Below are 56,665 nucleotides of genomic sequence, written 5' to 3'. Positions count from 1 at the left end.
GATCTTTCCCGACCGCCGTCGCAATTTCCGCTTGGGACATCCCGTACTGATCGCCCAACGCGACATACGCCTCTGCCTCCTCCATGGGGTTCAGAGCGGAACGTTGGAGATTCTCCACCAAGGCCAAAACAAGCAAAGTGTCGTCGGAGGCGTCGCGGACGACGACTGGAACTTTTTCCCACCCTAGGCCGGTGACCGCACGAAGACGTCGTTCTCCAGCAATAAGTTCAAAGCGATCCGATGACCCTGGGGCCGGACGCACCACTAGGGGCTGCAAGAGTCCGTTTTCACGAATAGAGCCCGCGAGATCTGAGAGCTCTTCCTCCGTAAACACACGCCTTGGCTGCACGGGGTTCGGGACAATCATCTTCACGGGCAGCTTGCTGATTTCGCTGGCCTCGACCTCGGGATCCATGTATTCACCAAGGAGGGCACCAAGTCCTTTTCCGAGCCGGTCGCGTCGCGTCATGATACAGCTCCCACACCTTCGTGTTTTTCAATCAGCTCTTGTGCCAACGCGAGATATGACTGCGCGCCAGTTGAGAGGACGTCGTAGAGAACGATCGGCTTCCCAAAACTCGGAGCTTCAGCCAGGCTGACGTTTCGTGGAATCGCCGTACGGTAGACCTTAGCCCCAAAATATTCTCGAGCCTCTGCCGCCACCTGTGTCGACAGGTTCAGGCGACGGTCATACATCGTGAGCAAGACTCCCTCAATATCCAGGTCCGGGTTGAGGCCTTTTTGGACCACTCGAACCGTGCCCAACAGCTGGCTCAATCCCTCAAGGGCGTAAAATTCGCACTGGATTGGAATCAACACCGAGTCCGCGGCGGTCAGCGTGTTCAACGTGAGGAGCCCAAGAGACGGAGGACAATCGACAAGTATGTACTCGTATTGGTCCCGCACGGTGTTAATAGCCTTGCGCAGGATCTTCTCTCGCTCAATCGCATGAACAAGTTCGATTTCCGCCCCGACGAGGTCCCGAGACGAAGTCACGATATCCAGGCAGGAAAAGTGCACATTCCGAACAATGCACTCTTCGATCGGTTTGTCCCCGATCAAGACATCATAAACGGTGTGAAGACTCTTTCGGTCCTCTACACCGAGGCCGCTCGTGGCATTTCCCTGTGGATCGATGTCCACCACCAGGGTCCTCTTCTCAGCAACAGCCAACGAGGCACCAAGGTTTATGGCAGTCGTGGTCTTCCCCACACCACCCTTTTGATTCGCAATCGCGATTACGTGCGACATTCGGTCCTTATTTAAGAGCTTAGAGATCCGGCTCATCCGAGTTCGGGCGAGCAATATACTCCCTCCGGCCCGCGCACGGAAAGCCGCGCACGGTTGACCAGAACACTGAGGTCCCTGAACCTTGGACGACGAGTGAAGACACCTAAGCATGAATCGGGCTCATTCGGCCCGAAACATGTAGGCCCGGGCTCTTCCGGGAGGAGAAAACATGGGGCTGCGGCGTACGGGATTAGTGGTAACGGCCCTCCTTCTGTTGACGGCATGCGGCGGCAGTGACTCATTCGGTCCCAACACTTCGCTGAGCGAATTCATCGGGGATTGGGAAGCAACGGCCCTGGTCCTCACCAGCCCGGTCACGGCAAGCGCCTCGGTCGACCTCATCGCCTTAGGCTCCACATTCAACCTCAACGTCCAACCCAGCGGCGCCTACACCGCCGTGCTCGTCGTTCAAGGCTTAGCCTCAACGGAGATCGGCACACTGAGTCGTTCAGGTGGAAACACAGTCGTGCTCGAGCGGACCTTCCCCACGGCATCGAAAGACATTTGTACGTACAGCTTCGAAGGGAATGATCGATTGATCCTCGGCGGGGACACGGAGTTCGACTTCAACCTCGACGGGACCCCGGACGAAGCATTATCTCACTTGGAGTTAGTACGCCGCCAGGACTGACCCCGCAGTCTTGTTTCACGTGAAACAAACAACACAAAACAACGTTCATGTTTCACGTGAAACAACCCGCGGCGACACCCATGGACTAGTCGGGCCGTGAGTCGCTCCTGGTAGCCCCAGCTTTTCGGGCTTCGAGCAGGAGGTTCTGCAGATCAGCCGGAGAAACACCGGAGATCCGCGCTGCCTGAGCGAGCGTCTCTGGACGCACCCGCGCCAACTTCTCGCGCGCCTCAAAAGACAATGTCTCCATTTCTAGATAGGGCAACTCATTGTCCAGCAACACGTTAGCTTGCTTTCTCAGTTTCTCGGCCCGCTGTCGTTCGCGAGCCACATAACCCTGGTATTTCAGCTCCACCTGTACCGCAGCCAAGGCGGCGCCCGAAGCTTTCGGCCTCTCCAGGTCCTCCGACGCATCCAACAGCAGGCTTGCCTCCACGCGGGGGCGTTTCAATAACTCGACCGCTCGAGTCGGTTCGTCGATCGGGGCTGAACCCGCGGCCTGCAGGACGTTGTTCACTCGGTCCGGCTTCAGTGTGGTCTTTTGAAACCAACTGAGCATGACCCGCTCCTCTTCTAGGCGTTCCTGCAGCGAAGCCTCCTGTGCGCTCGTCAGAAGACCGCGTTCGCGAGCCAATGGCCCGAGCCTTCCTGGGGCGTTGTCCTGGCGCAGGAGGAGACGAAATTCTGCACGTGACGTGAAGAGCCGATACGGCTCGTCCACCCCGCGTGTCACGAGGTCGTCGATCAGCACTCCGATGTATGCCTGATCTCTTTCGAGAACGAATGACCCCTCGCCGCGCACCTTAAGCGCAGCGTTTGCGCCGGCGATGACGCCCTGCCCCGCCGCCTCCTCATATCCGGTCGTGCCGTTAATCTGGCCTGCGAAGAACAGACCCGGCACATCCTTCAGCTCCAGCGTGTGGCGCAGCTGGTGAGGAGGGAAGTAGTCGTACTCAATCGCATATCCGGCCTTCGTCATCCGGACCTCCTCGAGACCCTGGATCGTGCGTAGAAATTCCAACTGAATTTCCGCTGGAAGCGAAGTCGATAGCCCATTCACGTAGAGCTCAGTCGTATAAAGGCCCTCTGGTTCCAAGAAGACTTGATGCCGCGGAGCGTTCGGGAATCGCACAACTTTATCTTCAATCGAGGGACAATACCTGGGTCCCCTTCCAGCAATTTCGCCACCATACAGCGCGGAGCTCTGTAGGTTATCCGCGACGACTTTTTTCAGACCGTCTTCAGCCCACGCGATCCAACACGGCAACTGTCGAGGAATGTCTTCGTTGGCATACGTCGAAAAACGGTAGTCCACATCATCACCGTCCTGACGTTCGAGCTTCGCGTAGTCCACACTTCGCCCGTCAATGCGTGGGGGCGTTCCGGTCTTGAATCGCGCGACCTCAAGGCCGATGCCCTCGAGCGACTCCGCCAGTTCCACAGAGGGAGCCTCGCCCGCGCGTCCCGCTCCGACACCCGCCTCACCCCCGACGTGAATCTTGCCTCGCAGGAACGTCCCAGTGGTGACAACAACCGCCCGCGCCTCAAACGATAATCCGCCACGTGTTCGGATCCCGCGGGCCCGGCCGTCCTCCATCAGCAGGTCGGCAACCAACGCCTGGAAGAGATCCAAATCCGGAAGTCCGTCCAACACACCTCGGACAGCTAATGGGTACAGAGCCCGATCACACTGTGCCCGCGGCCCCCACACCGCTGCGCCTTTGGACCTGTTCAGCATCCGGAATTGAATCCGAGACGCGTCGGTGGCCTGACCCATCACGCCCCCAAGGGCATCTACCTCACGAGCCACAACACCCTTGGCAACACCACCAATCGCAGGGTTACAACTCATTTGTCCGATTCGCGACAGATCGGGAGTCACAAGCAGTGTGGCGGCGCCCGCCCGCGCCGAAGCGGCAGCGGCTTCCGTACCTGCGTGACCGCCCCCAACGACGATTACGTCGTAGGAGGACCTCACTTCTTCTCGATGAGGAAGCGGTCCCATGAAATCGATTCGTCCGGCTGGACTACCTCCACTTTGCTCACCTGCGCCATCGGAGGCCCCGCCGCAAGAGCAAACTCAAACTGCTTCAGGTCAGCGGGCGCACCACCCGCATGCACCTCTACTACCCCGGACGGGAGATTTCTCACAAGACCACACAGTCCCAGGCGAAGGGCCACACGGCGAGTCCACCAGCGGAACCCCACGCCTTGAACCTTACCGTGAACGTGGAACCCGTGCATCTCAAAACTCTCTTCGATGACTTCAGTCATTTTCCGATACAGAACTCTCTAAAGACGACGTCGAGTATGTCCTCGACAGAAATGACCCCGAGGATTTCCTCGAGAGCGGTCTCCGCTGGTCGGAGATGTGTCGCAGCCACTTCCGGCGGCAAACCATCCCGGAGCGCGACCCCGAAACTAACGACCTCGTCCCTCGCTAGTTCCATGGCCCGCGCATGCCGCCTACGCGTCAGGACCGGAGCTTCCGGTTCCGCTTTCACGAGACCGCCGTACACAAGCGACGGCAGCACCTTCTTTACCGTGTCCAGTCCCGCGCCAGTGAGTGCCGATACGGAGACCTCGTGGACAACACCATCGACGTCCGGGCTCTCGGGAAGGACTCCCTCGCGCCGATCACTCTTCGTGCGCATCAAGACCACTGGCGCAGTAACACCATTGATGAAGGCTCGATCCTCATCAAGGAGCGGCTCGTCCGCCGGGACACAGAACAGCACGATATCCGCATCTCCTATATAGCGGTGAGCAACCTCGATGCCCAACTGCTCTACCTGCCCCTCGGATTCCCGGAGCCCAGCCGTGTCCACCAACCGAAACGGAAAGCTGCCGATCTGCACCACCGACTCGATGGCATCGCGGGTCGTGCCCGCCTCTTCCGTGACAATAGCTCGTTCGTGTCCGAGGAGTGCGTTATAGAGCGACGACTTCCCTGCGTTCGGCCGACCAGCCAGGACCGTCAGAGCCCCCTCTCGGAGGAGTTCACCTTCCGGGGCGGTCGCAAGAAGGTGCGACATACGATCGGTGAGATCGTCCGCGACCCGTGCGATATCGTGCACCGGCACAGGCGCATCATCTTCTTCGGGGAAATCGATATGGTGGACCAGCAGTGCTTCGAGCCGCACGATCTCCTCCCGCAACCGAGAGACCTGTTCTGACAGCCCACGGTCCAGTTGTCCCAATGCCGCACGGTGAAGTGCTCGGCTCTGCGCTTCGATCAGGTCCGCCACAGCCTCGGCCTGCACCAAATCCAGCTTACCGCGCAAGTAAGCGCGGCGGGTGAACTCCCCGGGCTCCGCACGTCTCGCGCCGGCCGCGAGGCACGCATCCAACACCATCTGCGGGATCAGGCGGCCGCCATGACACGACAGCTCGATAACATCCTCACCCGTGTAGCTTGCGGGCGCCGCGAACAAGGTCCCGACGGCCCGATCCAGTAGGGCCTCACTTTCCGGATCCCGAAGCTCCACCATTGTCGCATACCGCGGGACAAGATCCGGTTGGGACTCCGGCACGATCCGGCGAAAAACATCAACCGCGTCCGGCCCTGAGATGCGAATCACTGCCATCGCACCCATACCTGATGGGGTCGAAATCGCGGCAATCGTATCTACGTCGTGAGTCATCACGGGACGCCCACGCCGGGCAGCCTCCCCGGCGCGTGCGTCAGTCCTTCTTGGCCTTCGGAATGGGTTGACCCTTCATCTTTTTGCGCTCATTCGCAATCCATATCTGCTGCGGGAGCGTCGCGATATTAGCCGTCGCGTAATAGAGGTTCAATCCGCTCGCCAAGTTGAAGAAGATGAAGACCATCATTCCAGGCATGAGCCACATCATCATCTTCATCTGCGGATTCGGAGCATCGAGTGACTTGTAGCTCACGTACTGCATCAAGAACATCGACAGTCCCAAGAACACCGGAAGCAGGTAGAGCGGGTCCGGAGCCGACAGATCTGGCATCCAAAGGAATGGCACACCGCGCAGCTCAATCGTGTTCTGGAACACGAAGAAGAGCGCGATCAGCACCGGCCACGGAATGAGCATCGGGAGACAACCCGCCAACGGATTGAATCCATGCTCCTTATACAGCTTCATCATTTCCTTCTGAAGCTTCTCCGGCTGGTCCTTGTACTTCGTTTGGATCTCTTTCAGGAGCGGCTGGACGGCCATGTTCCGTAGCTGCGCCTTCATGGCTTTGTGGTTCAACGGGAACAACACGACCCGCATCATCACCCCGAAGATGATGAGGACCCATCCATACCCTAGCGACAAAGTGCCGTGCAGGTATGTGAGGATCTTCATGATCACGGACACGAATGGACGTACGATCGGTCGGAAGAACTTCCAGCCGTACGGGTTCACTTCCTCCATGCCCTGCCCAAGCGAGTTTAGGAGCGCATAATCTTGGGGACCCATGAACAGCCTATACCCGAACTCGCCATCGGCAGTCAGCGACTGCGCGGTTGCAAGCCGCACACGGCCATCGAATTGGCTCTCCTGGATCAACATCCCACCCAGGTAGCTCGCTTCACTTTCGACGACCTCCGTCTCCCCGGCCAGTAGAGCAAATACGAAGAACTTGCTCCGAAAAGCAGCCCATACGAGCGGCCCTTCCACGAGCATCGTCTCGGCCTTCTCATGAATGGTCGACTGAATGCCTTCCTGTAGATGGTTGTGCACGTGAGCCATCGAACGGGCTTCCGTCGCCGAGTCAGCCTCGGCGAACGCGATACCATCTCCGAGGTCCGTTACAAGCAAAGGACGCTCTAATCCTGCCGAAGATCCGCGGACCACAACCTGATAAGACTCAGGAAGGAACTCGTACTCGATCTGGAACGTGAAAGGGCTCGTCGGGTGCTGATACGAGAATCGCAGTGTCCGCGCCGAGTCACCTTCCGCCAACGTGAAGCCGGCAGCCGGCTCTACATCGAACACCACCCGGCTCAGATCTACGGTGTCGCTGCCTACGACAAGCTTCTGCCCCAGATACCCGTCCGCCCCATCCGGCATCAGGTCGACCAACCCTTCTCGGTTCAACGCGTCGAACTGGGTCAGCACCGCCGAATGTAGTCGCGCGCCATGGTTGGAGAATTCAAAATGGAACAACGGAGTCGCAACAATCGGTCTCTGTTCCGGCACGACGCTGCTGCCAGTTGCTTGCCCGTCGACTGCCTGCTCGACAGGGGCCTGTCCAGCAACCGTGAGCGGGTCCTGCTGAGTCGGTATCGACGGAATCGCAGAAGATGCTTCGGCCCCGCTGGGTACCGCCCCTCCAGAAACACCGCTCGCCGACTCAAGCGGCGGAGCCCCGCTATCGGCCGCCAATCCCTCCTCCGGTATGACAGGGGGGAACATCAGATTTGTGCCGACGAGGACCGCGAGCATGAGCCCGATGGCCAATAAGAACCTTACTTCGGTGTTCATGGCGTTTGTCTATCGATGCGAACCAACGGCCGACTTCGTCGCTGGTTCGAGCGTTTCAGAGGAATGATCGATCGGTACTGGGTCGTATCCGTGCCCACCCCACGGGTGGCACCGCGTAATGCGTCGAATCGCCATCCAGCCGCCTCCGACAGAGCCGTGCGACTGGACCGCTTCAATTGCGTATGTCGAACACGTTGGAGTAAAGCGGCACGTAGCCGGAGTCCACGACGAGACCGCCGCCTGATACAAGCGGATCACCCCAATCAGGATTCGTTCGACCAAAACCCCTCCATCGCCTTGTGTACCTCATTACGCAGGTCGTCGAACCCTGCTCCATAAGCTTCCCGGCGTGCCCGAATCAATACGTCGCCCGGCTTTCCACCTTCATCCAACCGCGTCAAGACATCCCTACGGCAGATTTCTCTAAGACGCCGCTTGAGGCGGTTTCGGTCCACGATGTTCCGCCCGTGCTTCGGGACGATAACTCCCATCCGGGAACGCGAAGCGGGGGAAGACGTGAAGAAGACATCGATCAGCCGAGTCCTCTTTCGCTTCCCCCGCTCCAACAACCCCCGGATTTCATTGCTGTGCCGTATGCGCGCGCCCTGGGGCAGGCCCTCTCCGCGCTCCGGCGACCGACCGTCTACTTGCGGCCGATCGTCACCACGAGACGCGAGCGTCCCCTGTTGCGACGGCGGTTGAGTGCCTTGCGGCCGCCTGTCGTCTTCATTCGCGCACGAAATCCGTGCTTGTTGATCCGTTTGCGGTTCCGCGGCCTGTATGTTGGCATCATGGCGAGTAGCCCAATCCATCGGTGTTCTTACGTCTATAAACGAGCTTGAAAAGATAGTCTAGGGTGTCAGAACACGTCAACGCCCAATATGCCTGGTGTGCAAAACCATCGAAAGGCCGCACTATCACTGACATAGTTTGACTTTTCCACACACCCTGAATAGGTTCGGCGCGCCCTAATCTCGGGACCCATGAGAACCAGTCACAATTCACTGCGAGCCCGCCGCTCATCGTCCTTTCGCCATTCATGATCACGACGCTTCCCGCCGGAATGCTCTGCGGGGCGCCGATTTCGGGGGCGCGATGGAGCTGACAGCGGCCGAGCTTTGGGCCCGGATTCAAGAAAACGCTCGGGCATCCATTCCGGAACACAGCTACCTCACCTGGGTTGCCCCTGCTTCTGCGATCGCGCTCACCGACGACGAACTGCACGTCGAGGTACCGTCCCGATTCCACGTAGAATGGCTGGAAGACAAGTTCGCTCCACTTCTCGCCGGCGCGGCGGAACGGCTCTTGGGCCGCCCAATCACGATCACGGTGTCCTGTTCGGACAGCCCTACGCCCATGCCGGTCCCTTCGATCGAGTTCTCGGACCAGCCGGCCTACTCGCTGTCCAATTCGCCGAGGCCCGAGCCGCTACCACCAAAGCCGTCGCTGAACGGGCGCTACACCTTCGACCGCTTCGTCGTGGGCTCGGACAACCAACTCGCTGCGGCAGCGGCCCGAGCTGTCACGGACAAGCCCGCCAAGATGTACAACCCCCTCTTCTTCTATGGAGGAGTCGGGCTCGGAAAAACACACCTGATGCACGCGATCGGTCACCAGATCGTCGAGACCAACCCGCACACCCGAGTCGCCTACGTTTCGTCCGAGCAATTCACCAACGAGTTGATTTCGTCGATTCGAAAGGGTGAGATGGCTGAATTTCGCCAGCGATATCGCCGAATGGACCTTCTCCTGGTGGACGACATTCACTTCCTGCGGAGCAAAGAACGCACGCAGGAAGAGTTCTTCCACACATTCAACGCCCTCTACGACGCCCAAAAGCAGATCATCCTCACGAGTGATCGACCTCCAAAAGAGATCGATGGTCTTGAGGATCGCCTCGTGTCCCGATTCGAGTGGGGGTTGGTGGTTGACGTAAAACCGCCGGACTTCGAGACCCGTATGGCCATTCTTCGGAAAAAGGCGGCCGACGACGGGCTCTCGATGGACGACGAGGTGATTGAATACATCGCCCACTCATGCACGGCCTCGGTCCGTGAACTCGAAGGGGCGTTAATCAAGCTTTTGGCTTACTCGTCCCTGACGCACCAGGAGATCACCCCGCAGCTCGCTAGGACAGCCCTGAAAGGTGTGCTCGGCAGAGACAGAGACGAGGGCCCGATTCTCTCGCCGGAGCGCATCAGAGAAACGGTAGCCCGGCGCTGGCGCGTGAGGCCCGAAGCCTTGGCGTCCAAACGGCGGACTAAAGACCTCACAGTTCCACGTCAGGTCGCCATGTACCTCATCAAGGAAGCCCTCGGCACTTCGTTGGTTCGAATCGGCGAGTTGTTCGGAGGGCGAGATCACTCGACCGTGATTCATTCGATTCGGAAGGTCGAGAACGAAATGGAGAAGGATCCGTCCTTCAGAAAACAGGTCGACGAGGCCCGTGAGGAGATGCGTGAGGCTTTCCACGACTGATGTTGGAAACGTGGGAAAACCGTACTTTTCCCACAGTCACCCTGCGTCAGAGCTTGGCTGTAGTGGGAACCCGCGAGGTTATCTACCAAGACTCCACGGCGTTACAACTCGGCATAAGACGCTGCAACCACAGTACGAGCGGGTAGTCCGCCACCGTACAATCCACACATCCACATGCCCTACTACTACTATGTTTTTTAAATAAGAAGAGACATAGTATCTAGTTGCGTTGAAAACGAACGGACTCGCGCCGTCGAAGGCAGTGAGTCCGCGGTCTCAGGAGCTACAGCTCAATGAATTTTACGATCACGCGTCAGAACCTTCATACCGGACTCGCTGCAGTGTCTGCGAGCATCCCTTCGAAGACGACCTTGCCAGTCCTTTCGAACATCCTCTTTGAAGCGAAGGAGGACGGTGTATGGATGAGCGGCACCGACTTGGATGTTGCTGTTCGGATCAAGGTCCCCGCAGATGTGACCGAAGCAGGAAGGCTCACCGCTCCCGGTAAGAAGCTTTCCGAAATCACGAAAGAGCTTCCTGATCAACCCGTTGAGGTTGCTACGCGTGGAGAGCAGATCGAGCTCAAATGTGGGCGTAGTCATTTCAAGCTCAATGGCCTTCCGGCGGATGAGTTTCCGACGTTGGCCGAGGTAGACTTCACTGAAGGTTGGACGGTCACTGGGAAAGACGTGAATGGACTGATCCATCACACATCATTCGCTGTGTCGACGGAAGAGAGTCGGCCGATCTTGAATGGTGTGCTTTGGGAGTTGCGTGACGGCTCCATGCGGATGGTCGCCACCAATGGACACCGTCTCGCACGAATGGGAGTTCCGGCAGAATCGAGTGGGGCACCATCTGCTGATTTCATCGTACCACCGGGTGCGCTTCAGCAGGTGCAGCGCTTGTTCAAAAACGACGACAAGCTTCAAGTCGCGCGCAGTGGAAATCACCTCGGGTTCCGGGCAGGTGACAGGGAGGTTTACACGCGCCTGATTGAGGGTACCTACCCCAACTACGACCAAGTCATCCCGCGTGACAACGACAAAGTAGCGACGGTGGACAAGAAGGCTCTCGAGTCAGCTGTGCGCCGGATGGCGGTTGTCGCGTCCGATCAGACGCACCGTATTCGCCTGAAATTTGAACCGGGCCGGGTTCACCTGAATGTGCTCACCCCCGATCTGGGTGAGGGACACGACGAGCTGGAAGTGGGCTACGACGGTGAGGAACTCGAGATCGGGTTCAACGCGAATTACCTACTTGAAGTACTTCGGTATATGCCGACAGACGAGGTCAACGTCATGTTCAAGGCGCCCGAGCGTGCTGCTACGATCGAGCCTGTAGGCGATGATCACGATTATCTGAGCCTGGTGATGCCGCTGCGGCTTCTGGACTAGCCCTGGTCCTCGGGGCTTGCTGATTGAGCAGCCTCGAGGATTTCGTTTCCGGTGAAGATCGACAGAAGCGGAAGTCCTTCCGATTCGAAGAGGGCAGTCGCATTTTCTGATCTGTCGACCACTGTTAGTACGCCGAGGACGGACGCGCCCACATCGAGGACCGCTTGTACAGCTGCGAGCGTGCTTTTCCCTGTGCTCATCGAGTCTTCGACCATGACGCACCGTGATTCGGGCGTTACGCCTCCTTCTACGCGCTGGCCCGTACCGTGCTCCTTCGCTTTCTTACGGACGGAGAAGCCGTCAATCGGGTGCCCATCCAAGTAGCTTCGGTGGGCGATGGCGTACGCGATCGGGTCTGCACCCATGGTCAGACCTCCCACGTGCGTCGGCTCTAGACCGCTCTCTTTGAGTAGTGCGAGAGCAATGTGGCCAACGAGCATCTGACCCTCTGCGCTCATGGTCGTGGGACGAGCGTCGATGTAGTAGTTCGAACATGCTCCGCTCGCGAGTGTAAAATCGCCAAGCCTTAAAGACCGTTCGACGAGAAGCCGTTTCAACTGATCACGATGATTCATCGCCAAGACACTGCCCAACTGCCTGACTCGAGGCAAGCCCCTGCGTCGCGATTCCGCAGGGGGTGGGCTGTAGTGGTCTGTGCACTGGTCCTGGCGGGTGTCGGCACAGCGTGCGACAACGAGGGTGCGGTCGGGCCTGGAACGCTTCGAGTTGGACAGCTGGGTCAGATCACGGTCAGCTTGGAGACCCCCCGCCGCCTCGGTTTTGGAACGCTGATCCCCGCCGGAACCCTGAGCCAAACCCTCCAGTGGGAGTCGTCTGGTGCCTGGACCCTCCATGAAGGGATTTCCTATCGCGGTTTGGTAGGCGATGAGACCGTCTCCCGAAGCCTTGGCGATCCAGGGGCCTTCGCCTCCGAGTATGCATCGTTGATCGTGCGTATCAACCAAGTCACAGGGCTCAAGCTCTTTACCGACACCACAACGTTGAAGCAGGGAACGTCCGCTGATTGCGGGCCCGTTCTTTCCAAGATCCGCTTCACGATCGAGGACACCCACCGAGGGGAGACGTTTTATTGGACCCAATGTGTGGATGGGTCGCTGACGGACCTCACCACCGTGGGCGCGGGCCCCAAGGTAGGCGCTTCCCGTCTGGTGGTGGCCACACAGCAGGCGAGGGATGCTACTGTCGGACCCGGTTTCGTTTCGGCATACCACGGTAGCGTACCGTTCGGCTCTCTGGATCGAGGCGAGGACACGAGGGCGAGACCCACGTCCTCCTTCGTGGTGACAGACGATGTCGCTTGGTCGGCCTTCTGGTCAGAGCATTCGGGCCGCACCCCTCCTCCAGAAGTCGATTTCGAAACCGAGATCGTGATTGTAGGAGCGGTCGGGGAGCGCGGAGAAGCAGGAGACAGTGTGGAAGTACGACGAATCTTGGAGGTCGCCGATGGGACATTGACCCACCTCTTTGAACGCGTACCAGGGGATTTCTGCTCGCCGATAGCGAAAACCCATTACCCCTTCCACATCGTGGTCTCCCCCCGAACCCCTGCACCGATTCGGTTTGCGGACATTCTGGTCGAATACGTCTCTTGCGGCGTGTGATCTGAATGTCCCTCCGCCGCCGATTCGTTCTCACCTTCGTCGCGTTCGTGGTGTTGCTGATTACGGCCGGGTCCTATATGGCCTGGCGAGAGGCGACCCGGGCGCTCGAGGCTGAATTGGATGAGAAGGCCGCTTGGGTGGCTCGGGCGGCTGTGGCCACAGGGCTCCAGGCTTCGGCCGTCGTCGGGCTACGGCCGGGGTTCGAGGACACGTCTCAGTGGACGAGTTATCACGCCCGCTTAAAGGAGTTACAGTTTGTTGTCCGTGAAGCGTATATCCTACGCAACGACAACACCGCTGTTGTGACGAGCTTCCCAGCGGACTCGATCCCGATTGGGATGCCCCTGCCTGATTTCGACTTATTCGAGGCACTGCTCGACGAAGCACGCGTCGTTGGCTATTCCGCGAGCGAATCCTTCACGGGCCTGGACGAAAGATTCTATAAGTGGGGGTTTGCTTCGCTAGAGGACAACCAGACCGTTTTGGCGGTACTCATGCCTGCCGACTACGAGGTTCCCCTCGAGAGGCTCGGTCGCAATCTCATATTTGGCGCCTTGGCTGCGACGCTGCTGGCGGCTCTTCTCGCTGGCGTCCTAGCCACGAGCGTTGTGCGCCCCCTCGAACGCCTTAGCCGAGTGGCCATCCGCATCCAGCGAGGTCGGATGGTCGAGCCCGTTGCCGACGAAGGCGGACACGAGGTAGGACGCCTGTCGCGAGCCATGGAGCGTATGCGCCTCGCGATTCTCGAACGAGACGAGCAGCTTCGTCTTATGCTGGCTCAAGTCGCGCACGAGATCCGAAACCCGCTCGGTGGCCTGGAGTTGTTCGCCTCCGCAGCGGCGGAGACGGAGGACGCGGAGGAGAGGGGTCGGTTACTTTCGCGGGTCCGCCAAGAGGTCTCTGCGTTGAACGGGATCATCTCGGACTTCTTGGCGTTCGCTCGTCCGCTCGCGCCTTCCCGTGAGGCCACCGATGTCCGACTTCCCATACTCGGAGCGATCGAACTCGTAGAGGCGGAGCTCCTTGAGCGAGGAGGCACCTTGGACGTTCACATGTCGGATACCGCGCTCATGGCTAGGGTCTCCGGCGACCACGTGAAGCGAGCAGCACTCAATCTGCTTCGAAACGCGAGCCAGGCCGGTGATCACGTTGTGCTCGAGGCCGGGGTTACCAATGGTGAGTTCGTGCTCAGTGTGTCCGATGACGGCCCTGGCGTGGCCCAGGAGCTTCGTGGCCGAGTCTTCGACCCCTTTGTGACGGACAAGGAGCAGGGAGCCGGCCTGGGCCTCGCAATCGTCAAAAAGATCGCGGAGGCACACGGGGGGCGGGCCGAGCTGGTCGATAACCGGGAACCCAATGGTGGGAAGGGTGCCGAATTCCGCGTATATTTCGGCAGCCTGGAAGACCCCCCGACGCCGTAACTCCAACTAGCTAAAGCATTTCCAATGGCTGAGATCCTCATCATCGACGACCACGACTCCATCCGGGAGGGGCTTGAGCTCCTTCTGCGGCGCCGTGGCCATCGGACGAGGTCTGCGGAAAGCGGGGCCCGTGGCTTGGAGCTGCTGGAGGAAGAGCCCGCGGATCTGGTCATCACGGACCTCAAGATGGCCCGCATGAACGGGATCGAGGTTCTGGAGCACGTGAAGAGTGTCACTCCAGACACCGACGTCATGGTCATTTCTGCCCACGGCACAATCGAGCGGGTGGTCGAGGCGATGAAGCTCGGGGCGGCCGACTTCATCACGAAACCGTTCTCATCCGAAGAATTCGCGGTCAAAGTGGACCGGTTGGTGGACGAGCGGACGCGGCGGGTCAAGCTGAAGCGAGAGAACGTCGCATTGCGTGTGGAGAACGCCTCATTGCGCGAGGAAACGACGGCTCGTTACGGGGAGATGGTTGGCGAGTCGGGCCCCATGCAGGACGTCTTTAAGTGGATCGATCGCGTAGCTCCAAGCGAATCGACAGCGATGATCTACGGGGAGTCGGGCACGGGGAAGGAACTCGTCGCCCGGGCGGTCCACGCCGGGTCCAAACGGAAGGACGGCCCTTTTGTCCGCGTAAACTGCGGGGCGCTCTCCGAGAGTCTTCTCGATTCCGAGCTGTTTGGTCACGAGAAAGGCGCGTTCACGGGTGCGGCAAAGAAGCGGAGAGGGCGGTTCGAACTCGCCGATGGCGGTACGCTCTTCCTGGATGAAATCGCGACCGTTCCGCATACCACACAGGTCCGCCTGTTACGTGTGCTTCAGGAACGCGAGCTCGAACGTGTGGGTGGCGAGGAGACCCTTCCCGTCGACGTGCGCATCATTGCCGCGACGAATGTGCCGCCGGAAAAGCTCCTCGAAGACGGAGCGTTCCGAGAGGACTTGTTTTATCGATTGCACGTAGTGCCGATGCTCCTCCCGCCGCTCCGTGAGCGGACTTCGGACATTCCGATTCTCGTGAACCACTTCATCGACAAGCTGCAGGAACGCACTGCGTCTCCGGTTCAAACTGTGAGTGCCGAGGCACTGAAACGTTTGGCCGCGTATAGGTGGCCGGGGAACGTGCGTGAACTCGAAAACGTCATCGAACGTTCGTTGGTTCTTGCAGACGCGACAGAACTCAGCATCGAAGATTTGCCTCCTCTTGGCACCGATGGGGTTGCGGGTGGTCTCGCGGGCTTTGAGACGGGGGCGGAGACGGAGTTGCCGATCGGTGGCCTCGACCTGACCCGTGCGGTCGAGGGCATCGAGGAACGTTTGCTCCGCCAAGCCCTCGATCAGGCCGCTGGTGTCAAAGCGGAAGCTGCGCGCCTTCTCGGGCTCAAGCCCAGCGCCCTCTACTACAAGCTCGAGAAGTACGGGATCGAGGCGTGATCGACGTGCGTCGACCACTGGGGTTCGTCCTGGTGGTGGCCGCGGCGGCGGCTGTCTTCCTGAGCGATGCCACGGCGCTTTCGGGTCAGTCAACCGAGTCTGTTGTGGCCCAAAGAAGGCTCGAGTACACGTCTGCCTCTGACACTCACCAAGCGGCACTTAGTGCTTTTCGCGTGGTCGAGCAGAGGTTTTCCGCGGCGCTGACCGAAGTCGAGCGGGCCCGTCGAGAGGGGGATGACGTAGCGTTATCTGTTGCCCTTCCGCGGGCTCAAAACATGAGCGTGCCGAAGGCGGACCGGGCCCGCCGTGTGAGTGAGGCGGCCGAAGACTTGGCTGAGAAGCGGCAGGCTCTGATCGATGTACTTGTCGTCCGTCAGGCCGAGTTGGTAGGGCGACTCGACGCCGCGGCGTCGGCGGTGGCTCGGCAGCAGCAGAACGATCTGCTGGACGACACCTCCAACGAATTATCTGAGCTTGAGGACGAGGCAGAGGACCCAACGGGTCTTCTCCCTGTTGTGATGCCGAACATCGAGATCAGCCCAAGAGACCTACCGGCAGAGATCGAATCCAAGGCACAAATCTTCGAGCGCACAGCAGCCGTTGTCGACACGGTGCTCCTAGAGAACGCCGAACAGATCGCCGATCTGGAAGATCGGCTCCGCATTGAACGGCAGCGTCAGGACTTCCTGGTCAACGCCGATCGCTTCGGTGATCGTCAGGTCCCGACGGGGCCACCGAGGGTGGATCCCACCGTGGAGGTCTCGGACAGCACGGACGCGGAGGGTAGGCCGATCACGCTCGAGGAGCGACTCGCCGAAGCTCAGGCCTATCGAGAGGAATTGACCGAATACCGAGATCAACTCCTGATTCGGGCCCGAGTTTTTCGACAAGCAATCCGGGTGCGCTCATGATGCGTCTCGGTGTGATGAGGCTTCTGACGGTCGCCTTCCTGATGGGGCTCATGCTGCCTTCCGCGGCGTCGAGCCAGGTTCGTTGGCGGGACCTCGTGCTCACTCTTGGCGGGTCAGCGGAGCGTTATTCTGGGAATTTTTCATCGGTCAACGACCCGGTCGTCGACAGCACCAACCACGCTGCTGCTGCGGTAGGTGAATTGGGCCTACGCGGAACGCTTGCGCTGTTGGAACGCGAGACACACGACATCGTGCTCTCGGTCGATGGGGGCGTCCGTCAAGCCGCGGCGACGGGCTTCAAGGTCCGTGACTATGCGCCTCGTGAGTGGGTTGGGACGGCGACGCTGCAGCTCACCCGCTTGGTCGGGACGTTCGGGCGCTTGTATGCCCGCACCGGAATGAGCAATCGGTCGGTGCAAGATCGTCCACCGATGCCGCTCTTTCTGCAACCTGGATACGCGACCGGCACGGCTGCGCTAGGCTTCGTTACGCGATCCCTGGACGGCGTCCAACTGGACCTTGAGTTCGGGGGTGAATCCGCAGACTACCGAGCGCTCGAGTTCGTCCCCCAATTGGATCTACTCGATCGGCGCGGAGTGGGCGTGGAAGCTGGGGCGCGCTGGGGCGCCGACCCTTCATCGATTCGTTTCTTCGCCGGACTCCGTTGGAATGAGTATCAACACCAGGGGAGCTTCGATGCGGCAGATCCCTTCCGCCGAGACAGGAGTGTCCGGACGGGACTGAATTGGACGCACATAGGGTCGACCTTCGTCCAGGTAGGGCTTGAAGGCACGGTGAATCGATCGAACTCGAATCGATCTGAATACGATGCACTCAGTGCCTCGGTGTTGGTCAGCACACCACTTCCTGCCCGTGCGACCCTGAACGTCTACGCTCTGCTTACCGGCAAGACTTATGTGCACGAGACCGCTTTTGCGCGCCTGGTCCCAGGTGAAGAAGCCGACAATGCATCGATTGCCTATGTGCAGGTGGGGCGACCGATGGCTGTGAACCTGGATGGAGCCATCCGCGTGGGCTGGACGCGGGCAGAAACCGACATCGGGAATGCGTACTATCAACGCTTCGGACTGTCGGTCCGGATGAACTACAGGCCGAACAGTAAGTAGCGCGAGGCGTTAGCCCTGGCGGGAGGTTCTACTCACCTGTTCGGGCCCACAGCGCCCAAGCGATCCAAGACCCGTCGTGGGTCAGCGACACGTCCGCACCAGCGGGCTTCCCGTTCAAGAACACGAAGGGAGGCCTTCGGCCGATCGCACCCGGAGCGCACACGATCTCGATATCGTTTTCGTCCACTGTCAACACATCCGCCAACATGGACTTGGCTCCCACGCGAACCGCTGCCGATGCACGCGAGTGGACCGAGGTTAACTCGCGGTCAGTCAGCCTGCGCTCAAGCTCTGCGGTGTCTGCACCCCAAGGCATCCCCCGGTCGTCGACAGACCCCACATGCGTGAACAACTTCGGCCGGCCGCCCTCGTCATGCGTGCTCCAGGCGATGGAGTGCACGAGGGAGCCGGGCCGAGCTTCCAACTGAATTGAAATGAGCCGGTCTCCATAGGAGACGACACCAGTGTGCTCGGCCGATTCTGACTCACTGACCCACTCCGTTTCAAACAAAGTGTGCGCGAATGTGGGCGGCGAGCCGAGCAGCTTTGAGACCACCTTGAACGCCGCTTCTTTGGCGGCCCATCGGCACCAGACGTCGAGATCCGGGTCCGGAGCCCGTCCGATGCCCGCCCGTTCGGAGTCCGTGAAGACCCGTGCAAGGAATCGCTCGTCGGAGCTCTTATCGCGAGTTCGAACGTGCGTGAGGTCGACGACGTCGTTTCCGACCCTCAGGAGGTTAGCGCTCGGCATGGGTGTCCCGCCTTGTCAGCTCTCTGCGCCGGTCAGCCCAACACGGACCTCACTGGGGACTCGCATCGGCTTTCGGTCGGGACCCACCCAGACAGCGGTCACACGTGCTCGGGTGGTAACCACGGAAGGGTCGTCTCCGTGCACAATCTCCTGCTCGAGAATCATACTGGTGCGGCGGAAGGAGTCAGCCCAAGTCCTCACGATGAGTGCGTCTCCGCGCTTGGCTTCTGCGACATAGTCGACCTCGATACGTACCACGAAGATCCCCCAATTGCGGTCGTTGAGTACGGACCAAGGGAACCCGGCCTGCTCAAGAGCTTCGAAGCGGCCATGCTCCAGATAGTTCAAGAAGACGGCATGATTCACATGACCGAAGGCGTCCAGCTCCGAGCTACGCACGTCGATCATCGTTTCGGCGCAGGGGACGCCTGGGGGTTGAGGACTCATGGGGGAAAGGAAGGACGGAGCGGAGATCGGAGCAAGGTCCGCCGTTGACCTGAGGTAGGCCGAATCGGTACCGTGGCGGCCCCGTGCACACCAACGACCCAACATCCCGCTCGCGGCCCCCACGCCGCCTTCTGACCACCTTTGGTGTTGGTTGGGTGCTGGCGTTCGCCCTAGCCGTCCCTGTGCGTGCCACCCCCACTGCAGAAGCGCAGGATTCTGCCCTTCTTGTGCTTGCGGCAGCGAGTTTGGCCGACGTCCTTCCTCAGGTGGCACTCGCGTGGGAACGAACAGGTGGAGCGCCCGTCGCCTTCTCATTCAGCGCCACCTCCCGGGCGGCTACGCAGGCCGTACGGGACCCCACCGCTGACGTGATCGTCTCCGCAGATCTCCAGTGGGTAGAATGGCTGCGCGAGCGCGGTGCCGTGCTCGCGGGCACGGCGCTTGAGATCGCATCGAACGACTTGGTAGCGATTGTCCCTGCTGGGGCGAGCGGTATCACGTCGGCGGAACAGCTGGGGGGCGTTACACGCATCGCTCTGGCTGGGGAGAATGTCCCCGCGGGCCGGTATGCCAGGTCCGCGTTGGAGGCGCATGGGGTCTGGGCGGAGGTGGAACCCAAGGTTGTACGGAGTGGCTCCGTGAGGGGGACGCTTGAGTGGGTGGCACGCGGTGAGGTCTCGGCCGGGGTCGTATATCGCACGGATGCCCTCCAAGACTCGGATGTAGCGCTGGCGTTCGTTTTCGACTCGGACGATCACCCCCACATCGGCTACTGGGCGGCGCCCCTGGTAGGCAGCGATGTCCCGGATGTCGCGCGCGCCTTTGTTGCCTTTCTAGCCTCCACTGAGGCTGCGGATGTCTTCGGGGCGGAGGGCTTCCGATTGCCCAGTGAGTCTTTTGACGCTGAGCAAGCGCGCTCCGGTTCGTCACTCGGGGTGCCCGGGGTAGCATCCGCCATTCGTCTGTCGGTGATCGTGGCGTTGTTGGCCACGTTGGTCGGGCTCGTGCCGGCGATAGGGCTCGGATGGGTGTTGGCCCGGTGGGACTTCCGCGGAAAGTCGATCGTCTCGGCGCTCGTCCTTGCTCCGCTCGTTCTGCCGCCTGTGGTAACTGGCTTCTTGTTGCTGAGCGTGCTGGGAACGAACACCCCGTTCGGTGGTGCGTTGGCCAGCCTGGGCCTGCCGGTCCCATTCACCCTGCTCGGGGCTGCTTTAGCCGCGTTCGTCGTAGGGATGCCACTGTACGTGATCTCGATCCGCGGGGCGTTCGAGGCAATCGATTCGAAGTACGAAGAATTGTCTTCCACACTCGGCGTGACGCCTCGCCGCACCTTCCTCAGGATCTCTCTTCCGCTTGCTCTCCCAGGCATCGCAGCTGGTGCCGTGCTCGCTTTCGCTCGGGCCCTCGGAGAGTTTGGGGCGACTGTGGTCTTGGCAGGAAATGTCGAGGGGTCGACCCGCACCATCGCGCTAGCAGTATACACGCTATTGGAGTCCCCGCAGGGACAGGAACAAGTGTGGCTTCTCGTGGGTGCGAGCGTCGCCGTTTCGCTGCTGGCGCTCTTTGGCTTCGAGGTCTTGTCTCGTCGGCAGAAGCAGCGACTGGAGGACCGTCATGGTCGCTGACGCCTTCAGATTGAAGCTGGAGCTCGAGCTCCAGCTCCCGGGCACCGACCTCTGCGTCTCACTGGATACGAGAACGAAGGCCGTCGCGATCGTCGGGCCGTCAGGCGCTGGAAAGAGCACCCTTCTCAGGATTCTGGCGGGCGTCGAACGCAGAGCCCGCGGGCGCGTGACCTTCAGATCGGAGGTATGGCAAGACTCCTCGTCGGGTGCCTGGGTATCCCCATGGGAGCGAAGCGTGGGATGGGTTCCGCAAGACGTTCTTCTCTTCCCGCATCTCTCCGTACGAGAGAATCTGACCTACGGGGCGGAACCGGAGGCGTCCGTAACGGAGATCGCAGATCTTCTCCAAATCACGCCGCTCTTGGACAGGAGACCAAAAAGGCTCTCAGGGGGAGAGCAGCAGCGCGTCGCTCTGGGGCGCGCCCTGATCGCCGAGCCGCGGATGCTCCTACTCGACGAACCGTTCTCTGCGCTCGACCGGCCGCTCCGCGCAGAGTTGTGTCAGGTCGTTCGATCTTGGACACTGCAGCGAGGGGTGCCGCTTGTCTTGGTAAGTCACGACGAAGAAGACGCGCGACAACTGGGTGAAGAGCGTTATCGCCTTTCCGCTGGGACGCTCAGTCAGGAAGATTGAGCCGCAGAGGCTCGGCCACCGGTTATTCGTCGAGAAGGCCCTTCTCGCGTCCTATTTCGACGGATCTCTGCGGGACTTAACTCTTCCAACCGTGGCCCCGGGAACTGACCTTCAGCAGAACGTTTGGGGTGCGCTTTGTGAGATTTCGTACGGGGAGGCCCGTAGCTACGGTGAATTGGCCGCCACGGTCGGGCGACCTTCTGCGGTACGAGCTGTGGGGCGGGTTAATGGACTGAATGCTCTGGCCATTGTTGTCCCCTGCCGCCGGGTGGTTGGCGCAGATGGGAAGCTCGTGGGCTACGGCGGCGTCTGGCGGAAGCAGAAGCTGCTCGCCGTTGAGGGCGTCTAAGTAATAGTCGGACTGACGCTTACGATTGCGCCACTGTGCTACTGAACGGGCGGCGCGATCACTTCGAGAGCGGCAGGTAACGCACGGATCACGATCGATGGATCGGAAGCCCGTCGAATGTCCCCATCCACCTCGAAGCGGGGAGCTGCCGGGAATGTGACGGTGAAGGATGCGTCGTCGAGCACCTCCACCTGTTCCGATTCTACGTGCCGGCCGCGTTCCGCCATGTTGAAGAGCTTCAGGCGGGTCATTGGCGCTGCGTCTTGGATCTGGCACGCGTGCAGCAGTCCGTCTTCGACAGTCGCCTTGGGCGCGATCGGGAAGCCTCCGCCGAAGAAACGTCCGTTTGACACCGTCAACATCAGGTGGCGCCCGGACCGCTCGGTCCCATCGGCGGCCGCGAGCTCCAGGTCGATTCCCGGGAATTTGAAGAGCTGCTGAAGCGCTGTGATTTTGTACAACAGCTCGCCCTTGAGGAACCGAGCCTGAGACGCTGCGTCGATCACAGCGACATCGAAACCAAAGCCGACCAGGTTCAAGAAGTGGCGGGCTTCGCTCTGCTCCGGCGAGTGTTCTGAGGCCGTAGGCGTGTCGATGCGACCTACATCGACACGGCGCCGGTTCCCACTGGCCAGGGAGTTCACTGCTTCAGCCGCGTTCATTGGGTCGAAGCCGAGGCTGCGACCGAAGTCGTTTCCCGTGCCGTTGGGTAGCATCCCCAGCACCACATCAGTTCGGTCATGGTTGAGCAAGCGATCTGCCACGTTGCTCCACGTGCCGTCTCCGCCCACCGCCACAACAACGTCGAAACCCTCGCCTGCCGCACGGTCGGTGAGTTCCCGCTCCTCACCGGGCCGCGTTGTGGTTGCGAATGTCACGTCGTCGAGTTGCGCTTCCAGTAGACGCCGATAGACGGCGATGCGTTTTCGGCCGCGTCCCCGCCCCGAGGCGGGATTAAAAATGACGAAGTGGCCTGGCACCGAGATCAGATCTCCAGCAAGGGCTCGAAGGTCTGCAAGCCGGCCTGATACCACTGTTCGCGGAACGGGTACGTGTTGACGTCGTCGATCGTCAGACCCGCCGTCATCTCGTGCTCGTAAAGCGTGAGCGACCCCGTCTCCTCTTCGTGCTCGGAGTGGGGGGCCCCCATGTAAATGTTGGCCTTGAACTTTCGATCTGAGTCAGCGTCAACCATAAAGGCGTTGTATAGGTTTTTTGAGGGGGCGTACTTGTGCTTTGTGACCAAGAGGTCGAGCACTGGCTTGTCGTCGTCGCGAACCTCGACTTCCATGCGGTCGTCGAACTCGTTCATGGCGATGTCGAGCTCTCCCAAAAAGTGCGGAAGATGCCAACGTTCTGTTGCATGTTCGCGTGCGGCTGCGCTGGTCACCCCGACGCAAAACGGGTAGAACGCGGCCTTTGGGAGCGGCTTCCCCGGCTCAACCATGGGCGGGACAATTACGGCCAGGACGACCTCGAAGTAGTGCCCGACTTCACTTTCGGTGAACTCGAAGCAAGTCAGCGCCAAGATGCTCCGCTCGTGCTGCATCTCGAGCGGCTCAAGGTGCTTCGGAAGGAGTTTGCGAGCGTCCGACGTGGGCATCTCGAAGAACCCTCCGACACAGTTCTTGAAGCCGTAGTAGGTGTAGCCTTGATCATCCATTGATCTATTCGCCTTGATGCTGGTCGGCGGGTCCGGTTAGCGTTTGCCGTCCGCCGCACGTTCGTGTGCTCTATACCCTGCTCTTCGTCGATCCCCGGAGGCGATAGCGCTTGAAGCTACTCCGAGGTTATTTGGCCCTGATCGTTACCTGTCTGGGCATGCTGCTGTCCGATCTCGTCCAACGTTTCTTGGTCGGCCCATGGCTGTGGCTTCGACCCCAGAGCCGGATCAGCGTGTTGGGTTCCTGGCTTCAGTACTTGGCCTGGCTTGTGACGAGGCCTTTCGAAGTTATCGGAGGTGCGTCCCTTCCTCATCCGGATCGCATCATCCCGTGCGAGCCTGGAGTGTTGGTCGTCATGAACCACCAGTCGATGCTCGATCTTCCGCTCGGGGTCAAGACACTCACTAGCGGCTACCTTCGTGTTGTCACCCGCCGCCGCTACACTCGTTTTATCCCGCTAATATCGCACTTGAGCAGGCTGTATCAATACCCGTGGGTGGACCCTTCAGCAAACACGGGGGATGCCCGACGAATGCTCAAGCAGCTTCGAAAAATCTCCCGGGAAACGGATGTCCCTATCCTCATCTATCCTGAGGGGACGCGGTCCAAGGATGGGGAGATCGGACCGTTCCGCCCGGCGGGTCTGGGGTTGATCCTGCGTGCGCGTACTTGGAAGGTCCACGCCTTCGTCGTGGATGGCCTTTGGCAGTACGCCAAATTCAAGCACCTCCTGGGAAGCATGGACACGCTGGACGCGCGAATGGAATACGTCGGCGAATTCGAATGGACGAACCCGAAAGCTGATGCTGGCCTGTTTGTCGAAGGACTGCGGCAGAGCATGGTGGAGAAGCTCCAAGAGATGCGGGGGGGGCCGGTCGCATGACCTCGGGCGTCCACCCAGCTGCGGATGCTCCTTGGTACCCTGTGGTTCGGGACCTCGCAGATCGTCTCGTTCTGGACACGTCGGACTCCGTCAGGGCGGTACTTCTGTATGGTTCACACTTGCATGGGTCGAACCCCAACCGAAATAGCGCATTCGATTTCATGGTCGTTGTGGACTCGTATCGGGCCTTTTACTCCGCTTTGCGGAGATCCGGTGGGATGCGGCGGTGGGTTTGGCTGATGTCCTCTATGGCGAACGTACTGCCGCCGAATACGATCGCTTACGCGCCCGACGACCGGGAACTCGGACTCGCCAAGTGTCTGATTGTGAGCAAGCAACATCTTGAACAGGCGCTCGGGCCGAACCCTAAGGATCACTTCCTGTTGGGCCGACTCGTTCAGAGAGTGGGGCAGGTGTGGGCGGCGACGCCTGAAGAACGGGCGTGGCTGAACGACCTCGTCTCAGCTGCGCATGGGCGGGTGTTGGACTGGATGTTGCCCTATTTGACCGAGCCGGTGGACGGGGCGGGCCTGGGCCAACGGCTGTTGGAGATTTGTTACCAGGGTGAGATCCGGCCTGAGGCCAAGAACCGGTCTGAATCCATCTTCAATGCACAGGTGGACCACTTTCAAACCGTCTTCGGTCCGGTACTCGTCGGGGCGGAACGCTCGGGGCTGATGGTCCGGTCCGCAGAGGGCTTCTCGTTGGTCGCTCCGGCGAGCGAATTGGTTGCCCGACGTTGGCGTAGACATTTTTGGCGTTCGAAGGTCCGGGCGACCTCACGTTGGTTAAAGCACATCGTAACTTTCGACAACTGGTTGCCCTATTTGGTACGAAAAGCAGAACGGCATTCAGGAACGAAGATCGAACTCACCGCGCTGGAACGGCGGTGGCCGCTCATCTTTTTGTGGCCCCGTGTTGTCCGCTTCTTACGTAATCGCCCCTCTCGCGAGATCACCCGATGAGAACCGACATGATGGCGCTAGTGAGCATTCTTGCATTCGCCTTTCTGACCATGGGCGTGTTCGCGGCTACTGGAGCTCGGCACCGTGAAGATCCCCTGGAGCTCGGAGACCGCGGCGGCTTTGTTCTCGGGGGTTTGATCCGAACCTGGTTCTATTGGTTCATCGGCCCGCTTGAGAGGCTCTTTCTAGCGATGGGTCTGCACCCGACCGCCTTCAACGTGTTGGGTGTCGCGTTTGGCATCGCGGGGGGATATGGCTTTGCGACTGGACACGTCGTGTTGGCAGGGTGGGCTGTTTTGTTAGGTGGCACTGCTGACGTCTTCGATGGACGGATCGCTCGAGCCCGGGGGCTCGCTTCAGACCGCGGCGCCTTCCTTGATTCGACCCTGGATCGGTTTGCTGAGGTTGGGGCGTTCGTCGGACTCGCAGTTCTCTTCCGGGATTCCGCCATCGCCGTCGCCCTGGTGGCCACTGCCCTGGGGGGCTCGCTCTTGGTGAGCTATGCGCGGGCCCGTGGCGAGAGTGTGGGAGTTGTGTGCAAAAAGGGCGTTATGCAGCGCGCAGAGCGGCTTCTCTCTGTGGGCTTCGGCGGCATTTTGGACCCGGCCGTGTCTGCACGCATGGGCTGGGAAGACGGTACGGTCTTGTTCGGCTTGATCACGCTTGTAGCGATCGGCACGGTGGGCACCGCGGTCTACCGTACGGCATGGATCGCAACGCGACTTCCGTAACCGATGGTCCGACTAGGGCTTAGCGAGATCTGTGCGGCCCTTCGCCCGTAGATTGTTGCTCCGTCATATGTAATCTCCCCACCGAGCTACGTAAGAAGTCATGGGGCCATCCCATCGGCCGCGGTGCATCCTGTGGGCACACCAGACCAAAGCGGATCCAAGTCAATCCACGCCGTAACACGCGTGGAAATCCGGTATGGTGGCAACTAAAGGACAGTTCGCGCGAGGGCTCTTGCCGTGCGACCGACGGCGAGCCTCGAGGTCGGCAGCCTCCTCATCAGTTGCGGGTCGCCGAAAACCGCGCAATCAGTCTCATCGGACCCTATACGGACCGTGCCAACAAGAAACGGCCACTCCGCGATGGGGTGGCCGTTCTCGTAACTCGTTGTGCTGATCTTACTCCGGCGACAGGACTCGAACCTGTGACCCGCTGATTAACAGTCAGCTGCTCTACCAACTGAGCTACGCCGGATCGGGGTGGAAATAAAGACGGACCATTGAATAGTGTCAACCGGACCCGGCAACCTGGATGCGGGCGCTTCTTGAGGCGCGTGAGAGGATGTTCCAAACCGCTGGACCCACGTCGTGTGCTTCTTCCCACACTTCCAAGTGGCGAAGGGCTGCTGCGCGTGCGCTGGTGGTGCCGTGGAGCGCTGCGAGTGCAGGTCCGCGGTGAGGGTAGGGTCGTTCGAACCAATGGAAGCCCATGAGCACCGCAACCGGTCCATCCGCTTCTGAGAATACGGTGAAGTCGGGGGACCATCCGCCGAGTGGAGCGGAGCGGACCTCCAGGCGGCCAGCCTCGAGCATGTTCTTGATCATGCTCAGGCGTGAGGCGCGATCAGGGTCGTTCATAAGCCCGCGAGCCTCGGCGCTCAGTTGCAGGGCGTTCATTTCGGCAACGAGGACGCGGAAGCTCGTAACGGTCTCTAGGTCCTCGGGTGTGAGGTTCAGGGTGCCGAGTCGCACCCGAGTCACCGCGGTCGCGATATCCGTAGACCGCCGAGCGAGGTGACCGTAGAGGTCCCGGAAGTCCGGGCGACTCCGCTCATGGAGGAGCACCGCGGGCTGAGCAACCAGCCCGATGGGGAGTCGTGACGCGAGGTCGGTAGGGGGCGATGAGTTCACACAGAACTCTCGCCACGCCCTGAGTGGTCACCGATGGGCGCCTGGGCCCACACCATGTACAAATGTAAGTCCTACCAGCGGACTGAGTGTCGACCTCATCGGCAATGGCGAGTTCGGTCTGATGGCGAGTCCTGAGTGGTACCTCATGGCATTTGCAGCACCGAGCCTCGTAGCCCTTGCATCCGCGATCTGGATCGTCGGCCCTCGTGCTGGTGGGGTCTCGCCGTCGACCAGGTGCTGAATCCGCATAGCGAGGTCACCGCACTTCACGCAGATTGCGTGAAGCTTGTCGATGCGTGTCTTAGCGTCCGATAAGGACTATGATCGCGGCTACGTTGGTTATGAGGCCGAGGAAGATACTCCAGAATTGGATCTCGTCACGAACGCGGGACCGGGTCCGATTGGGCACATGAATCCAGTCACCGGATTGGATCGGCATCCTGAGGTTCTCAAGGGAGATGTCGTCGGGTCGAAGGTTGAGGATCGACGTCACTCCGTCTCGGACAAGACGAACGCGGCTTTGGTCCGATGGAATGCTGTAGCCACCCGTCGTCACTTCAGACGTCATTCCTCCCGCTGCGTTGATCGCATCAATGATGGTCGCAGTGGGTGACACGAAGTACTGACCAGCGTCCCGCACCGAACCACTGACGGAGACGTTCAGCTCGACCTTTGCCTGCACAACGTGATCGCTGTAGTAATCTGAGTATAGGCTCTGAACGAGCGTACGAATTCCCTCTTGGTCGGTTCCCGCAACCTGCGTGGGGCCAATAAGTGGCAGAAAAATGTTCCCCGTCCGGTTGATGATCCTCTCTCCCCTCAACTGCTGGATTTCTTCGCCGGAGCCTGCGTAGAGGGTGAGCGTCACCTTGTCTCCTGAACGGAGCTGGTAATTTGACGTCACTTGCTGACCCACTACCGGCTGCACCATCGCAGCCACCAAACACACGGCCCCAAAGGCCCTTCCAAACAATGAAGCGATGAATTTAGTCACGGATTGCGTCACACCGTAGCGGGGAAAGTTCTAGGGGCTATTTTCGCCGACCGCCGCCGAGCTTGTCTACCCGAGTGCGGCGGCCCTGACGCGACCATCGAGAACACACGAAGCAAGAGAGCCGGTTTATGAAGAGCAGATTCCTTCCGCTGGGACTCCTTCTTACCGCCGTCACTATTGGCGCGACAGCCGCTCGTGCGCAGGATGGGAACAGCCCGACACTCGTTGTTATGGTGTCGGTGGATCAGTTCCGGGGCGACTTGATCGATCGTTACAAGTCGGCGTTTTCGGGCGGACTCCGACGTTTTCTAGACGAGGGATACCGCTTCACGAGTGCTTCGCACGCTCATGCTGTGACGCACACGGCGGCCGGCCATGCCACGCTTTCGACCGGTGTGTTCCCTTCCCGATCCGGCATCGTGGCCAATTCCTGGTCCCATCGAACCGGGAGTGTTTGGAACCCGATGTATGCGGTGGAGGACCTCGACAGTCCTATCCTCGGCTTCGAACAGGTTCAGGGGTTGCCGGGACGATCGCCGAAGAATTTGATGCGCACCGGTTTGGCGGACTGGATGCGGGCGCAAGATTCGGACGCGCGAACTTTCTCAGTGTCGTCGAAGGATCGCTCCGCGATCACGATGGCAGGTCAGACGGACTCCAACGTCTTCTGGTTGGTGCCGCAGCTGGCCCGCTTCGTCACCTCCACACACTACGCGAACAGCTATCCTGGCTGGCTCAACCGCTTCAACGAAGAAGTGATGCCAGGCATCGTCGCCGAAACGGTGTGGGAGTCCTTGGCTTCACCTGAGCTCCAGCGCTTGGCCCGTGCGGACGCAGCCACGTACGAGGGAGACAAAGAGCACACGTCCTTCCCCCACCTCTCTTCGCAAGAAGGCGGTGCCGCCGGACCCCAAGGGCACAACGCCTGGGCACTCCTTCATTCTCCGGCGGACGACGCGGTCATCGCATTGGCCAAAGCCGGACTCGATGAGTTCGATCTGGGCCAGCGGGGCAACGTCGACTACCTGGCCATCGCATTGTCCGCCACGGACTACGTGGGGCACGAGTACGGGCCGTTCAGTCAGGAACAGCTATCGAACCTGATTAATGTGGACCGGCTCCTTGGGGACTTCTTCGACTATCTGGACCAGCAAGTGGGGGAGGGCAACTGGGTCGCCGGTATCTCAGCTGACCATGGTGTCGCTACGCCTCCCGAGGCCGCGCAGGCGATGGGGAACATGGAGGCGGAGCGTTTCGACCCCGGAATGAAACAGGCTGCGGTGTCTCAGGTCTTCCAAGAGGTGTCGCGGGAGGGGGGCAGCCCGGAAGAGACCGCAGATCGGGCGGCACAGCTCCTGGAGGAGCGCGGTGTGGTGGAGAAGGCGTATACGCATCACGACCTGACGCGGGGTGAACTGGCCGACTCGTTTGCGGTCATGTTTCGGAATTCGCACTACCCGGGGCGGGCGCATCGTCCGTTGTCACCCTACGGCCTAGAATACCGTTTTGGCGATGGTGATCTCGTGTCCTATCGCACCGGTACCACCCACGGAACACCGTATTGGTACGACCGATGGGTGCCCTTCATGCTCATGGGCGCCGGTGTGGCGCGTGGATCCTCTGATTCCGCGGCGTACACCGTAGATATGGCGCCAACACTCGCTGCTCTGGCAGGTATCCGAGCGCCAGACGATTTGGATGGAAGAGCGATCTATCCCAGGTAGCGTTTTTCCTCATTCCTTTCAAATCTATGCGCCTCCCCGTCAAATAGCGGGGGGGCGCTTTTTGTTGCAATACTTGAATCTTGACAGGCATGGGTGTGATGCAGTGTACGTATTCTTCAGTTTGTAAACATATGTAGTTCGCACAGGATGTAGGTGGGTGAGTCAGCGTGATGGTTGCGTCACGAAAGCCACCAAGTAGGACTCGAGATCGATACGGACTTGGGCCTCGACCCGGAGCACGATGACTGCGCCGCAAGAAGAACGACCTGTTTGGAGCATTCAGGAGGCTGAAAAGCTAATCCTCTCCTTGAAGGGTGTCGTGTCAGCGAGGGTGATCGCACGTCCTGGTGGTGAGGTTGAGGAGATTCATCTCCTCACCACGGAGGAAGTGAAGCCCAAGCAAGCCGTCCGGAACGTCGAATCCGCCCTGTTGGCGCATCTCGACCTCGATGTGGACCATCGGGTCATTTCCGTGGCTCAGGCCAAGGATCGTCAGGTGGCTGAGGCGTCCGCTCCGGAGCCCACCGTCCACATTGTGCCAGATCCGACTCCGGCTCAAAGCCGTCTGCTCTTTTGTGGGCACGCCGTAGACACCGAGCGTTCGCACCAGGTCCGACATCGGGTCGAAATCGAATGGCATGGTGAGCGCTTCACCGGCGAGTCGAGCGCTGCGGACCTCCCGCGAGCCAAGCTCGAAGCGGTAGGAGTTGCAACGCTCAAAGCTGTGGAGGCAGCTCTCGCAAAGGACGACGAAAGCGAGGCCAAGCCTGGTACACTCGTTACGCTGGCACTCGACGGCGTGAAAATCGTCGATGCATTCGATAGAAAATATGCGTTAGTAGCCGTCCACGCGATTTCGGGGCGCGACATCACGGCACTTGCCGGCGCGACCCTCGTGGAAGAATCCACGGACAGGGCGGCCATCTTAGCAGCACTTCAGGCCACGGACCGTTGGGTCCGCGGCAGAGTCTAGAATCGGGCCTGCGGGCCCGGAAATGAGTCCCAAGAACAAGGAGAAGGAGAACCCCCTCGGTCTGCCCGCTTAGCGGAGAAGAGTGGCGAGCGAAGCGCATGCGACTTCCACAGCGGAAACCCGGAAGTCGACACTTTCTTTAAAGGAGGTGAGCGTATGTTTAGCTCTCTGTTCGACTTTTTTGGCAGCGTGCTGTCCCTACTCGGGAACGGCGTAGTACACTGGTAAGCAACTAGGGTGGTCCGAGGGGTTCGCCTCTTTTCATGCGTCTATCTCCCGTCACGTGGTACGTCACAGCGATCTGTGCTGCGGCCGTGGTTTGCGTGGCTGTACAGGACTGGTCGGTGTTTGCGACGTTTTCTGCACAGGATTATTGGGGGTTTGGGACCCTTGTTCTCTTGGGCTTAGCGGCGGAACAGCAAGCCCTTGATATCAAAGTGGGCGGAAATTCCAGCGGTCACTCGATCGCGTTTCTCCCACTGCTCACGATCGTGTTCTTGTTTGGTTCAGCCCCGGGCGTGTTGTTCTGGATCATTGGCGGTCCGGTTGCTGAGTACGTCATTCGCCGGAAGCAAGCGCTACGCGCGAATTTTAACATCGGGCAATACGTGCTTTCGACTGCGGTCGCTGGGTTGGCATTCGACTTTCTCAGCGGTGACGCTCTCGCGTTGAATCCTGCCGTGACATCGGGTCTGATTCTCAAACAGCTGGGCCCGTTCGTGCTCTTCGGAGTGATCTTCTTGGTGGTCAACAACACCTCGGTCGCCGGAGTCATCGCCCTTAGTCAGGGGGTGTCATTCCAGCGTACCTGGCGTGATCTGGTTGGGATATCGGGTGCCAATGTCCTGCTCGACATGCTGATCGCCCCGATCGCGATCGCCGTTGCAGCTCTTTACATGCAGATCGGAGCGGTCGGGTTGTTGTTGGCGATTCTACCGCTGTTTTTTATCCGGTTTTCATACCAGACTCAGCAAAAGCTATCCCTGGCCAATGCCGACCTGCTCAAGGCGTTGGTGAAGGCGATTGATACACGAGACCCGTATACCTCCGGTCACTCGGTCCGCGTCTCCTACCTGGCGAAGCGGATCGCCGAAGAACTCGGACTTCCTGCCGCGCGTGTCGAGAGGATCGAAACCGCAGCCCTGCTCCATGACATTGGGAAGATCGAGGCGGTGTACTCCGAGATTCTTGCGAAACCAGCCTCCCTTACCCACGAAGAGAGGGCGATCATCGAGTCACACGTCACGCGTGGCGAGGAGCTTCTCAGGAACCTGTCTTCGGTTCCAACTGAGGTCGTAAAGGCTGTACGCCATCACCACGAACGAGAGGACGGGGCTGGGTATCCGGACGGGCTCTTGGGTGATGAGATTCCGCTTGGCGCCAAGATTATCGTGGCCTGTGACTCCATCGACGCGATGCTCTCGGATCGACCCTATCGAGACGCTCTGCCGGTGTCGGTGGTCCGCGAGCAGCTTCACAAACACGCAGGCCAGCAATTTGATCACCGAGTGGTCCGTGCTGTTATGGACTCTGACCTGCTGGGTGACTACGCCGAAGTCATGGCCATGAGTATGGATGGTCTTGTGCCTGAGCTGGAGGCAAGGGCTGCGGTGCGTCCCTTGAGAGCAACCACCGGAGGATATTCCCACGGTCGCGGTAACCGCGCCGTGTCATAGGGGGCTCAATCCCCAGGGTGGTTGTTGAGGGAATACGTGCGATCGACAGACGAAGGTTGATTCAGGTGGCTGAGTAGTTCCCAATGAAAGCTTCAAACTGCTGGGCGCGGTTGCCAAGGCTGAGTGCACGTGCGACTTGGAGCGCTTCGGCGACGCGGTCTCGTGCAGGAGGAAGACCGGCTCGTTTACGAAGCTGACACTCGCGCCACCGAAGCTTGAGCCAAGCCGTTGTCATTCTTGGGAACAAGCCCGGCTGGTGACGCTGAAGGATATCTAGGGCCGAGTCGACTCTGCCCCGCTTAGCCTCCATGCGAGCCCGAAAGTAGAGCACCATACACGGATCGTAATGCCAGATGGGCGGGTCAGCTGAGATCTGATTGAGTCGTTTTGAGGCTTGGCTCAATGAACCAGTTTCGAGATCACACAGGCCCAACCCTGCGTGTACCACGTTAAGCACGTGTCTTGGTAGTGGCGGTTCCCAAAGAGCTTCTGCAGCGAGAAATCTATCGCGGGCGGATTCAAACTCTCCGCGACAATACGCCAGTTCTGCCTCGTTGATGACCTGATTGAGGTTGAGGTGACGAAGGTCAGCTCCGGCGAGCAGTTCATTAGAACGATTGAGGAATGCCTCTGCACGGTCGAGGTCACCTACGTCGAGTGCGAAGACGGCCGAGTTGGCTTCAATCACGGTTCTCAGGAATCGATCTCCGCTGCGCTGTGCCAGGAGCCTGGCTCGCTGAACCAACGAACTCGACTCGATAGAAGCGAGGCGTCCCTGGTAGTGGAGAATGAGAATGAGGCGGCACTGTGCCCAGAGAAGGTGATCGCTCAAGGCGTTTTCTTCGGCTATTGCGACGGCTTCGTAGGCCCTCTCAAGGGCGTCTGAACGTCCACCAAACAGCGTACTTAGTGCCAGTCCCGCACTGCACAGACATGCTGCGGCCGGGGAACCGGCTTCCCCGGTCCTAGACATTTCCTCAAAAAGGCCCCGGATCCCGGTGATGTCGCCTTGGCGATTCAACAGGTGCAGCTCAGCATCCAACCCCAGCGCGACCGCCTCCCAGTCTTCTTCGGCCTCCGCCTCCATCTTCACCACCCCGAGTCTTTCCACCAGGTCTTCCACGGGCAAGGCTCCGAGCTCTGATAGCCCCTCGACACGCCGGATGTCCATTCGTCTGGCCTGGTGGCTGTTCCCCACGTCGCGGAGCCGCATGGCAGCAACCTCGAGCATCGCGTTTGCTCGTTCTATTTGCCGATCCATGTGGAGAGTGCGTCCTAGCTCGCCGGTTGCGTTGGCCCTTTCCGCTGCGTCGTCTGTATTCGTTACGACTACTTCGAAGTACTGGGCTGCCGCGGTGATGGCCCCGGTGCTGAGCGCTTCCTGTGCTGCGATCTGAGCGAACTGAACCGCCTTTTCGCTCTCGCCGGCCCGTGCATAGTGAATGGCCAGTTCCCCGACTACATCTCCGGAGCCGGTTGCCTCAAGATGAAGTGCGATGCGACCGTGGATCAACGCACGTCGTGTCTCGCTCAGACGCCGGTACAGTGTGCTCCGAAACAATTCATGGGAGATGCGTACCGAATCGCGTTCGACCTCAACCAGATGCCATTTCTGTAGGGCTTCCACGAGGTCGGTACACTCGTCGAGTCCACGGTCGGTCACTTCGCTGAGTTCCCGGAGGCGCATCGATCGGGCTCTCACGGCGAGCATTGATGCGAGTCTGATCGCGTCCGCCGACAGATGAACGATCCGTGCTTCGAATATCTGCTGAACGGACATGGGCACAGGAATGGCGTCTAGCCTGTGCGCGGGCAGATGCAGGCGGCCGGACAGATGATCTTTCCCGAGTTCTGTGAGGTAGAAAGGGTGGTTGCCAGCGAGCTGCCGGAGATAGGTCTCACCGTGTTCGTCCAGGCTCTCCCCGGTGACCTGGCGGATGAGCCTCTTGGCGTCCTCATCGGAAAGCTCATTCAAGTGGATGTCAGTCCCGTGGCCTGGGTTCACGCCGTCGAGAAAAGACTGAAGCGGTTTGTTCTCTCGCACGAGTTCCGGGCGCAAGGCACAAAGCAACACCATCGTCCCGGATGCCCACCTACGTTCGATGAATCGAAGGAGCGCCAACGTCGTTGGGTCTGCCCACTGAATGTCGTCGATGATGAGCAGCAGAGGCTCGTTCGCTGCGATGCGATCAAGCAGCATCCAGAAAGCCTCCATGAGTCGCCGAGACAGACTGCTTTCCTGAATCGGAGGGATGTCAGCCGGAGGGCCGTCGGTGGCGTGCTCGGGGAGCACTGATGCGATGACGGCCTTCCACGGCTCACCCAGGGCGTCGAGATGAGGCTGTACATCTATCTCGCGCAGAGCATCAATGATGGGATTAAGTCCGATGGCTTGTTCAAGTTCGACCGGTTGGGCCGTTAGGCAGCGGAAGCCACCTAGGGCAGCATCTCGGCGCACTTCTTCAAGAAAGCGACTCTTCCCGATACCGGGCTCGCCGTGAACAACTATGCGTTCGAAGCGGTCTGAGGTGGCCCCTGACAACACCTCTCGCGCGATCTCAAGTGGCTCGTCTCTTCCGACCAGGGGGACATCCCGAACCACTCTGATGCCTGAGCCAGACGGATCGAGGTCCAAGCTGCGCACCCGATCAATCAAAGCCACCAGCTCAGGGGCTGACTCCTCATCGACGGAGAGAGTCCCTAAGTAGTCCGCGTAGCTTGACTCGGCTGCAGCCGTACGTCCGACACGTGCTCTCGCCTCGATCTGCTTAGCGATCGCGGACGGATCGTTTGTATGCACACGTACTAGCGCATCCGCTGCGTCGTTGGCTGCGTTCCAATCGATTTTTTCCAAACTCGTGTCCCACGCGGCAGCAGCTACGCCGCCGAGTTTGCGGGTGAGCCCCGCGTGCCGTGCACTCAACCAGTCTTCGAACTCGCGGCTGGGACACCTGGCTAGGGTTCCACCAAGACGCCGACTCGCGAGTCGGGCGGCTTCGCTCAGTGCGCCGCGTGCTAGGCATGCCTCGAACGATTGTACGTCCGATGTGGCCGTTGGATGTGGGCGGAGCAGGTCCCCTTCGGAAGACACCGCGGGTTGGCCCGCCTTCTTCCGGATACCATGTAGAAGCTGCCTTAGACGATGCCGCGTCCCGGGCTTGTCATCGGCTTCCCACATGAGCCAGATCGCTTCGCCTCGAGAAATACGTCGACTGGCCCGGGCGAAGATCAACGTGAGCACGGACTGTTCGTTCGGTGAAAGGGCGACGACACGCCCTTCAACGGTCGCAACGGGCCCTCCGAATAACTGCAGGTGTATCCCGTTACCTGTGGCGCTCTCGTCTATTGGCCGATGCCTCCGTCGTGGTTGCTTTCGACCAAAAGGTTCACGTTGGGTAGTGGGCCTGGGGGGCTGGCAATCTTTGTCACGCTCATTGCAATCGCAACTGTTCACCCGGCTGCGCGCCGACGGAGGAGAACGGCATGATCCGCCCGATCCAATGGAGACTTGATGGTCTCATCCCGACCGTCATGGCCCCACTGCGGAACGAGGCCCCCGTTCTCCGCTTCGCGGCGCAGCCATGCCTCGAGGATCCATTCCCACCCTAGACGTTCCCGGGCCTCACTGGGCCGATACCCGACCAGACGATGCATTTGATTGCTGGCCGCGAACCCATCTGGGTATCCTAACTCGCAAGCTACAGTGTAGATGCTCTGCGATGAGTTCTGGAGTCGCAGCGATAACCGAAGCACTCGGCCGAACTGAAGCCAATGAGATGGGACGGGCAGGCCCCGGCTGGCGAATCGCCGCCCTAATGCCCGTCGTGATAGGTACAACCCACGGGCTAGCGCCGAGACTGAATTCAGCTCTGAAGACAATTCTAGCGTGCGGCGCACGAGTCGCATCGTGTTCGAGTCCACTCGAATACCGCGCCACTTCAAATAGTCGGTGACCGCCACCGGTACGTCCTCGGGCGGCTTCCGGAGCACCTGGGCGAGGTCCTCCACCGCCGGGTGGTCATGGTAAGGGAGAATCGCGTGCGGCCGAGCCCTGGAGACCAACTCCCATATGGACGGATCATTTAGGACCTCTGATGTCCGCGGCAGCACGAGCAACAATGCGACACCACCGGGACGATCCTCAATGAACTGAACATCCTTGGCGCGTACTCCGTGCTCAAGCTGCCAAAGGAATGCGGTTCCCGGTCTCGTGACGAACGCACGCAATTGGGTCGCATGGGTGATCGATTCCAAACGAACATAGGGATGACGAAGGAGTTGGACGCTGGAGGCAACGGAATCGGACATGCGGACCTTCCCGACTGAGTGATTGGCTTACGAACACTCAGTCTGGACCTGTGCCGTCAGCGTTCCGTCATCGTTGCCCCCAACATCGTAGGGCCGTGGCTGGTGGGGTGATGACGCTGGTCGGGTCCGAAGCGGTGGTCTCCCCACAGTGATCCTATCAATACGCCATATTTGACAGAAACACGAACTAGAATTCTATTCTATTCATGACGCTTGAGGATCCTACCCGAAAGACGGTAAACCCGCCCAAACAGTCCCGCTCGCGTCGCACACTCGAGAAAATCGTGCGTGCTTCGCTGGAAATCCTGGACGACGAGGGCCCCAACGGACTCACAGTCCACGCCGTCGTACAGCGAGCCGGATCATCTGTGGGCTCGTTTTACGCCCGATTCAAGGGAAAGGACGACCTTCTCGAGTATTTGGGCGAGCGAGTATGGCAGGAGGCGCTTGAACGGTGGCATGATGCGCTGGATTCCCGTGATTGGTCGGAATTGGAGCTTCCGCAGCTTGCTGAAGGCTCGATTGGGCTCCTGGTGGACGCCCAACGTTCCCGATCCTCCTATCTCAAATCCCTGGATCGCGCGGCTGGAGGTAATGACGACGCCTACGTTCGATTCAGGCGGACGCTGATTTCAGGCATTGGTGACCTCTTGCTCACGCGTAGAGAGGAAATTGAGCACCTCCAGCCAGATCTCGCGGTCCGCCTTGGCCTCCTCGCGGTTCTCGGGGTAATCGATGCCGAGGACAGCTCGGGGGAAGGCCCCCTGCCCCGTACTGATGTGATTCGTGAAGCGACGAACCTCCTGAACGGATACCTGACACCGGCTGGACCCGGTGGAGCAGCTGGAGCCGTCGACTTTTTTGAGATCTGGGGTTGAGCCTCACGTCCGCGACATCGGGGAACCCATCGTTCCCTCAGCTGGGTCGTTCCTCCATTTTGTAGTCGGGCTCTTCTACGAAAGTTGCCCTCCCTTCGTGCCGTCCCGGATGTGCTACATGCCGCCTCGTCTGCCTACCGCTGCTCTTCTCTCGGCCGTGGCCCTTATTGGCACGGCCCTGCCAGCAAGTGCCCAGGAAGGTCGGGTCGAGGCCTCGAGGATTCCGGCTACTGCCGTTGAGTCGGTCCGGCTGGATGGTCTCCTCTCGGAGGATCTGTGGTCCTCCGCAGATGTGATGACGGACTTCATTCAGCGGGAGCCTGTTGAGGGCGCCCCTGCTTCCGAACGCACCGAAGTCCGAGTCGTCTTCAACGACGACATGTTGTACGTGGGCGTGATGGCCTACGATTCGGATCCCGACGCGATTGTTGCGCGTATCCTGCAGCGCGACAAGATCATCGAGCCGGTGTTCTTCGGGACGGGACTTCAGTTCGCCGGAGACGATGGAGTAGCGATCATGTTCGATCCGTTCCACGACCATCGGAACGGTGTGATCTTCGCGACCAACCCCAACGGTGCGGAATTCGAAGCACTGCTCACGGACGAAGGCAGCGAACTCAATATCGACTGGCGTGGTGTATGGGAGGTCGCATCCGCGACAACCGCTGATGGGTGGAGCGCGGAGTTCGCCATTCCTTGGCGCAGCATCCGTTATCCCGACGGCGCGCCGGACCACGAGTGGGGCATCAACGTCCAGCGGACCATTCGCCGGAAGAACGAGGACACGATGTGGCAGTCGTGGCAGCGGGAAGGTGGCGGCTTGGTGCGCGTAAGCCGCGCAGGGCACTTGGCGGGATTGGCCGCATTGCCGGCTCTGGGAATGAACCTGGAGGCGAAGCCGTTCATCCTGGCCGGCCGGCGTCAGGAAGCAGACGACTTCGGAGTTATCAGCACCGAGACCCAACGCGAGACGGGCATCGACATCAAAACTGAACTCCGGCCGGGGCTCCTGCTGGACCTCACCGTGAACACGGACTTCGCGCAGGTGGAGGTGGACGACGCCCAGGTGAACCTCACACGGTTCAATCTGTTCTTCCCAGAGAAGCGCGACTTCTTTCTCGAGAATTCTGGCATCTTCGACTTTGGAACACCGGGCAGTCCGTTCGAGCCCCCGGCCTATCAACTGTTCTTCAGCCGCCAGATCGGTATTTCGGAGGACGGTGAGATCCCGATCCTCGCAGGCGCTCGTCTCACGGGACGCGTAGGTGGACAGACGATCGGGCTCATGAACGTGGTGACGGGGGAGGCGCACGGTGTGCAGCGTGAGAACTTTTCTGTTGCTCGCGTGAAGCGTGATGTGGGTGACAGTAACTACGTGGGCGCGATGATCGTGGACCGAAGGAGTGCCGATATGTGGAATACGTCGGCCGGCGTCGATGGCCAGTTCGTGGTTGGGGACGCTTGGGTATGGGAGTGGTACGGGGCGCAGTCGTTTACGCGGGGTGAAGGCGGAGACGGCTATTCGTACCGCGTCGGGTACAACTACGACGGCGAGAAGTACGGCTCTTTCTTCAACCACTATGTGGTCAGCCCGAATGCAGCGGCAGAAGCCGGGTTCATTGCTCGCGAGGATATTCGCCGGACGGACCTGTACGGGAGTCGGATCTCGCGACCCTCGGCCTTAGGCCTTCGTCAAGTCGACATATGGGCCGGGGGAGGGTACGGAAGCACCGTCTCGGACGGCCAGCTCCAGGACTGGGTCGGCGGCATCGCGATCAGTCCAACGTGGGAGTCCGGGGACCGGTTCACCTTAATGCTGAACTCGGGTGAGACTGTGGTGGACGAGGAATTCCAGCTGACGGACTCGGTGGATGTGCCCGTGGGCCGCTATCGTGCCGACCACATTGGTTGGTTCGGGGGTACGTCGAAGAACCGGCCGGTGTATCTGGACTCGAACGGCATGCTCACGAAGTTCCACGGGGGTAACTTGGTGAGTGTCGGTGGGACGGTCACAGCAGCCCCATCATCGCAGGTGTCTATGGCACTGGGGTATACGCGGAATGTGGTGGATGTCCCGGATGGGAGCTTCACGGCGGACATAACTTCGCTGCGTGCGACGTATTCAGTATCGACGAAGTTGTCGACGAATGTCCTGGTGCAGTACAACAGTCTCGATCAGGCGTTCTCGACTAATGTGAGACTCAACTATATCCACAGACCGGGCAGTGACTTTTTCATCGTCTTCACCGAGAATCGGGGTGACGATGACCGGGTGTGGAACCTCTCCGACCGGGGGCTGGTGATGAAGATCACCTACCTCTCTCGGATGTGACGAACGGAACGGAATGGCAATGGTGAAAGGGATTCAGGCAGTTTCAGCGCTCGCGTTCGGCATGCTCTTGGCGTTCGCGCCACAGAGCGCTTTTGCTCAGTCCGAGGGCACGGCGAGTCTGACGGGGATCGTCTTCGACAGCACTGAGATGACGGCACTGGGTGGTGCCAGGGTAGCAGTGATCGGGACCCGCGCGAGCACGGATGCGGACGAGCGTGGAGAGTTCCGGCTTGACGGGATCCCTGCAGGTACGCATTGGGTGTCGTTCTACCACCACCGTCTCCAATCCCTGGGTGTGAGTCCACCGTCTCGTCAGGTCACGTTTAGCGACGGAGAAGCTGTCCGACTCGAGCTGGCCGTCCCATCTGAGGAAACGTTGCTCCTAGGCTGGTGCCTCGCGGAGCAACCCGGACCCGGGTATGGAGTCATCGCGGGAATCGTCACGGATTCACTGACGGGCATCGCCATGCCCCGTGCCATTGTTACCGCTGAGCGGACGAGCCGCGGGCTAGCAAGCCGGCCGGTGGAAGTTCGGACGGATGAATCAGGCTACTTCAGGATGTGCGTCGTGCCAGCGTCCGTTGAGCTCCGGGTTCAGGCGCGCTTTGGGATGAATTCGGGGCGCAGCGTGGTTACGAGCGTTACTGCGGGAGGCGCTCGGATGCAGGACCTCGTGCTCCTGATGTCCCAGGAAGGCACGCTCTCCGGATACGTAAAGGAATACAACTCGGGAGATCCGGTCACGGGCGCGACGGTGCGCGTTCAAGGGACAACGAGCAGCACGTTGTCAGATGCCGAGGGTCGATTCCTGATGGATGATCTGCCGCCTGGTCGTCACTTGGTCACGACGGACCATCTCGCGTTCGCGGAACGCACTGACTCGGTAACGATCTTCAGTGCGGAAATTGTCGACATCGAGGTGTTTATGGCTACGGAGGCGCTTGCAGTGGAGGGGCTCGTCGTAACTGCCCGCACCCGTTTCGGTCAGACGAGTCTCGCGGGCGACGCGAAACGTGCGGACTTCATCTCTCGTGAGGAGATCGACGCACTTCTGCCGCGTGTCACCACTACCGCCGACCTGTTGCGGAACGTGAATGCTCCGGGTCTGAGGATTCGTGATGTCTACATAGCCGACGAGTTTACCGGCGCGAGCACGCCAAGTGTCTGCATCGAGGTCAGTCGGCGTTCAGGCGGTCAGGGGTGCAAGCCTGCAGCAGTGTCCCTCAACGGGGTCCTCGTTCCATACCCTGATCAGGTGATTCGGGATCTGGATCCGAATATCATCGATAGGATCGAAGTGTTGAGTCCTGTTGATGCTTCGTTCCAGTTCGGCTCCCTCGCGGGTAACGGCGCGATCGCCATCTACACTCGGTAGAAGCTGAATGCCGGGGCCTGAGCGCCGAGCTAGGTCCACGCGGTAGGACGGGCCCGCCCTGCCGCGCCCACCCTCAGGACTTCGTCGCCTCGAAGTGCGCGCCAGCGATTGATCCTGCGAAATCTGTGAGCGTCGATTCCTCATCTGGGTTCTGTCTGATGAAGTCTTGGACGCCGGGGTCCGTGAGGATGTAGCTCGCGGGGTAGAGCTTCTCCTCCGTAATCCGCACGTCAGCGAAGCCCGCGTCGCGAAACTGTTGCATGTACGTATCGCGGTAGGTGGGCAGGCAGGCGGCCACCGCATTCAAGTTGCCCTGGAGGACCAGAGGCACGGGTAGGTCCGAGACCATGTCCGAGACCACGACTCGTCCGCCCGGCTTGAGGACGCGGTACGCCTCCGCGAGCACTTTGTCTTTTGCGGTGCTCAGGTTCAGGACGCAATTCGAGATGATGACGTCGACCGTCCCGTCTGCGACGGGAATTGCCTCAATCTCACCGAGCCGAAATTCGACGTTGTCGTAGCCGGCCTTGCTCGCGTTCGTCCGAGCGCGATCGATCATCTGAGGTGTCATGTCGACGCCGATGACCGAGCCGGAGGCTCCGACTTGGTTCGCGGCCAGGAAGCAGTCAATGCCCGCGCCGGACCCGAGGTCGAGAACGGTCTGACCTTCTTTGAGGGATGCCAGGGCAGTGGGGTTACCGCAGCCCAAGCCGAGATTGGCGTCTTCCGGGAGGTCAGCAAGCTCGTCTTTCGAGTAGCCGATGATCTGGCTGATGTCCTCCGCCGGGCTGGCCGTATCGTCTCCGCAGCAGGAGGGTTCGCAGGAGCCAGAGCCTTCGGTGGCAGCGCGCGCGTAGCGGTCGCGGACGGCCTGTTTCTGTTCCGTCTCGGTATGTGTGGCACTCATGAATTCCCTCCAATTAGTTTTATGCTGCAACTGGTTGTGTCAAAGTAAGAGCTGACGGCCCGCACTCCGATCAGTTCACCACGCAGCAACTACCACCCGACACCTCGGCCCGCGCCGAAAACGAACGGCCGAGCCTGGCGACAAGCCGAGTGATTGCAGAACGAATCTCCGGGTCGAAATCAGAGAGCATGTCAGCGTACTCGATCGTTTGGTCCTGCTCGATCTTCTCAAAGATCTCGACTCCCATCTCCGTTGGGACCCGATGCACAACGCGACCGTCCTCAGCGTCTCTCTCTCGGACGAGCAGGCCCTTGTCCAAGTCAGAATCCACTATTCTCTGCCGGGACCATGGGGTTGGCAATGAAGCAGCTCACGTGTGACGGCGACTACGCCTACTTTCTCTGGGAGGGCTCAGGTCCCGCACACGTGGCGCCGTTGGGCACGGACACGTTGCTCGTGCAGGATGGCAAGGTTGTCATGCAGAGCTTTACGGCTGTGCTGAACGCGAAATAGAACGCTAGGTGTAAGGCGCTGTCGGGCTACTGAGCCCTGGCGCCTCTGCCCGTTTTAGAGTCCGGGAAAGTCGCAGCGCAGGAAGGTCATGCCGCCGGGTCCACCTGCAGGTCCGCCCTCAGACGTGAGGACGACCTGGCCGTCCAGGCCGATTCCGACTCCCTCACCTTGAGCCTCCTGCAGCGTACGCAGGTTCACGAGCCCGTCCTCCATAACAGCCAGCGTATCGCCTGCCATGAGATAGAACTGTAGGACCTCATAGGTTCGCAGCGCGAGAACGCCGCCTCGCGGCGAGACGGCTCCACCCGTGACTTGTCGAGGCAGGATGCGCGCCCGCTCCGTCAGGCGTTGGACCTCCTCCAGTACCACGGTGTCTGGACGTAGAGGTGGTGGATATCGGTACACCGTCACTGCGTGATTACGACCCTTCGTGACGAAGTAGATCCGTTCACCCGGGAGGACCATCATGGCCTCGATGTCCCGTTCCCCATCCGGGAGCCACACTGGAAACGCCTCGGTCTGAAGCGTGTCACCCGATGCTCTGTCGGAGGGATCGGGTTCCGCAGCCCTAAGGAGATTCATTGGGAGGTTCTGCGTTTGGCGCTCTTCGTAGTTGTCGCCCAGGTCCGCCATGTAAAGGCACGATCCCCCGTCCGCGCACATGGATACCGCGATATCTTCCCAATCGCGAAGGCGACGGTCGAGCAGATAACGGCGGAGAATTGCGCCCTCCGAGTCGACCGCGAAGAGGACCGACCCAACGTTGTTGTGCGTCCAGAAGATGCCGGGGTGCCGAAGGCTTACCGCGACGCCGCTGGATTCGTTGAGTTCGGGAGGTAAGGCCAGACCTGTCCGAACGGGGCTACAGCCTGGACCGGCTGTAGCGATGGGTCCGCACGCTATTGCGCCAGACACGAGTAACACGGGGATCGTGCCTCGGGCGAGCGCCGTCGCCCGGAGAAGGCGCGAGGCCTGCGGCTTAGTCCTCACGGTCGTGCTTCAGCCACCGCCGGTGGAAGCGTCAGCGTACACCGCGTCGAGGATCTCCTTGAACGACTCGAGAGGTAGGGCCCCCTGCAAAGGCGGGTACCCCACGACAAAGAATGTCGGTGTCCCACGAACGCCCAACTGTCCGGCCAGGTTGCTGGCAGCTCTCACCCGTTCCAAACGTCGGTCGGACTCCATGCAGCTCACCCACTCCCTTATGTCGACCCCGGCATCGTCCGCCATGCCGCGAAGAACCGGCTCGGGGTCGTCACTCTGTTTCCATACACTCTGGTCGTCCCACAGGCGCTCGTTGAGCACCCGGAACACCTCGGTACTCTGCTCGAGCGCGCATTCCGCAGCCTCAGTGGCCAAAGGGGAGTTCTCGAACATGCCGTTCACGAAGGGCATGAACTTCCACTCTACCTTTCCAGATTCGATGTAGTCAGCGAGCAGCGTGGGGAAGGTCTCCATGTGGAACTGACGACAGTAGCTGCATCCGTAGTCGGACATCTCTACCACGCGAACCGGCGAGGCGGCCACACCCATGTTGAACCCGAGCGTCGCGACGTCGATTGCGGATCGTTCGGCCATACCTTCTTGCTGGGTCTGAGTCAGCAGTCCCTGGGTCGTTCCGGTGGTATCTCCCCCCGCTGACCCATCGGCGTCACACGCCGAAAACGTGAGGATAGTTACGAGGGCGACACCGCCCGAAATCAGCTGCCTCATGGCATCTCCAGATTTATTAGCTGGCCCATTCCGGCCAGGAACGCCGTCATTGTCGCGAAGTGCCCGCTCGCCATCAGAACTCCGATGACGACCAGAACCGTCCCGGCGATCCGCTCAAGCGGGACCATCCATTCCTTCACCTTATCGACGCCGGCAAAAAACCAGTTGAACGCCACGGCCGCCACTACGAAAGGGATACCGAGTCCCAAGGCGTATGTGGCGAGGAGCAGTGTTCCCTGCGCCATTGTCGTCTCTAAGCTCGCATAAAGCAGGATGGAGCCCAGAATAGGTCCGATGCAGGGAGTCCACCCAGCGCCGAACGCGAGTCCAATCACCAGCGAGCCCAGTGGACCCGTCGGTTTGTCGGAAAAATGTATACGCACCTCACGAGTGAGTGCTGGAATCCGCAGTACCCCGGCCAGGTAAAGGCCGAAGACTACGAGCACTACTCCGCCGATCCGGTTCATCCAAGGAAGAGCCTGACCCACCGCTCTTCCTGCGCTTGTCGCGACAAACCCCATTGTCATGAAGACGGCGCTGAAGCCCACCACGAACAGAACCGAGTTGATGAAAGCTGCCCGACGAGCGTCCCGTTTCGATCCATCGCGGAGTTCGTCGAGCGTCAGACCCGAGATGAAAACGAGGTAGCTCGGTACAACTGGGAGGATGCACGGCGACAGGAATGACACGAGGCCGGCGAAGAAGGCTAGGGGCAACGAGACTTGGATTTCCACGAGGTTCGTCCTTTCCTCTAGAGCTCGAAGTCCGTGAGGAGTCGACGCTCCTCTTCTCCAACCGTCGCCTGGATTTCCAGGTACGATTCGAGGCCACTCCCGTTGAGCTTCACTCGGAGGAGTTGGTCGAGCTGGAAGAGTCCGGCTGAGTTCGAAAGTTCGATGGTTACCCGGATCGGCTTCTTGTCGCCCTTTGCCAAGGAGACGCTGTCTACGGCGGCGGCTGACACCGCGTGGATAGAAAGCGAGCCTGCCTCGAACGGGATGCGCGATCGCCCTTTGGCCATGTCCAGTGCATCCGCGATGCGCACCACGCCGGCTTCTAGCGTGAGCGGAGTGCCGCCCGACCGATGAGAGATGATTGCGTGGAGAATCTCGGAGCGGATGATCGTTTCGTGCCGAGAGTCATACACATGCTGCAGGATCTGTTTGAGCTTCTCCTGTGCAATGAAGAGGCTGAACGCTTCGTGGTCCTGCCGGTGGATGGACATACCCACGTCGTGCAACAGCGCCGCGAGCGCGACGACGACTTCGGCATCTTTCGCACTCATTTCGTAGTTGAGTGCAACCCCAGAGGTAACCCCTGCATTTGCGAGTAGCCTCAGCATCCTCACGGCCAGGTTCATCACGATCTTCACATGGACGGGACCGTGGTCGGTCATGCCCAGTCGTTCGACTGCGTTAACGTTGGCAGCCAGCCAGAGGCCGTAGAGGTCGTCGTCAGCGTTCACCAGCTCAATCACTTTTTGGAGCTTCGGATTGTGCTCGTCCGGCACCGACATGACGATGCGGTTCTCGAAACGGTCATCGACCGACCCAGCGACGTCCTCGGGGTTTGGCGTCGCCTCAGTATCAAAATGTTCGTCGGTCAAAGTGCTGACTCCCAGTTCTTGATTTTCTTCGCACCCTCGATCACGACGACCGTGCCGACAATGCGGTCGTGGATCCCTTGGCGATTAGCGTCCCAATACACTTGGGCGAACCCCAAGAGTCCCGTTGCGAATCCAGCCGCGTATCCGCCTGCTCGCTCGAAAGCGATCCACCACGTGATCGGTTCCCCGTCCAGGCGCACCACGCGAATCCTCATGAGCTTCTTGCCCACCGTCTGACCGTTCCACCAGGAGAGAACGACTGTCATGTATAACGAGGCCCACCCGAACCCAAACCCGAGTTCGTCGAGAAAGCCGCGCAACGTGTTGAAAAGCCCGGCGTTGTTTGATTGATCGAGTTCAAATTGTGCAGCGGCGAGCTGTGTTCTTTGACTGGTTTGTAGGGATTCGAGATCACCGATGTGCTCTTCGAGGACGGCGAGCGTGTCCGAAGCGACTTCGGTGAGGAGCCGGCTGCGCAGCAGTTCGCGGGTGAGTATTGCCTCGTCGCCGTCTGCGGCTAACAACGCGGCGTAGGATGTCAGAGCAGCCTCAGCGGACAGGCCGTCGATCTCGTTGGCCAGCGACGCCCTAACCGTTGGGTCTCCCGGTGCCTCGTCGACGCCCTCGCCATTCAAGAGAGCGGTGAATCGTGCTTGGGCGGAGCCAGCCCAGGAGGCATCATCTGGAATGGCGGCGAGCACCAAGTCCAGCATTTGGCTCCGCTTCCACCCCATGTCTTCCGCAGCCTCCACGAAGTCCAGGAACTCTTCCTCAGCGTCTTCCAAGTCGTTCGCATTCGCGAACGAGGCCTCTAGCGCGTTCACCGCGATCGTGCCGAGAACCGCGGCGAACGGGTTGTCCGAGTTGCCTTCGACAAGGGCCGGCATTGCTGTGAGATCCTGTGCTTCGTTTCCTCCTAAGTTGACTCCGAATGCCCACACCATTCCAGCTGTTATGAGTGCGATGACTAAGCCGAAGCACCCCACGGATGCACGCATCGTCCGGTTGAAAGCGCTGCCCTTCACGGGCGTGCGCTTGAAGCCCGCTCGCATGAAGAACGTCGCGGCGGCGACACCAAGAATGAGCGCGTTGCTCTTGGTCACTATGGTGATGAAACCGACGATCGCGAGGTCGATGATGAGCGCCCAGAATCGTCGTCCGGGCTTGGCCAGGGGCATCCCCAGTAACTCTGCGGAGACGTCGAAGGCGTCCGGCGTGATGATACTCCGGGGGTCGTGATGCGTGACGGGACTCATAGAGGGTGCGGCTACCGCCGCCTCGCCCAGATCACCAAAGCGAGACCGGCCGCGGCGCCGAGAAAGGCTCCTCCTGCGAGGGTACGCGAGCGGACGGATTTCACGACGGGCGGCACTGGGGGCACCGACTCAGGCTCATCGAAGTCCGGAAGGGTGACGGACCCTTCGCCGCCGTAGGCCATCGTTTCGTCCTCTCCGCCGTCCCAAGAACATGAGGGACAACTCAGGACACCCTTGTCGTGAGCGGTGCGATTCGGGGAAACGACCTCGTCGCCACACAGGGGACATCCAACACCCGCTGGAAGTGGGCGGATCAGCCCATAGAGAGCGCCCTTGGACAGGTCGAGCTCGTCAGCGATCTGATTGACGCTTTTCTCAGAGTCCCAATACAGCTCATTGGCTGCTTCGAGCGTCTTTTTGGAGGTTTCCATTGTGGTTTCCAGGCGTTGCCTTGACCGTTTCGGGTAGTCTCATGAACATAGCTACGCCCCGTCCGTCCTGCACAGCGAAGTCGACTGGCTGGCGGGCCTTTTTCTTTGGTGTAGAGAGGGTTTCCTGTGGTGTGCATTCCCGTCGAACACGGCCATCTTGAGGCCATCGTGAAAGAACCGAAGGACGCTCCGCGCGGCGTTGCCGTTGTGTGTCACCCCCATCCGGTTCACGGGGGCACGATGCACACCAAGGCCGTGTACCGCGCAGCCCAGGCATACAACGACGCGGGCTTGGTGACCCTCCGGTTCAACTTCCGCGGTGTGGGCGTGAGTACGGGCAGCCACGACGATGGAATCGGCGAGATGGATGATCTGCGTGACGCTCTGGACTGGATCGAGGCTCGCTACCCGTCGCTCCCGCTTCTTGTAGGTGGGTTTTCCTTTGGTTCGATGGTCGGACTGAGTGTGGGAGCGGAGGATCCCCGTGTAGTGGCTCTGCTAGGCCTGGGGCTCCCGGTAGACATGGATCGCTACGACTACTCATTCCTCTCCGAAATCGACAAACCGATTTTGGTAGTGCAGGGTGAAGAGGACGAGTTCGGGTCTGGGGAGAGAGTGTCGGCGCTGGTCGCCGAGCTGGGCACGCACATCACGCTGGTGCGCATTCCGGGTTCGGACCATTACTTCACCGATCGACTGGACGAGTTGAGAGACATCGTCCGAGGCTATTACGAGTCAGGTCCGGGATCTCGGTACCTGGCCGCAGTCTGACCTAGGAGAGCGCCATGCGAAGTCGCGATCGAGTCCTCCAGAGCTTGGAGAACGTGTATCGCTCGGCTTTCACAGCAGCCGACGAAGCGACCGACACACCTGCGATGGCCCGGCTGGACCTCGAATATCAGCGAGACCAACTGCAGCTCGAGGTGCTACTCGATATCCGCGAGATGCTGACGCCTGCCGAGCCGGATCGTGTCGACAAGACCACTTCGTTGCTCGAGAAGGCTCAGAAGATTCGAAAACTCACCAGGCTCCGGTAGCGACATGAAGATCTACACAAAGACTGGAGATGGCGGCGACACGGCGTTGTTCGGCGCTGGACGTGTGTCCAAGGCGTCCGTGAGGGTGGCCTCGTACGGTGAGGTTGATGAGCTCAACGCCACGGTGGGCTGGGCGATAACTCAGGTATCGGACGGCCAAATCAAACAGAGGCTCGAGACCCTCCAGCACGACCTGTTTGCCCTCGGCTCAGAATTGGCCACGCCGCCTGCCGCTGAAGGCCGTCGCCGTCCAGACACGCCAGGTGTGCCCGACGAAAGACTCGGACAAATGGAGACTTGGATGGACGAAGCTGACGCAGAACTCCCTGAGCTTCGTGTCTTTGTGCTTCCGGGCGGGACGACGGGAGCTGCCGCACTTCATCTGTGCCGGACGGTGTGTCGGCGGGCCGAGCGAGCCGTGGTCGGGCTTGCTTCACAAGAAGAAGTGAGTGCCCCGGTGCTGGCATACCTGAACCGACTCTCCGACACGCTTTTCACCTTCGCGCGGCTCGAAAATCATCGGGCAGGTGTGGACGACATAGAGTGGCGCAAATAGACGTCGACCGCGCTACAGCTATGGCGGCCTCTCTAACGAAGGCTGCTCATCGTGTGGGTACCCCACCTGAAGGGATCGACTGGCTGTCCCGGGCACACGCCCTCGCAATGGCTCCTCGTCTGGAGCAGTTGGGGGATGATCACCATCCTGCGTACCTGCACCCCGGCCGGTCTGCTCTTGTCCTGATCCGAGACGCTGAGGTGTCGGATGCACTCACGCTCGCCGGCGCGGTAGTTCTCGAGACGCGGGACGATGCTCTGAGGATGTCGACGGACCTCGTAGATCGTCTTGGTCCGGAATTGTCAGAGCTCGTGGCCGCTGTGCCGCGCCCAGGGGGCGACTCGTTGACGGAGCGCCTCGTCACTGCATCGAATGAAGTGAGGCTCGCCGCTCTGGCTGAGCGGCTCGACCACCTCCGGCACGAGCATCTACGTGAGGAGCGGGACCATTGGAGAGAGCTCCACGACGAAGTGGGCTCGGTGTGGTGGCCTGTGGCCAAGAGGACGCACGCCAAGCTGGCGACGCGATACGCTCATTGGCATCGGACGTTCGCTAAACGTCTCTGAGGGGTTCAGCTTAGCGGTTCCTTTTACGTTCGCCCGCGACCGTTTCAACGAGCAGAATGCCGTACTTCCCGAGTTCGCCGTATATGAGTCGCGCTTCAAGCCGCGACAGGAAACGGATCGAAGCGATCTCTTCGGGGCCAAGAGATGCGGCCACCTCGCCGGGCTGCTCGAGCCCGTCGATCAGGACCATCGCACAAACCGAGTTTCCATCTGACGGAGAGGACGAACCGCGAGTACTGATCACGCAAAGGCTCGACATGGGTCCGCCCATGTCGTGCACGCGGACTCCGGGGAAACGCGCGCGGACCATGTCCGTGATGTGCCCGTACTTGAGGCGGAAGTCCTCCATCAGCTCGCCGCCAATGAAGTCGTATCGGGTTCCGAACGAGCGGTATTCCTCAGCCGAGTTCGACAGAATCGAGACCTCGATGCCTTCGAGCTCGATTGGAGCCAGGTCCATTTTCACTGCCAGAATTTCGTCCGGTACAAACTCCATGTAAGACTCGAACGTGAGGTACCCGAGACCGTAGACGCCAAGCTCGTGTGCTCCCACGGGGACGTCGGGGATCTCGAAGTAACCGAGTTCGTCCGTCCGGGTGATTTTCCACAGATCGTGCATCGTGACGAGGATACCCACGAGGGGCCGTCCATTCACCGCGTCGAGTACTTCGCCCTGGACTGTGAAAGTCTCCCCGACGGGCTCCTCATCCTGGGCCGCGAGTGGTCCGCTCGTCGCCAACCCGAGCAGGCCGAATAGCAACGCGTAGCGAGATAGAGTCCGCATCAGTTGCCTTTCGTATAAATCACGATCACACCATTTCCTGCGCCGAGTCCGAACAAGTTTCCAGCCTCCACCGGCTTGTAGATGACAATACGGTCAATCGCGTCAGGCGGAAGCTCATATAACATGTCAGTATTACTTACTCGCGCCCCGTTTAGGAAGACGAGCATCGACTCTAGTTCGTCGAAGACAATGCCCGCCTCGGTGCTTCCACCGTCCGGTACTGAGACTTCCCGAAGTCTCGCTTGGCGATCAAAGAGTCGAGCGTCCACAGAAATGGGTATGTCAGCCGGCACATCACAGGCCAAATACCATCCGTCGGAGTGGGCCTGAAGCTGTTGCCGACCTGGAGCATCCGTGCCTCGGACGTCCCAAGAAAGTGTCACTTGGGCTCCGGGCATGCCCATACCCGACGAGCTATCGCTGACCCAGCCGGCGATGGCGCCCGACCCCGGAGCGGATCGTTCGGTGAGGCACTCGGACGCCACCATGGTGAACGTCGACGGTGTCCCCACGTTGCCATGCTCGAATTAGTACACCGCTGGAGCCTGTCTTGCCTCGCTTTCGGGCTTTGATTACAAGTTCGGCGCTGTCGTTCACATAGTGACACAAACGGATAATCGGAGTCATGACCTACATCATCGCTGAACCGTGCATCGAGACTAAGGACGCGAGTTGCGTCGAGGTGTGCCCGGTGGACTGCATTTACGACGCCGCCGACCAGTTCTACATCCACCCAGACGAGTGCATCGACTGTGGTGCCTGTGAGCCCGAATGTCCGGTCCAGGCGATTTTCCCCGACACGGATGTGCCGCCCGAGTGGACGAACTACGTCGAGAAGAACAAGACTCACTTCGAGTAACTCGACGTAAGACTAGAAAGACAAAACGGCGGAGGAGCCCTGAAGCTCCTCCGCCGTTTTTTTGTGCCACCGATGACCGTAGGTGGCCGGCCGAACTAGAGGCCGAGCTCTCGCATGCGATCCAGCGAGAGAGTGGCGGGCTGCGATTCGCCTGCGGGCACGAGGCCGGGACGATCCTGCTGCTCCACCTGCTTCTGTTGACGCAACAGCATGACGGTTGTCGCAACCGCCAGCGCGCCGATCAATCCGAACGTGATTTTCTTCATGACTCTCCTCTCTGGCGTGGCTTCCTTCGTTGCCCGACACTAGCAGGAACCGTGCCGAATAAACGACGAGTCAACTAGTTCTGTAGGTCGTGTGTTCTCAATGATTTACGACTTTACCGCTCGATGCATTACCACCCTTTGATCCACAGATTCGAGAGGGTGGCTCAGAAATCCGTTCCGGTTAGGGAGACATGTCCGATTCCATAAGTGTTGAGATGAAGGAGGCCGCTGCGGCCGGAGACCCTGTTGCGCTGTGCCGAGTGATGGTGGCGACCCCCTCGGTGAACCCGATTTTGGCCGCTGGAGGAGTGGGTGAACGGGCGATGGCTGACCTCACCTGCTCGTGGCTTCGGGATTGGGGTTTGGAAACCGAGATCGTCGAGGTCGAGCCGGGTCGGTACAACGTGATCGGACGGCTCGAAGGGAGCGGCCCCTCACTTCTGCTGAATGGGCACCTAGACACGGTGGGTGTCGAGGGGATGACGACGGCACCCTTCGGAGCGGAGTTGGTCGACGGTAAGGTGCTCGGCCGAGGCTCGTGTGACATGAAAGGCGGCGTTGCGTCGATCCTCGCCGCCACCCGTCGACTCGCGAACGGCGGACCCCGCCCCAATCTGATTGTGGCGTTCACTGCGGATGAAGAATACGCCAGCGTGGGGATGGCTCACTTAGTAAAGTCGGGAGTGAGGGCGGACATGGCCGTGGTGTGTGAGCCCACCAGCCTCACGGTGATGCCAGCCCACAAAGGATTCGTGTGGATCGAGGCTGACTTCCGCGGCCGGGCCGCACACGGCTCGCGGCCGGAGATCGGCGTGGATGCGATTCGACATGCGGGCCTCTACTTGGCCGCACTCGATCGTTATGCAGACGACCTGAAGGCGCGACCCGCTCACCCTCTTCTTCAGTACGGGTCTTTCCATGCAGGGACCATTCACGGAGGCTCGGCGGAATCCGTTTATCCGGAGGGGTGCACGCTCATGTTGGAACGGCGAACGATGCCTGGCGAAGCGCCCGGGACAGTCATGGAGGAATTCGAGGCGGTTTTGTCCGAACTGCGGACCGAAGAAGAGTCGCTCGACGGTACCCTGAAGATGACGCTCGAGCGACCTGGCACAGAGGTGGCGACTTCCTCCGAATTGGTTCAAGGGTTGCTAGCGGCGATCGATCATCACGCTATCGAAGCTCAAGTCGAAGGGATGACCGCCTGGGTCGACGCGGCGTTCCTAAACGAATCCGGAGTGCCGGCGGTTTGCTTCGGGCCGGGAGATATCGCACAAGCCCATACCGAGGACGAGTGGATCCAAGCGCAACAGATCTCCTCGTGCGCGGACGTGTTGGAGAGCTTCGCTCGAGGTCTGGCGGCCGAATAAGAAAAAGCGCCGGACCACTGAGTGATCCGGCGCAGATTCGTTCAGGGTAGGCGCGGCGTCACCTCTTGGTCATGATCAAGATGAGTCCATTAGGGTGCCCGGTGCCGTAGCGGGTCGTCGCCTCACTTGCGCTCATGTAGAGCATCTCTTCGATATCTGCGACAGGTAACCCGCGTAGAACTTGGAGTCCGCCTTGACGCTCCGATCCGTCCACGAAGACGTTTGCGGAGTTCCCGCCACGTGACTGCAGCCATCGAGGGCGCATCCGCTGGATCGCTTGGTACGCGTCGCCAGTTACGACCTGCTGGAGGGCTTCGTTCGTCAGTTGGTTTGGGTTGCCACCACCACTACCGCCACCGCTGCCGCCACCACTCGCACAGCCGGCCAGGCCGATGGCCAGGGCGAATGAAGCTATCAATAGCCGCCTGGACGTTATTGCTCGCATACTCTGACTCCTTCTCTTTTGAGTGAACATCCCAACGTGAACATTATGCTTGCGGTTACTTGCTTTCGCCACTGTGGAAGGCTCAGCGGATTTCTTGCTCGCCGCTAGGTACTCGGATAACCTCCCCGTCAGGCGGGACCCCGGCGAAGTACGTCCACCGTGCGCTCTTTGCTCATCGACCAGAATGCAGCATGCGGATCCAAACAGTTTTGACAATTCTTGAGTGCGCGGCTGTTTCTGCGTGCGTGGACCCCGAGGACGAGATGGCGGACTTGGTGCTGCGAGACGGTGTGGTTTGGACGGGAGTCGCGGGTGCGGGGCGGGCCGAGGCTGTTGCCGTTAAGGACGGTGAGATTCTCGCTGTGGGGTCTAACGCCGCAATTGACGTATTCGTCTCGGACGAGACCACAGTCATCTCTCTGCAGGGGCGGACCCTCACACCCGGGTTCATCGACGCGCACACGCACTTCATTGCCGGGGGATTCCAACTGGCATCCGTCGACCTGCGCGATGCCGATTCTCCGGAAGAATTCGCCCGACGCATCTCTGAGTTTGCCAGCTCGGTCCCGGCTGGGACGTGGATCACCGGCGGAGACTGGGACCATGAGACGTGGGGTGGCGAGCTGCCTCGGACCGACTGGATCGATGCCTTGACGCCAGATCATCCCGTCTTCGTTCAGCGACTCGACGGGCACATGGCCCTAGCCAATTCTCGGGCGCTACAGGCGGGCGGTGTAACCACGGAGACGGAGGACCCGGCAGGTGGAGCGATCGAGCGAGACGCTTCAGGCGCACCGACAGGGGTTCTCAAGGACGAAGCCATGAGCTGCGTGTATGCTGCGATACCAGCTTCCACCGATGAGGAAGTGGATCGCGCGCTCCAGGCGGCGGCTGTTCACGCCCTCTCGTTGGGGGTGACACAGATCCATGACATGGCCTACGACTGGATTGGACTCGAGGCCTATCAGCGGGCGCACGCATCGGGCGACCTGCCTCTGCGGGTCTACTCCGTGGTGCCTATGGCGACGTGGGAACGTATGCGGGACTACGTGGCCGAAAACGGCCGCGGTGACGACCGTCTCTGGTGGGGTGGCCTCAAGGCGTTTGTGGACGGCTCATTGGGCTCGACGACCGCCTGGTTCTACGACGTATATGACGATGAGCCCGAAACCGCGGGCCTGATGACCACAGACACGACCGAACTCGCGAGTTGGATTCGTTCCTCGGATGAGTCCGAAATGCATGTAATCGTCCATGCGATCGGTGACAAAGCGAATGACTGGCTTCTAGATGTGTACGAGGATGTCATTGGGGACCACGGGCCCAGAGATCGACGGTTCCGCATTGAACACGCGCAGCACCTTAGTCCCGGCGCACTCGGTAGGTTCGCTGAGTTGGGTGTGATCGCATCCATGCAGCCCTATCATGCCGCCGACGATGGACGGTGGGCGCAAAAACGGATTGGGCCGGAACGGATCAAGACGACTTATGCCTTCCGTTCGTTACTCGATGCTGGAGCGACTGTCGCTTTCGGCTCTGATTGGACCGTGGCGCCTCTCGATCCCGTGGAAGGAATCGATGCGGCGGTGACTCGGCGAACCTTGGATGGGGCGAATCCGAACGGGTGGATTCCTCAGGAACGCATCTCACTCGAGGAGAGTCTGATAGCCTATACATCGGCTGCTGCGCGTGCTGGATACATGGAGGCGCGAGTCGGAACCATCGAACCAGGGAAGCTCGCCGACCTTGCGGTACTATCTGGGGATATCTTCTTGATAGATGAGAAGGAGCTCGGGTCGGTGCACGTAGACCTGACGATTGTGGAAGGCGAGGTGGTTTACGAACACCCGGCGGGCGGGGAGTAGCGAGAGGATGACGGAAGACGGGGGCCCAAAACCGGTCGCGCACACGCGGCAGGTCACGATCGATGCTCTGTGCGAGCATTTTGCGAACGACATCATGAGCGTCGAGGAGTTTGAGCAGCGCGTGGATGCGGCTCATTCCGCGAAATCCGTGGAGGACCTCAAGGAGCTCCTACAGGACCTTCCGGGTGGCAACCTTCCGTCAGTCGCTCAGCAGGTAGCTGTTCCCGCCCCCGCTCCGATGGTCCTGGCGGCTGCCCCGGTGAAGGACCGTAAGTTTGTGGTCGCGGTGCTTGGTGGTAGTGCGAAGAAGGGGCGGTGGAGTCCAGCCCGAAAGAACATCGCGGTGGCTGTCATGGGTGGAGCTGAGCTCGACTTCCGAGATGCCGTGATGGGACCGGGAATCACGGAGCTGCAGGTCCACACGATGTGGGGGGGAGTGGAGGTGATTGTGCCTCCGGGTCTCCATGTCGAGAGTCATGGAATCGCGATCCTGGGTGCGTTCGAGCATGCGGGAGACAACATCCATACGACTGACCCTCACGCGCCCACGCTACGCATTACCGGCATCGCGTGTATGGGTGGGGTGCATGTAACGACCCGGCACTCGGGTGAGACTGCGCGGGACGCACGACGTCGTAGGAAACTCGAGCGAAAAGAGCAACGGCGGCTCTCCAAGGGCGGCAGACCCTAGGGGCCGCGTGGTATTATCCTGATCCGAAGGATCGTGCCGCGCACATCAAGGACTATGTGGCCTTTTGAGGCGGTGTGCGCGTAGAGGAATAACCTCCGCTTGGGTGACCCTGATGACTGAAGTTGTTCCGCGCGACATCGCTCTGATCTCTGTGTCCATTGATCTTGGCGCGGGGAGGCGAGGCGTGGACATGGGTCCTTCGGCACTGCGCATTGCTGGGATCACCGCTGAGGTGGAGTCCATTGGGCATCGAGTCCTCGAATCGGGGACTGTGACCGCCGGCGGGTTCGAGACGACGGACACGGGCGAGAGCACGCTCCGCTTCCTCACGGAGATCGTCGATGTGGCCGAGCGTACCCGGAACCGGGTCGCAAAGGGAATGGAGGACGGGTGCATGCCTCTCATCCTTGGAGGAGATCATTCGCTTTCCATCGGATCAGTGGCTGCGGTGGCGGCTGAGTACGCAAAACGAGACGAATCGATCGGTCTCATTTGGGTCGACGCCCACACGGACATGAACCGCCCTCATACGTCTCCCAGTGGCAACATCCATGGGATGAGTTTGGCGGTGTTGATGGGACATGGAGACGAACGGTTGGTTGGATTG

Annotated in this window: 59 protein-coding genes and 1 tRNA gene (2 of these 60 only partly in view); 30 read left to right on the top strand and 30 right to left on the bottom strand. The window is 60.2% G+C overall.

The features are described from left to right. Together P8L30_06725 and P8L30_06720 are read right to left on the bottom strand one after the other, a co-directional pair. Positions 1–469, bottom strand: partial view of a ParB/RepB/Spo0J family partition protein gene (locus tag P8L30_06725; protein MDG2239878.1) — the 5' portion only. The gene continues 413 nt to the left of window position 1, outside the view; 469 of the gene's 882 nt are visible here — the first part of the coding sequence; the start codon lies at positions 467–469; the stop codon falls past the left edge of the window. Beyond that, positions 466–1,251 (bottom strand): AAA family ATPase, encoded by a 786-nt coding sequence (locus P8L30_06720; GenBank protein MDG2239877.1) that lies wholly within the window; start codon positions 1,249–1,251, stop codon positions 466–468. The genes P8L30_06725 and P8L30_06720 overlap by 4 nt, the downstream gene beginning before the upstream one ends. A gap of 208 nt (positions 1,252–1,459) precedes the next feature. Between P8L30_06720 and P8L30_06715 the strand changes: the two genes are divergently transcribed. Further along, on the top strand, positions 1,460–1,921 hold the full coding sequence (locus P8L30_06715) for a hypothetical protein (GenBank protein ID MDG2239876.1): 462 nt from the start codon (positions 1,460–1,462) through the stop codon (positions 1,919–1,921). 85 nt (positions 1,922–2,006) lie between these two features. Here P8L30_06715 and mnmG read toward each other — a convergent pair whose 3' ends face one another. The 6 genes from mnmG to rpmH all read right to left on the bottom strand — a co-directional run bounded on the left by mnmG (position 2,007) and on the right by rpmH (position 8,156). Further along, positions 2,007–3,899, bottom strand: a complete 1,893-nt coding sequence (gene mnmG / locus P8L30_06710; GenBank protein ID MDG2239875.1) for a tRNA uridine-5-carboxymethylaminomethyl(34) synthesis enzyme MnmG — start codon at positions 3,897–3,899, stop codon at positions 2,007–2,009. Further along, positions 3,896–4,195 (bottom strand): acylphosphatase, encoded by a 300-nt coding sequence (locus P8L30_06705; GenBank protein ID MDG2239874.1) that lies wholly within the window; start codon positions 4,193–4,195, stop codon positions 3,896–3,898. Before P8L30_06705 ends, mnmG begins: the two co-directional genes overlap by 4 nt. Next, positions 4,192–5,565, bottom strand: coding sequence for a tRNA uridine-5-carboxymethylaminomethyl(34) synthesis GTPase MnmE (gene mnmE / locus P8L30_06700; protein MDG2239873.1), 1,374 nt, complete (start codon positions 5,563–5,565; stop codon positions 4,192–4,194). Before mnmE ends, P8L30_06705 begins: the two co-directional genes overlap by 4 nt. 40 nt (positions 5,566–5,605) lie before the next feature. Continuing rightward, positions 5,606–7,363, bottom strand: coding sequence for a membrane protein insertase YidC (gene yidC, locus P8L30_06695; GenBank protein MDG2239872.1), 1,758 nt, complete (start codon positions 7,361–7,363; stop codon positions 5,606–5,608). A 9-nt stretch (positions 7,364–7,372) separates the two neighbouring features. After that, the gene (yidD, locus tag P8L30_06690; GenBank protein MDG2239871.1) at positions 7,373–7,645 is read right to left on the bottom strand and encodes a membrane protein insertion efficiency factor YidD; all 273 of its coding nucleotides are present in this window, start codon (positions 7,643–7,645) and stop codon (positions 7,373–7,375) included. Positions 7,646–8,006: 361 nt separating this feature from the next. Continuing rightward, a complete protein-coding gene (gene rpmH, locus P8L30_06685) occupies positions 8,007–8,156 on the bottom strand; it encodes a 50S ribosomal protein L34 (protein MDG2239870.1) in 150 nt (49 codons plus the stop codon). 302 nt (positions 8,157–8,458) lie between these two features. Here rpmH and dnaA point away from each other — a divergent pair, with 302 nt between their 5' ends. Both dnaA and dnaN read left to right on the top strand, forming a co-directional pair. Beyond that, positions 8,459–9,841 (top strand): chromosomal replication initiator protein DnaA, encoded by a 1,383-nt coding sequence (gene dnaA, locus P8L30_06680; GenBank protein ID MDG2239869.1) that lies wholly within the window; start codon positions 8,459–8,461, stop codon positions 9,839–9,841. 293 nt (positions 9,842–10,134) lie between these two features. Then, a complete protein-coding gene (gene dnaN / locus P8L30_06675) occupies positions 10,135–11,238 on the top strand; it encodes a DNA polymerase III subunit beta (GenBank protein ID MDG2239868.1) in 1,104 nt (367 codons plus the stop codon). Here the strand turns inward: dnaN and pyrE are convergent. Next, a complete protein-coding gene (gene pyrE / locus P8L30_06670) occupies positions 11,235–11,813 on the bottom strand; it encodes an orotate phosphoribosyltransferase (GenBank protein ID MDG2239867.1) in 579 nt (192 codons plus the stop codon). The genes dnaN and pyrE overlap by 4 nt on opposite strands. Between pyrE and P8L30_06665 the strand changes: the two genes are divergently transcribed. From P8L30_06665 to P8L30_06645, 5 genes are read left to right on the top strand one after another with little or no spacing between them, the layout of a single operon-like run. Next, on the top strand, positions 11,805–12,860 hold the full coding sequence (locus P8L30_06665) for a hypothetical protein (GenBank protein ID MDG2239866.1): 1,056 nt from the start codon (positions 11,805–11,807) through the stop codon (positions 12,858–12,860). The genes pyrE and P8L30_06665 overlap by 9 nt on opposite strands. 5 nt (positions 12,861–12,865) lie before the next feature. Then, positions 12,866–14,281, top strand: a complete 1,416-nt coding sequence (locus P8L30_06660) for a HAMP domain-containing sensor histidine kinase (protein ID MDG2239865.1) — start codon at positions 12,866–12,868, stop codon at positions 14,279–14,281. Between the two features lie 24 nt (positions 14,282–14,305). After that, positions 14,306–15,718 (top strand): sigma-54 dependent transcriptional regulator, encoded by a 1,413-nt coding sequence (locus P8L30_06655; protein MDG2239864.1) that lies wholly within the window; start codon positions 14,306–14,308, stop codon positions 15,716–15,718. 5 nt (positions 15,719–15,723) lie between these two features. After that, complete coding sequence (locus tag P8L30_06650; GenBank protein MDG2239863.1) at positions 15,724–16,629, top strand: hypothetical protein; 906 nt, start codon at positions 15,724–15,726, stop codon at positions 16,627–16,629. Then, positions 16,626–17,756: a hypothetical protein gene (locus P8L30_06645; protein ID MDG2239862.1), complete on the top strand. Its 1,131-nt coding sequence runs from the start codon at positions 16,626–16,628 to the stop codon at positions 17,754–17,756. The genes P8L30_06650 and P8L30_06645 overlap by 4 nt, the downstream gene beginning before the upstream one ends. 28 nt (positions 17,757–17,784) lie before the next feature. On the opposite strand, the gene P8L30_06640 is transcribed toward P8L30_06645, so the two are convergent. Continuing rightward, a complete protein-coding gene (locus tag P8L30_06640) occupies positions 17,785–18,507 on the bottom strand; it encodes a 4'-phosphopantetheinyl transferase superfamily protein (protein ID MDG2239861.1) in 723 nt (240 codons plus the stop codon). Positions 18,508–18,522: 15 nt separating this feature from the next. Further along, complete coding sequence (locus P8L30_06635) at positions 18,523–18,906, bottom strand: thioesterase family protein (protein ID MDG2239860.1); 384 nt, start codon at positions 18,904–18,906, stop codon at positions 18,523–18,525. 203 nt (positions 18,907–19,109) lie between these two features. On the opposite strand from P8L30_06635, the gene modB reads away from it, so the two are divergent. The 3 genes from modB to P8L30_06620 all read left to right on the top strand — a co-directional run bounded on the left by modB (position 19,110) and on the right by P8L30_06620 (position 21,562). Continuing rightward, on the top strand, positions 19,110–20,579 hold the full coding sequence (modB, locus tag P8L30_06630) for a molybdate ABC transporter permease subunit (protein MDG2239859.1): 1,470 nt from the start codon (positions 19,110–19,112) through the stop codon (positions 20,577–20,579). Continuing rightward, positions 20,569–21,213, top strand: a complete 645-nt coding sequence (locus P8L30_06625) for an ATP-binding cassette domain-containing protein (protein MDG2239858.1) — start codon at positions 20,569–20,571, stop codon at positions 21,211–21,213. The genes modB and P8L30_06625 overlap by 11 nt, the downstream gene beginning before the upstream one ends. 91 nt (positions 21,214–21,304) lie before the next feature. Then, a complete protein-coding gene (locus P8L30_06620) occupies positions 21,305–21,562 on the top strand; it encodes a methylated-DNA--[protein]-cysteine S-methyltransferase (protein ID MDG2239857.1) in 258 nt (85 codons plus the stop codon). A 38-nt stretch (positions 21,563–21,600) separates the two neighbouring features. On the opposite strand, the gene P8L30_06615 is transcribed toward P8L30_06620, so the two are convergent. Together P8L30_06615 and P8L30_06610 are read right to left on the bottom strand one after the other, a co-directional pair. Continuing rightward, positions 21,601–22,542 carry a diacylglycerol kinase family lipid kinase gene (locus tag P8L30_06615; protein ID MDG2239856.1) on the bottom strand — a complete coding sequence of 314 codons (942 nt, stop codon included), beginning with the start codon at positions 22,540–22,542 and terminating at the stop codon, positions 21,601–21,603. A gap of 5 nt (positions 22,543–22,547) precedes the next feature. Then, positions 22,548–23,225: an acetoacetate decarboxylase family protein gene (locus tag P8L30_06610; GenBank protein MDG2239855.1), complete on the bottom strand. Its 678-nt coding sequence runs from the start codon at positions 23,223–23,225 to the stop codon at positions 22,548–22,550. 110 nt (positions 23,226–23,335) lie between these two features. On the opposite strand from P8L30_06610, the gene P8L30_06605 reads away from it, so the two are divergent. Genes P8L30_06605 through P8L30_06595 form a run of 3 tightly spaced genes read left to right on the top strand, consistent with a single transcriptional unit; the run spans position 23,336 to position 25,805 of the window. After that, positions 23,336–24,109, top strand: coding sequence for a 1-acyl-sn-glycerol-3-phosphate acyltransferase (locus P8L30_06605; protein ID MDG2239854.1), 774 nt, complete (start codon positions 23,336–23,338; stop codon positions 24,107–24,109). Beyond that, a complete protein-coding gene (locus P8L30_06600; protein MDG2239853.1) occupies positions 24,106–25,074 on the top strand; it encodes a hypothetical protein in 969 nt (322 codons plus the stop codon). Before P8L30_06605 ends, P8L30_06600 begins: the two co-directional genes overlap by 4 nt. Before the next feature lie 20 nt (positions 25,075–25,094). Then, positions 25,095–25,805, top strand: a complete 711-nt coding sequence (locus P8L30_06595) for a CDP-alcohol phosphatidyltransferase family protein (GenBank protein MDG2239852.1) — start codon at positions 25,095–25,097, stop codon at positions 25,803–25,805. A 399-nt stretch (positions 25,806–26,204) separates the two neighbouring features. Here P8L30_06595 and P8L30_06590 read toward each other — a convergent pair. From P8L30_06590 to P8L30_06580, 3 genes are all read right to left on the bottom strand, one after another. Continuing rightward, a tRNA-Asn gene (locus tag P8L30_06590) sits at positions 26,205–26,277 on the bottom strand. Positions 26,278–26,312: 35 nt separating this feature from the next. Further along, positions 26,313–26,933 carry a hypothetical protein gene (locus P8L30_06585; protein MDG2239851.1) on the bottom strand — a complete coding sequence of 207 codons (621 nt, stop codon included), beginning with the start codon at positions 26,931–26,933 and terminating at the stop codon, positions 26,313–26,315. 301 nt (positions 26,934–27,234) lie between these two features. Next, complete coding sequence (locus P8L30_06580) at positions 27,235–27,927, bottom strand: polysaccharide biosynthesis/export family protein (GenBank protein ID MDG2239850.1); 693 nt, start codon at positions 27,925–27,927, stop codon at positions 27,235–27,237. A 128-nt stretch (positions 27,928–28,055) separates the two neighbouring features. On the opposite strand from P8L30_06580, the gene P8L30_06575 reads away from it, so the two are divergent. The 3 genes from P8L30_06575 to P8L30_06565 all read left to right on the top strand — a co-directional run bounded on the left by P8L30_06575 (position 28,056) and on the right by P8L30_06565 (position 32,300). Next, complete coding sequence (locus P8L30_06575; GenBank protein MDG2239849.1) at positions 28,056–29,651, top strand: alkaline phosphatase family protein; 1,596 nt, start codon at positions 28,056–28,058, stop codon at positions 29,649–29,651. 241 nt (positions 29,652–29,892) lie between these two features. After that, complete coding sequence (locus P8L30_06570; GenBank protein MDG2239848.1) at positions 29,893–30,624, top strand: hypothetical protein; 732 nt, start codon at positions 29,893–29,895, stop codon at positions 30,622–30,624. Between the two features lie 263 nt (positions 30,625–30,887). Then, a complete protein-coding gene (locus P8L30_06565; GenBank protein ID MDG2239847.1) occupies positions 30,888–32,300 on the top strand; it encodes an HD-GYP domain-containing protein in 1,413 nt (470 codons plus the stop codon). Positions 32,301–32,361: 61 nt separating this feature from the next. On the opposite strand, the gene P8L30_06560 is transcribed toward P8L30_06565, so the two are convergent. Beyond that, on the bottom strand, positions 32,362–35,541 hold the full coding sequence (locus P8L30_06560) for an AAA family ATPase (GenBank protein MDG2239846.1): 3,180 nt from the start codon (positions 35,539–35,541) through the stop codon (positions 32,362–32,364). Between the two features lie 209 nt (positions 35,542–35,750). Next, complete coding sequence (locus tag P8L30_06555; GenBank protein MDG2239845.1) at positions 35,751–36,608, bottom strand: AraC family transcriptional regulator; 858 nt, start codon at positions 36,606–36,608, stop codon at positions 35,751–35,753. A 284-nt stretch (positions 36,609–36,892) separates the two neighbouring features. Between P8L30_06555 and P8L30_06550 the strand changes: the two genes are divergently transcribed. The 3 genes from P8L30_06550 (at position 36,893) to P8L30_06540 (ending at position 41,193) form a co-directional block, all read left to right on the top strand. Continuing rightward, a complete protein-coding gene (locus P8L30_06550; protein ID MDG2239844.1) occupies positions 36,893–37,486 on the top strand; it encodes a TetR/AcrR family transcriptional regulator in 594 nt (197 codons plus the stop codon). Between the two features lie 118 nt (positions 37,487–37,604). Beyond that, the gene (locus P8L30_06545; GenBank protein ID MDG2239843.1) at positions 37,605–39,818 is read left to right on the top strand and encodes a DUF5916 domain-containing protein; all 2,214 of its coding nucleotides are present in this window, start codon (positions 37,605–37,607) and stop codon (positions 39,816–39,818) included. Positions 39,819–39,837: 19 nt separating this feature from the next. Beyond that, positions 39,838–41,193 (top strand): carboxypeptidase regulatory-like domain-containing protein, encoded by a 1,356-nt coding sequence (locus tag P8L30_06540; GenBank protein ID MDG2239842.1) that lies wholly within the window; start codon positions 39,838–39,840, stop codon positions 41,191–41,193. Positions 41,194–41,266: 73 nt separating this feature from the next. Here P8L30_06540 and arsM read toward each other — a convergent pair whose 3' ends face one another. After that, on the bottom strand, positions 41,267–42,100 hold the full coding sequence (gene arsM / locus P8L30_06535) for an arsenite methyltransferase (GenBank protein ID MDG2239841.1): 834 nt from the start codon (positions 42,098–42,100) through the stop codon (positions 41,267–41,269). A gap of 70 nt (positions 42,101–42,170) precedes the next feature. Further along, on the bottom strand, positions 42,171–42,431 hold the full coding sequence (locus P8L30_06530) for a MarR family winged helix-turn-helix transcriptional regulator (protein MDG2239840.1): 261 nt from the start codon (positions 42,429–42,431) through the stop codon (positions 42,171–42,173). Positions 42,432–42,460: 29 nt separating this feature from the next. Here P8L30_06530 and P8L30_06525 point away from each other — a divergent pair, with 29 nt between their 5' ends. Next, positions 42,461–42,613, top strand: a complete 153-nt coding sequence (locus tag P8L30_06525) for a hypothetical protein (GenBank protein MDG2239839.1) — start codon at positions 42,461–42,463, stop codon at positions 42,611–42,613. A 54-nt stretch (positions 42,614–42,667) separates the two neighbouring features. On the opposite strand, the gene P8L30_06520 is transcribed toward P8L30_06525, so the two are convergent. Genes P8L30_06520 through P8L30_06495 form a run of 6 tightly spaced genes read right to left on the bottom strand, consistent with a single transcriptional unit; the run spans position 42,668 to position 47,619 of the window. Beyond that, positions 42,668–43,603: a hypothetical protein gene (locus P8L30_06520; GenBank protein MDG2239838.1), complete on the bottom strand. Its 936-nt coding sequence runs from the start codon at positions 43,601–43,603 to the stop codon at positions 42,668–42,670. 9 nt (positions 43,604–43,612) lie between these two features. Then, a complete protein-coding gene (locus P8L30_06515; GenBank protein ID MDG2239837.1) occupies positions 43,613–44,326 on the bottom strand; it encodes a thioredoxin domain-containing protein in 714 nt (237 codons plus the stop codon). Next, the gene (locus tag P8L30_06510) at positions 44,323–45,060 is read right to left on the bottom strand and encodes a cytochrome c biogenesis protein CcdA (protein MDG2239836.1); all 738 of its coding nucleotides are present in this window, start codon (positions 45,058–45,060) and stop codon (positions 44,323–44,325) included. Before P8L30_06510 ends, P8L30_06515 begins: the two co-directional genes overlap by 4 nt. 17 nt (positions 45,061–45,077) lie before the next feature. Next, positions 45,078–45,932, bottom strand: a complete 855-nt coding sequence (locus P8L30_06505; protein ID MDG2239835.1) for an HD domain-containing protein — start codon at positions 45,930–45,932, stop codon at positions 45,078–45,080. Then, a complete protein-coding gene (locus P8L30_06500) occupies positions 45,929–47,188 on the bottom strand; it encodes an RDD family protein (GenBank protein ID MDG2239834.1) in 1,260 nt (419 codons plus the stop codon). Before P8L30_06500 ends, P8L30_06505 begins: the two co-directional genes overlap by 4 nt. A gap of 11 nt (positions 47,189–47,199) precedes the next feature. Continuing rightward, positions 47,200–47,619, bottom strand: coding sequence for a hypothetical protein (locus P8L30_06495; protein MDG2239833.1), 420 nt, complete (start codon positions 47,617–47,619; stop codon positions 47,200–47,202). 168 nt (positions 47,620–47,787) lie between these two features. Between P8L30_06495 and P8L30_06490 the strand changes: the two genes are divergently transcribed. From P8L30_06490 to P8L30_06475, 4 genes are all read left to right on the top strand, one after another. After that, positions 47,788–48,390 (top strand): alpha/beta fold hydrolase, encoded by a 603-nt coding sequence (locus P8L30_06490; protein ID MDG2239832.1) that lies wholly within the window; start codon positions 47,788–47,790, stop codon positions 48,388–48,390. Positions 48,391–48,404: 14 nt separating this feature from the next. Then, positions 48,405–48,656, top strand: coding sequence for a hypothetical protein (locus P8L30_06485; GenBank protein MDG2239831.1), 252 nt, complete (start codon positions 48,405–48,407; stop codon positions 48,654–48,656). A 4-nt stretch (positions 48,657–48,660) separates the two neighbouring features. Further along, on the top strand, positions 48,661–49,212 hold the full coding sequence (locus P8L30_06480) for a cob(I)yrinic acid a,c-diamide adenosyltransferase (protein ID MDG2239830.1): 552 nt from the start codon (positions 48,661–48,663) through the stop codon (positions 49,210–49,212). A gap of 107 nt (positions 49,213–49,319) precedes the next feature. Beyond that, positions 49,320–49,778: a hypothetical protein gene (locus P8L30_06475; protein ID MDG2239829.1), complete on the top strand. Its 459-nt coding sequence runs from the start codon at positions 49,320–49,322 to the stop codon at positions 49,776–49,778. Between the two features lie 10 nt (positions 49,779–49,788). Here the strand turns inward: P8L30_06475 and P8L30_06470 are convergent, their stop codons facing one another. Then, positions 49,789–50,562, bottom strand: a complete 774-nt coding sequence (locus tag P8L30_06470; protein ID MDG2239828.1) for a carboxypeptidase-like regulatory domain-containing protein — start codon at positions 50,560–50,562, stop codon at positions 49,789–49,791. Next, positions 50,562–51,074: a hypothetical protein gene (locus P8L30_06465; protein ID MDG2239827.1), complete on the bottom strand. Its 513-nt coding sequence runs from the start codon at positions 51,072–51,074 to the stop codon at positions 50,562–50,564. The genes P8L30_06470 and P8L30_06465 overlap by 1 nt, the downstream gene beginning before the upstream one ends. Before the next feature lie 113 nt (positions 51,075–51,187). Between P8L30_06465 and P8L30_06460 the strand changes: the two genes are divergently transcribed. Further along, positions 51,188–51,421 (top strand): ferredoxin family protein, encoded by a 234-nt coding sequence (locus P8L30_06460; GenBank protein MDG2239826.1) that lies wholly within the window; start codon positions 51,188–51,190, stop codon positions 51,419–51,421. 95 nt (positions 51,422–51,516) lie between these two features. Here P8L30_06460 and P8L30_06455 read toward each other — a convergent pair whose 3' ends face one another. Next, complete coding sequence (locus P8L30_06455; GenBank protein MDG2239825.1) at positions 51,517–51,687, bottom strand: hypothetical protein; 171 nt, start codon at positions 51,685–51,687, stop codon at positions 51,517–51,519. Between the two features lie 191 nt (positions 51,688–51,878). Between P8L30_06455 and P8L30_06450 the strand changes: the two genes are divergently transcribed. Beyond that, on the top strand, positions 51,879–53,057 hold the full coding sequence (locus P8L30_06450) for a M20/M25/M40 family metallo-hydrolase (GenBank protein ID MDG2239824.1): 1,179 nt from the start codon (positions 51,879–51,881) through the stop codon (positions 53,055–53,057). 58 nt (positions 53,058–53,115) lie between these two features. Here the strand turns inward: P8L30_06450 and P8L30_06445 are convergent, their stop codons facing one another. Beyond that, positions 53,116–53,502, bottom strand: a complete 387-nt coding sequence (locus P8L30_06445; protein ID MDG2239823.1) for a hypothetical protein — start codon at positions 53,500–53,502, stop codon at positions 53,116–53,118. Positions 53,503–53,711: 209 nt separating this feature from the next. On the opposite strand from P8L30_06445, the gene P8L30_06440 reads away from it, so the two are divergent. The 3 genes from P8L30_06440 to rocF form a co-directional block, all read left to right on the top strand. Next, positions 53,712–55,367, top strand: coding sequence for an amidohydrolase (locus P8L30_06440; protein ID MDG2239822.1), 1,656 nt, complete (start codon positions 53,712–53,714; stop codon positions 55,365–55,367). 7 nt (positions 55,368–55,374) lie between these two features. Then, complete coding sequence (locus P8L30_06435) at positions 55,375–56,058, top strand: DUF1707 domain-containing protein (protein ID MDG2239821.1); 684 nt, start codon at positions 55,375–55,377, stop codon at positions 56,056–56,058. Positions 56,059–56,170: 112 nt separating this feature from the next. Continuing rightward, positions 56,171–56,665: the 5' portion of an arginase gene (gene rocF / locus P8L30_06430; protein ID MDG2239820.1), read on the top strand. 429 nt of this gene lie beyond the right edge of the window; the window shows 495 of its 924 coding nt (coding positions 1–495); its start codon is at positions 56,171–56,173; its stop codon lies off the right edge, out of view.

The sequence above is a fragment of the Longimicrobiales bacterium genome (genome assembly GCA_029245345.1).
Classification (GTDB): Bacteria; Gemmatimonadota; Gemmatimonadetes; order Longimicrobiales; family Gaopeijiaceae; genus CALFPJ01.
The sequence above is the reverse complement of the archived record's forward strand: the minus strand, read 5'-3'. Positions and strand labels throughout refer to the sequence as shown.

Bases quoted from the DNA above. Each gene is read 5' to 3' on its own strand.
- P8L30_06720 (MDG2239877.1), bottom strand. From the start codon at position 1,251: ATGTCGCACGTAATCGCGATTGCGAATCAAAAGGGTGGTGTGGGGAAG.
- P8L30_06715 (MDG2239876.1), top strand. From the start codon at position 1,460: ATGGGGCTGCGGCGTACGGGATTAGTGGTAACGGCCCTCCTTCTGTTG.
- P8L30_06705 (MDG2239874.1), bottom strand. From the start codon at position 4,195: ATGACTGAAGTCATCGAAGAGAGTTTTGAGATGCACGGGTTCCACGTT.
- mnmE (MDG2239873.1), bottom strand. From the start codon at position 5,565: ATGACTCACGACGTAGATACGATTGCCGCGATTTCGACCCCATCAGGT.
- yidC (MDG2239872.1), bottom strand. From the start codon at position 7,363: ATGAACACCGAAGTAAGGTTCTTATTGGCCATCGGGCTCATGCTCGCG.
- rpmH (MDG2239870.1), bottom strand. From the start codon at position 8,156: ATGATGCCAACATACAGGCCGCGGAACCGCAAACGGATCAACAAGCAC.
- dnaA (MDG2239869.1), top strand. From the start codon at position 8,459: ATGGAGCTGACAGCGGCCGAGCTTTGGGCCCGGATTCAAGAAAACGCT.
- dnaN (MDG2239868.1), top strand. From the start codon at position 10,135: ATGAATTTTACGATCACGCGTCAGAACCTTCATACCGGACTCGCTGCA.
- P8L30_06665 (MDG2239866.1), top strand. From the start codon at position 11,805: ATGATTCATCGCCAAGACACTGCCCAACTGCCTGACTCGAGGCAAGCC.
- pyrE (MDG2239867.1), bottom strand. From the start codon at position 11,813: ATGAATCATCGTGATCAGTTGAAACGGCTTCTCGTCGAACGGTCTTTA.
- P8L30_06660 (MDG2239865.1), top strand. From the start codon at position 12,866: ATGTCCCTCCGCCGCCGATTCGTTCTCACCTTCGTCGCGTTCGTGGTG.
- P8L30_06655 (MDG2239864.1), top strand. From the start codon at position 14,306: ATGGCTGAGATCCTCATCATCGACGACCACGACTCCATCCGGGAGGGG.
- P8L30_06645 (MDG2239862.1), top strand. From the start codon at position 16,626: ATGATGCGTCTCGGTGTGATGAGGCTTCTGACGGTCGCCTTCCTGATG.
- P8L30_06640 (MDG2239861.1), bottom strand. From the start codon at position 18,507: ATGCCGAGCGCTAACCTCCTGAGGGTCGGAAACGACGTCGTCGACCTC.
- P8L30_06625 (MDG2239858.1), top strand. From the start codon at position 20,569: ATGGTCGCTGACGCCTTCAGATTGAAGCTGGAGCTCGAGCTCCAGCTC.
- P8L30_06610 (MDG2239855.1), bottom strand. From the start codon at position 23,225: ATGGATGATCAAGGCTACACCTACTACGGCTTCAAGAACTGTGTCGGA.
- P8L30_06600 (MDG2239853.1), top strand. From the start codon at position 24,106: ATGACCTCGGGCGTCCACCCAGCTGCGGATGCTCCTTGGTACCCTGTG.
- P8L30_06575 (MDG2239849.1), top strand. From the start codon at position 28,056: ATGAAGAGCAGATTCCTTCCGCTGGGACTCCTTCTTACCGCCGTCACT.
- P8L30_06570 (MDG2239848.1), top strand. From the start codon at position 29,893: ATGACTGCGCCGCAAGAAGAACGACCTGTTTGGAGCATTCAGGAGGCT.
- P8L30_06565 (MDG2239847.1), top strand. From the start codon at position 30,888: ATGCGTCTATCTCCCGTCACGTGGTACGTCACAGCGATCTGTGCTGCG.
- P8L30_06555 (MDG2239845.1), bottom strand. From the start codon at position 36,608: ATGTCCGATTCCGTTGCCTCCAGCGTCCAACTCCTTCGTCATCCCTAT.
- P8L30_06545 (MDG2239843.1), top strand. From the start codon at position 37,605: ATGCCGCCTCGTCTGCCTACCGCTGCTCTTCTCTCGGCCGTGGCCCTT.
- P8L30_06540 (MDG2239842.1), top strand. From the start codon at position 39,838: ATGGTGAAAGGGATTCAGGCAGTTTCAGCGCTCGCGTTCGGCATGCTC.
- arsM (MDG2239841.1), bottom strand. From the start codon at position 42,100: ATGAGTGCCACACATACCGAGACGGAACAGAAACAGGCCGTCCGCGAC.
- P8L30_06525 (MDG2239839.1), top strand. From the start codon at position 42,461: ATGAAGCAGCTCACGTGTGACGGCGACTACGCCTACTTTCTCTGGGAG.
- P8L30_06515 (MDG2239837.1), bottom strand. From the start codon at position 44,326: ATGAGGCAGCTGATTTCGGGCGGTGTCGCCCTCGTAACTATCCTCACG.
- P8L30_06500 (MDG2239834.1), bottom strand. From the start codon at position 47,188: ATGAGTCCCGTCACGCATCACGACCCCCGGAGTATCATCACGCCGGAC.
- P8L30_06495 (MDG2239833.1), bottom strand. From the start codon at position 47,619: ATGGAAACCTCCAAAAAGACGCTCGAAGCAGCCAATGAGCTGTATTGG.
- P8L30_06485 (MDG2239831.1), top strand. From the start codon at position 48,405: ATGCGAAGTCGCGATCGAGTCCTCCAGAGCTTGGAGAACGTGTATCGC.
- P8L30_06480 (MDG2239830.1), top strand. From the start codon at position 48,661: ATGAAGATCTACACAAAGACTGGAGATGGCGGCGACACGGCGTTGTTC.
- P8L30_06475 (MDG2239829.1), top strand. From the start codon at position 49,320: ATGGCTCCTCGTCTGGAGCAGTTGGGGGATGATCACCATCCTGCGTAC.
- P8L30_06470 (MDG2239828.1), bottom strand. From the start codon at position 50,562: ATGCGGACTCTATCTCGCTACGCGTTGCTATTCGGCCTGCTCGGGTTG.
- P8L30_06460 (MDG2239826.1), top strand. From the start codon at position 51,188: ATGACCTACATCATCGCTGAACCGTGCATCGAGACTAAGGACGCGAGT.
- P8L30_06455 (MDG2239825.1), bottom strand. From the start codon at position 51,687: ATGAAGAAAATCACGTTCGGATTGATCGGCGCGCTGGCGGTTGCGACA.
- P8L30_06450 (MDG2239824.1), top strand. From the start codon at position 51,879: ATGTCCGATTCCATAAGTGTTGAGATGAAGGAGGCCGCTGCGGCCGGA.
- P8L30_06445 (MDG2239823.1), bottom strand. From the start codon at position 53,502: ATGCGAGCAATAACGTCCAGGCGGCTATTGATAGCTTCATTCGCCCTG.
- P8L30_06435 (MDG2239821.1), top strand. From the start codon at position 55,375: ATGACGGAAGACGGGGGCCCAAAACCGGTCGCGCACACGCGGCAGGTC.